The sequence below is a fragment of the Nocardia sp. 852002-20019_SCH5090214 genome (genome assembly GCF_001665865.1).
GTDB lineage: Bacteria > Actinomycetota > Actinomycetes > Mycobacteriales > Mycobacteriaceae > Nocardia > Nocardia nova.
In genome coordinates, this window is record NZ_LZMK01000393.1 from 230,687 (window position 1) to 288,357 (window position 57,671).

Annotated in this window: 49 protein-coding genes and 1 pseudogene (2 of these 50 running past the window's edge); 32 read left to right on the forward strand and 18 right to left on the reverse strand. The window is 68.7% G+C overall.

All coding sequences use genetic code 11. The annotated features are described in order from the left end of the window. A protein-coding gene (locus A5780_RS32805) for an NAD-dependent succinate-semialdehyde dehydrogenase (protein ID WP_064910992.1) crosses the window boundary here: on the forward strand, nucleotides 1-63 show its end. Its footprint begins 1,389 nt before the window's first position; 63 of the gene's 1,452 nt are visible here — the last part of the coding sequence; its start codon lies beyond the left edge, outside the window; its stop codon occupies nucleotides 61-63. 169 nt (nucleotides 64-232) lie between these two features. On the opposite strand, the gene A5780_RS32810 is transcribed toward A5780_RS32805, so the two are convergent. Further along, entirely contained in the window at nucleotides 233-541 is a 309-nt protein-coding gene (locus tag A5780_RS32810; RefSeq protein WP_036505489.1) for a chorismate mutase, read from the reverse strand. Between the two features lie 326 nt (nucleotides 542-867). Here A5780_RS32810 and pcrA point away from each other — a divergent pair, with 326 nt between their 5' ends. Further along, entirely contained in the window at nucleotides 868-3,417 is a 2,550-nt protein-coding gene (gene pcrA, locus A5780_RS32815; RefSeq protein WP_064910993.1) for a DNA helicase PcrA, read from the forward strand. Between the two features lie 24 nt (nucleotides 3,418-3,441). On the opposite strand, the gene A5780_RS32820 is transcribed toward pcrA, so the two are convergent. Together A5780_RS32820 and A5780_RS43300 are read right to left on the reverse strand one after the other, a co-directional pair. Continuing rightward, a complete protein-coding gene (locus tag A5780_RS32820) occupies nucleotides 3,442-3,969 on the reverse strand; it encodes a GNAT family N-acetyltransferase (protein WP_064901640.1) in 528 nt (175 codons plus the stop codon). Nucleotides 3,970-3,995: 26 nt separating this feature from the next. After that, nucleotides 3,996-5,288 carry a M23 family metallopeptidase gene (locus tag A5780_RS43300; RefSeq protein ID WP_063014243.1) on the reverse strand — a complete coding sequence of 431 codons (1,293 nt, stop codon included), beginning with the start codon at nucleotides 5,286-5,288 and terminating at the stop codon, nucleotides 3,996-3,998. Nucleotides 5,289-5,921: 633 nt separating this feature from the next. Here A5780_RS43300 and sucC point away from each other — a divergent pair. From sucC to purH, 6 genes are all read left to right on the forward strand, one after another. Beyond that, nucleotides 5,922-7,088, forward strand: a complete 1,167-nt coding sequence (sucC, locus tag A5780_RS32830) for an ADP-forming succinate--CoA ligase subunit beta (protein WP_063014245.1) — start codon at nucleotides 5,922-5,924, stop codon at nucleotides 7,086-7,088. A 14-nt stretch (nucleotides 7,089-7,102) separates the two neighbouring features. Further along, on the forward strand, nucleotides 7,103-8,017 hold the full coding sequence (sucD, locus tag A5780_RS32835; RefSeq protein ID WP_030515078.1) for a succinate--CoA ligase subunit alpha: 915 nt from the start codon (nucleotides 7,103-7,105) through the stop codon (nucleotides 8,015-8,017). A 346-nt stretch (nucleotides 8,018-8,363) separates the two neighbouring features. Beyond that, nucleotides 8,364-9,506 carry a DUF5336 domain-containing protein gene (locus tag A5780_RS42900; protein WP_304528428.1) on the forward strand — a complete coding sequence of 381 codons (1,143 nt, stop codon included), beginning with the start codon at nucleotides 8,364-8,366 and terminating at the stop codon, nucleotides 9,504-9,506. A 156-nt stretch (nucleotides 9,507-9,662) separates the two neighbouring features. Beyond that, the gene (locus A5780_RS32845) at nucleotides 9,663-11,426 is read left to right on the forward strand and encodes a DUF6350 family protein (RefSeq protein ID WP_064910995.1); all 1,764 of its coding nucleotides are present in this window, start codon (nucleotides 9,663-9,665) and stop codon (nucleotides 11,424-11,426) included. Between the two features lie 65 nt (nucleotides 11,427-11,491). Further along, a complete protein-coding gene (gene purN, locus A5780_RS32850; RefSeq protein WP_197521937.1) occupies nucleotides 11,492-12,136 on the forward strand; it encodes a phosphoribosylglycinamide formyltransferase in 645 nt (214 codons plus the stop codon). Next, nucleotides 12,129-13,718, forward strand: a complete 1,590-nt coding sequence (gene purH, locus A5780_RS32855; protein ID WP_064910997.1) for a bifunctional phosphoribosylaminoimidazolecarboxamide formyltransferase/IMP cyclohydrolase — start codon at nucleotides 12,129-12,131, stop codon at nucleotides 13,716-13,718. Before purN ends, purH begins: the two co-directional genes overlap by 8 nt. 85 nt (nucleotides 13,719-13,803) lie before the next feature. Here the strand turns inward: purH and A5780_RS32860 are convergent, their stop codons facing one another. After that, nucleotides 13,804-14,265, reverse strand: a complete 462-nt coding sequence (locus A5780_RS32860; protein ID WP_051755844.1) for a hypothetical protein — start codon at nucleotides 14,263-14,265, stop codon at nucleotides 13,804-13,806. Nucleotides 14,266-14,452: 187 nt separating this feature from the next. Between A5780_RS32860 and A5780_RS32865 the strand changes: the two genes are divergently transcribed. Then, the gene (locus A5780_RS32865; protein WP_063014260.1) at nucleotides 14,453-15,013 is read left to right on the forward strand and encodes a LysM peptidoglycan-binding domain-containing protein; all 561 of its coding nucleotides are present in this window, start codon (nucleotides 14,453-14,455) and stop codon (nucleotides 15,011-15,013) included. Between the two features lie 60 nt (nucleotides 15,014-15,073). On the opposite strand, the gene rpsR is transcribed toward A5780_RS32865, so the two are convergent. The 4 genes from rpsR to rpmB all read right to left on the reverse strand — a co-directional run bounded on the left by rpsR (nucleotide 15,074) and on the right by rpmB (nucleotide 16,134). Next, the gene (gene rpsR / locus A5780_RS32870; protein ID WP_040722001.1) at nucleotides 15,074-15,328 is read right to left on the reverse strand and encodes a 30S ribosomal protein S18; all 255 of its coding nucleotides are present in this window, start codon (nucleotides 15,326-15,328) and stop codon (nucleotides 15,074-15,076) included. A gap of 97 nt (nucleotides 15,329-15,425) precedes the next feature. Continuing rightward, a complete protein-coding gene (gene rpsN, locus A5780_RS32875) occupies nucleotides 15,426-15,731 on the reverse strand; it encodes a 30S ribosomal protein S14 (RefSeq protein WP_030515086.1) in 306 nt (101 codons plus the stop codon). After that, nucleotides 15,731-15,898 carry a 50S ribosomal protein L33 gene (gene rpmG / locus A5780_RS32880; protein ID WP_062964848.1) on the reverse strand — a complete coding sequence of 56 codons (168 nt, stop codon included), beginning with the start codon at nucleotides 15,896-15,898 and terminating at the stop codon, nucleotides 15,731-15,733. Before rpmG ends, rpsN begins: the two co-directional genes overlap by 1 nt. Further along, on the reverse strand, nucleotides 15,898-16,134 hold the full coding sequence (rpmB, locus tag A5780_RS32885; protein ID WP_063014262.1) for a 50S ribosomal protein L28: 237 nt from the start codon (nucleotides 16,132-16,134) through the stop codon (nucleotides 15,898-15,900). The genes rpmG and rpmB overlap by 1 nt, the downstream gene beginning before the upstream one ends. A gap of 166 nt (nucleotides 16,135-16,300) precedes the next feature. Between rpmB and mrf the strand changes: the two are divergent. From mrf to rpmF, 3 genes and pseudogenes are all read left to right on the forward strand, one after another. After that, nucleotides 16,301-17,534 (forward strand): annotated as a pseudogene (gene mrf / locus A5780_RS32890) (ribosome hibernation factor-recruiting GTPase MRF). A 4-nt stretch (nucleotides 17,535-17,538) separates the two neighbouring features. Then, the gene (locus A5780_RS32895; RefSeq protein ID WP_063014264.1) at nucleotides 17,539-17,817 is read left to right on the forward strand and encodes a type B 50S ribosomal protein L31; all 279 of its coding nucleotides are present in this window, start codon (nucleotides 17,539-17,541) and stop codon (nucleotides 17,815-17,817) included. A 1-nt stretch (nucleotide 17,818) separates the two neighbouring features. Next, the gene (gene rpmF / locus A5780_RS32900) at nucleotides 17,819-17,992 is read left to right on the forward strand and encodes a 50S ribosomal protein L32 (RefSeq protein ID WP_063014266.1); all 174 of its coding nucleotides are present in this window, start codon (nucleotides 17,819-17,821) and stop codon (nucleotides 17,990-17,992) included. Nucleotides 17,993-18,265: 273 nt separating this feature from the next. Here rpmF and A5780_RS32905 read toward each other — a convergent pair whose 3' ends face one another. After that, nucleotides 18,266-18,682, reverse strand: a complete 417-nt coding sequence (locus tag A5780_RS32905; protein WP_146098712.1) for a hypothetical protein — start codon at nucleotides 18,680-18,682, stop codon at nucleotides 18,266-18,268. Between the two features lie 390 nt (nucleotides 18,683-19,072). On the opposite strand from A5780_RS32905, the gene A5780_RS32910 reads away from it, so the two are divergent. After that, a complete protein-coding gene (locus A5780_RS32910) occupies nucleotides 19,073-19,723 on the forward strand; it encodes a hypothetical protein (protein WP_063014270.1) in 651 nt (216 codons plus the stop codon). A 99-nt stretch (nucleotides 19,724-19,822) separates the two neighbouring features. Here A5780_RS32910 and A5780_RS32915 read toward each other — a convergent pair whose 3' ends face one another. From A5780_RS32915 to A5780_RS32935, 5 genes are all read right to left on the reverse strand, one after another. Further along, a complete protein-coding gene (locus A5780_RS32915) occupies nucleotides 19,823-20,650 on the reverse strand; it encodes an MHYT domain-containing protein (protein WP_064905827.1) in 828 nt (275 codons plus the stop codon). 23 nt (nucleotides 20,651-20,673) lie between these two features. Continuing rightward, the gene (locus A5780_RS32920) at nucleotides 20,674-21,297 is read right to left on the reverse strand and encodes an ATP/GTP-binding protein (RefSeq protein WP_051755848.1); all 624 of its coding nucleotides are present in this window, start codon (nucleotides 21,295-21,297) and stop codon (nucleotides 20,674-20,676) included. A 151-nt stretch (nucleotides 21,298-21,448) separates the two neighbouring features. Next, nucleotides 21,449-21,823: a DUF742 domain-containing protein gene (locus A5780_RS32925; RefSeq protein ID WP_030515096.1), complete on the reverse strand. Its 375-nt coding sequence runs from the start codon at nucleotides 21,821-21,823 to the stop codon at nucleotides 21,449-21,451. An 8-nt stretch (nucleotides 21,824-21,831) separates the two neighbouring features. After that, a complete protein-coding gene (locus tag A5780_RS32930) occupies nucleotides 21,832-22,242 on the reverse strand; it encodes a roadblock/LC7 domain-containing protein (protein WP_174554973.1) in 411 nt (136 codons plus the stop codon). After that, entirely contained in the window at nucleotides 22,239-25,124 is a 2,886-nt protein-coding gene (locus A5780_RS32935; RefSeq protein ID WP_064910999.1) for a sensor histidine kinase, read from the reverse strand. Before A5780_RS32935 ends, A5780_RS32930 begins: the two co-directional genes overlap by 4 nt. A 368-nt stretch (nucleotides 25,125-25,492) precedes the next feature. Between A5780_RS32935 and A5780_RS32940 the strand changes: the two genes are divergently transcribed. The 6 genes from A5780_RS32940 (at nucleotide 25,493) to A5780_RS32965 (ending at nucleotide 31,021) form a co-directional block, all read left to right on the forward strand. Then, nucleotides 25,493-26,182 (forward strand): response regulator transcription factor, encoded by a 690-nt coding sequence (locus tag A5780_RS32940; RefSeq protein ID WP_030515099.1) that lies wholly within the window; start codon nucleotides 25,493-25,495, stop codon nucleotides 26,180-26,182. A gap of 89 nt (nucleotides 26,183-26,271) precedes the next feature. Further along, on the forward strand, nucleotides 26,272-27,669 hold the full coding sequence (locus A5780_RS32945) for a HAMP domain-containing sensor histidine kinase (protein ID WP_082857009.1): 1,398 nt from the start codon (nucleotides 26,272-26,274) through the stop codon (nucleotides 27,667-27,669). Between the two features lie 194 nt (nucleotides 27,670-27,863). Beyond that, on the forward strand, nucleotides 27,864-29,405 hold the full coding sequence (locus A5780_RS32950; protein WP_082955866.1) for a trypsin-like peptidase domain-containing protein: 1,542 nt from the start codon (nucleotides 27,864-27,866) through the stop codon (nucleotides 29,403-29,405). A gap of 98 nt (nucleotides 29,406-29,503) precedes the next feature. Then, nucleotides 29,504-29,998: a molybdenum cofactor biosynthesis protein B gene (locus tag A5780_RS32955; protein ID WP_081879443.1), complete on the forward strand. Its 495-nt coding sequence runs from the start codon at nucleotides 29,504-29,506 to the stop codon at nucleotides 29,996-29,998. Nucleotides 29,999-30,005: 7 nt separating this feature from the next. Further along, entirely contained in the window at nucleotides 30,006-30,227 is a 222-nt protein-coding gene (locus A5780_RS32960) for a hypothetical protein (RefSeq protein WP_030515103.1), read from the forward strand. 107 nt (nucleotides 30,228-30,334) lie between these two features. Next, a complete protein-coding gene (locus A5780_RS32965; protein ID WP_064911000.1) occupies nucleotides 30,335-31,021 on the forward strand; it encodes an MspA family porin in 687 nt (228 codons plus the stop codon). A 39-nt stretch (nucleotides 31,022-31,060) separates the two neighbouring features. Here A5780_RS32965 and mscL read toward each other — a convergent pair whose 3' ends face one another. The 4 genes from mscL to A5780_RS32980 form a co-directional block, all read right to left on the reverse strand. Continuing rightward, nucleotides 31,061-31,468 carry a large conductance mechanosensitive channel protein MscL gene (mscL, locus tag A5780_RS32970; RefSeq protein ID WP_063009130.1) on the reverse strand — a complete coding sequence of 136 codons (408 nt, stop codon included), beginning with the start codon at nucleotides 31,466-31,468 and terminating at the stop codon, nucleotides 31,061-31,063. 144 nt (nucleotides 31,469-31,612) lie between these two features. Then, nucleotides 31,613-32,347, reverse strand: a complete 735-nt coding sequence (cpaB, locus tag A5780_RS32975) for a Flp pilus assembly protein CpaB (protein WP_064911035.1) — start codon at nucleotides 32,345-32,347, stop codon at nucleotides 31,613-31,615. 159 nt (nucleotides 32,348-32,506) lie between these two features. Continuing rightward, on the reverse strand, nucleotides 32,507-32,827 hold the full coding sequence (locus tag A5780_RS39580) for an FmdB family zinc ribbon protein (RefSeq protein WP_082976855.1): 321 nt from the start codon (nucleotides 32,825-32,827) through the stop codon (nucleotides 32,507-32,509). A gap of 120 nt (nucleotides 32,828-32,947) precedes the next feature. Beyond that, on the reverse strand, nucleotides 32,948-33,643 hold the full coding sequence (locus A5780_RS32980) for a 5-formyltetrahydrofolate cyclo-ligase (RefSeq protein ID WP_064911001.1): 696 nt from the start codon (nucleotides 33,641-33,643) through the stop codon (nucleotides 32,948-32,950). Between the two features lie 292 nt (nucleotides 33,644-33,935). Here A5780_RS32980 and A5780_RS32985 point away from each other — a divergent pair, with 292 nt between their 5' ends. The 13 genes from A5780_RS32985 to A5780_RS33045 all read left to right on the forward strand — a co-directional run. Then, a complete protein-coding gene (locus tag A5780_RS32985) occupies nucleotides 33,936-34,889 on the forward strand; it encodes a UTP--glucose-1-phosphate uridylyltransferase (protein WP_030515108.1) in 954 nt (317 codons plus the stop codon). Between the two features lie 68 nt (nucleotides 34,890-34,957). Continuing rightward, nucleotides 34,958-36,211, forward strand: coding sequence for a gephyrin-like molybdotransferase Glp (gene glp / locus A5780_RS32990; RefSeq protein ID WP_030515109.1), 1,254 nt, complete (start codon nucleotides 34,958-34,960; stop codon nucleotides 36,209-36,211). A 9-nt stretch (nucleotides 36,212-36,220) separates the two neighbouring features. Then, entirely contained in the window at nucleotides 36,221-36,871 is a 651-nt protein-coding gene (locus A5780_RS32995) for a GNAT family N-acetyltransferase (RefSeq protein WP_030515110.1), read from the forward strand. Between the two features lie 230 nt (nucleotides 36,872-37,101). Then, nucleotides 37,102-38,304: a gephyrin-like molybdotransferase receptor GlpR gene (gene glpR, locus A5780_RS33000; protein ID WP_063009136.1), complete on the forward strand. Its 1,203-nt coding sequence runs from the start codon at nucleotides 37,102-37,104 to the stop codon at nucleotides 38,302-38,304. Nucleotides 38,305-38,803: 499 nt separating this feature from the next. After that, nucleotides 38,804-39,769 (forward strand): hypothetical protein, encoded by a 966-nt coding sequence (locus A5780_RS33005; RefSeq protein ID WP_064911002.1) that lies wholly within the window; start codon nucleotides 38,804-38,806, stop codon nucleotides 39,767-39,769. 24 nt (nucleotides 39,770-39,793) lie between these two features. Beyond that, complete coding sequence (locus A5780_RS33010; RefSeq protein WP_030515113.1) at nucleotides 39,794-40,051, forward strand: acyl carrier protein; 258 nt, start codon at nucleotides 39,794-39,796, stop codon at nucleotides 40,049-40,051. Then, the gene (locus A5780_RS33015; RefSeq protein ID WP_063009138.1) at nucleotides 40,048-41,679 is read left to right on the forward strand and encodes an AMP-binding protein; all 1,632 of its coding nucleotides are present in this window, start codon (nucleotides 40,048-40,050) and stop codon (nucleotides 41,677-41,679) included. The genes A5780_RS33010 and A5780_RS33015 overlap by 4 nt, the downstream gene beginning before the upstream one ends. 2 nt (nucleotides 41,680-41,681) lie before the next feature. Then, nucleotides 41,682-42,827, forward strand: a complete 1,146-nt coding sequence (locus tag A5780_RS33020; protein ID WP_063009140.1) for an acyltransferase — start codon at nucleotides 41,682-41,684, stop codon at nucleotides 42,825-42,827. A 15-nt stretch (nucleotides 42,828-42,842) separates the two neighbouring features. Next, nucleotides 42,843-43,667, forward strand: a complete 825-nt coding sequence (locus tag A5780_RS33025; RefSeq protein ID WP_082976856.1) for a class I SAM-dependent methyltransferase — start codon at nucleotides 42,843-42,845, stop codon at nucleotides 43,665-43,667. Between the two features lie 9 nt (nucleotides 43,668-43,676). Continuing rightward, complete coding sequence (locus tag A5780_RS33030) at nucleotides 43,677-45,473, forward strand: carbamoyltransferase C-terminal domain-containing protein (RefSeq protein ID WP_063009142.1); 1,797 nt, start codon at nucleotides 43,677-43,679, stop codon at nucleotides 45,471-45,473. A 16-nt stretch (nucleotides 45,474-45,489) separates the two neighbouring features. Further along, complete coding sequence (locus tag A5780_RS33035; protein WP_064911004.1) at nucleotides 45,490-53,166, forward strand: amino acid adenylation domain-containing protein; 7,677 nt, start codon at nucleotides 45,490-45,492, stop codon at nucleotides 53,164-53,166. 5 nt (nucleotides 53,167-53,171) lie between these two features. Continuing rightward, a complete protein-coding gene (locus A5780_RS33040) occupies nucleotides 53,172-56,555 on the forward strand; it encodes a type I polyketide synthase (protein WP_082976857.1) in 3,384 nt (1,127 codons plus the stop codon). Then, nucleotides 56,552-57,671, forward strand: the 5' end (the start) of a protein-coding gene (locus tag A5780_RS33045; protein ID WP_064911006.1) for a type I polyketide synthase. Its footprint extends 5,180 nt past the window's final position; only the first 1,120 of its 6,300 coding nucleotides appear in the window; its start codon is at nucleotides 56,552-56,554; the stop codon falls past the right edge of the window. The genes A5780_RS33040 and A5780_RS33045 overlap by 4 nt, the downstream gene beginning before the upstream one ends.

A 57,671-nucleotide genomic window follows, 5' to 3' on the forward strand; every position in this document is an offset into this window, starting at 1 on the left:
CGGGAGGGCGGCTTCGAGGGAATCGAGGAGTATCTGTCGACGAAGTACATCGCCCTGCCCTGATCCGGCGGTTCCCGGATACGAAACGGCCGCCCCGGGGGATCGGCACCCGGGGCGGCCTGGGGTCGCGGAGTTCGTCGAGACGATCGCCGCGTGGTCTCGAGGGCTGCCTGTTCGGCAGTCCGGTCAGTGGCCGAGGCGGCTGTAGATCAGTGGCCGAGGCGGCTGTAGATCAGTGGCCGAGGCGGCCGCGGCCCAAGCGGAGCAGCAGCATGGCCAGCGTGTGACCTTCCTGGCCCAGTTCGCTGAAGCGCTCCAGCACCTTCATCTCGCGAGAGTGCACCAGGCGCGGGCCACCGTTGGCCATACGGGTGCGGCCGATGATGCGCGAGACCTCGGTGCGCCGCTTGATGGCCGCGAGAATCTCGGCGTCGAGGCGATCGATCTCCTTGCGGAGCTTCTCGATCTCCGCCTCGCTACTCGGCAACGTCGCATCGGAACCGGTCGCGGGCTGATCAATCGGCTCAGTAGAGGTGCTCATACTTTCTTCTCCTCGTGTCAGAACTTCGATCGGCGTGCGGCCCTGCCCCGTTACCGATCTAGTTCCTCCACCGTGAAACAGACCTGTTCGGCCTTGAATTGTCCCCCGTCGAGTGTGCGCTCACGTGCGGAATCGGCGACCACGAATACCTTCGTACGCCTGAACAGCAGAGGTCGTGAGCGCGCTGGTCATGTGGCCAGTCTGCCACGTGGGGCAAGTGAGGCAAAGTTCTCGTCGTTGAGAATGCGTTGAGATCGCGGTCGAGAATGCGCTGAGATCGCGCCGGACTACAGCATGTCGGTGGCCGCCGGTAGCGTGGATGGACGATGGAGACGACGGTGGCGGGAACAGCGGCGGGGACGGCAACGGTGAGTACGGCGGCAACGCGAGGCGCGGTCGGGTCCGCGCAGGCCGAGGGGCAGGCGCAGCGCCTGCTCGAGGGCTTGAATCCGCAGCAGCGGGCGGCGGTCGTGCACGCGGGTTCGCCACTGCTGATCGTGGCCGGCGCCGGCTCCGGGAAGACCGCGGTCCTCACCCGGCGCATCGCCTATCTGCTGGCCGAACGCGGCGTCACGCCCGGGCAGATCCTCGCCATCACGTTCACCAACAAAGCCGCCGCGGAGATGCGCGAGCGAGTGACCGACCTGGTCGGTCCGCGTGCCGCGGCCATGTGGGTGTCCACCTTCCACTCCTCCTGCGTGCGCATCCTGCGCATGCAGGCGAACCTGCTGCCCGGCGCGTTGAACTCGAACTTCTCCATCTACGACGCCGACGACTCGCGCCGCCTGCTGGCGATGATCATTCGCGACCAGAATCTGGATCCGAAGAAGTATTCGCCGCGACTGCTCGCGACCGCGATCTCCAATCTCAAGAACGAGCTCATCGACCCCGAAACGGCCACGGCGGACGCGGAATCCGACGAGACCGAACTGCCCGGCATCGTCGCCCGCGTCTACACCGAATACCAGCGGCGGCTACGCGCGGCCAATGCCTTCGACTTCGACGATCTGATCGGCGAGACGGTCGCGCTTCTGCAGAGCCACCCGCAGGTCGCCGAGTACTACCGCCGTCGCTTCCGGCATGTGCTGGTCGACGAGTACCAGGACACCAACCACGCCCAGTACGTACTGGTGCGTGAGCTGGTCGGCCATCATGTGCGACCGCCGGCCGGCGAACTCGACGACGCCGACGCGGGTGCCGAGGCCGCAGATCCGGAATTCACACCGGCGCGCCGCGACGATGTGGTGCCGCCCAGCGAACTGTGCGTGGTCGGTGACGCCGACCAGTCCATCTACGCGTTCCGCGGGGCGACCATCCGCAATATCGAGGAATTCGAGCGCGATTTCCCGGACGCGGAAACGATTCTGCTGGAACAGAACTACCGGTCCACCCAGCACATTCTCTCGGCGGCCAATGCGCTCATCTCCCGCAACGAGAATCGGCGCGACAAGAAGTTGTGGACCGATTCCGGCGAGGGTGATCTGATCGTCGGCTACGTCGCCGACAACGAACACGACGAGGCGTCGTTCGTCGCGCGCGAGATCGACCGGCTGGTCGAACAGGGCGACTACAACTACGGCGATGTCGCGGTGTTCTATCGCACCAACAACAATTCGCGCGCGCTGGAAGAGATCTTCATCCGCATGGGCCTGCCCTACAAGGTGGTCGGCGGAGTCCGGTTCTACGAGCGCAAGGAGGTCCGCGATGTGGTCGCCTACCTGCGTGTGCTGGAGAACCCCGACGATGCGGTGAGCCTGCGTCGCATCCTCAACACGCCGCGCCGGGGGATCGGTGACCGCGCCGAGGCCTGCGTGGCGGTGCACGCCGAACAGCGCGATATCGGCTTCGCGGCCGCGCTGCGCGACGCCGCCGACGGCAAGGTGGCCCTGCTGAACACCCGCGCGCAGCGTGCGATCGCCGGCTTCCTCGATCTGCTCGACGAGATCCGCGCCGCGGGCGTTACCGGGGACACCGAATTCCCGGATGTGGGCAATGTCGTCGAGGCGGTGCTGGACAAGACCGGCTACCGCGCCGAACTGGAGGCCTCCGACGATCCGCAGGACGGCGCCCGGCTGGACAACCTGAACGAATTGGTCAGCGTGGCAAGGGAATTCAGTTCCGAGGCGCGCAACAATGTGGAGGCCGCCCGTGAGGAGGGCCTGCTGCCCGAGGCGGCCGACGGCGAGCCGGACCCCGGTTCTCTCGCGGCGTTCCTGGAACGGGTCTCGCTGGTGGCCGATACCGATCAGATCCCGGACGAGGGCTCCGGCGTGGTCACCCTGATGACCCTGCATACCGCGAAGGGACTGGAGTTCCCGGTGGTGTTCGTGACGGGCTGGGAGGACGGACAGTTCCCGCATATGCGCGCGCTGGGCGATCCGGCCGAACTGGCCGAGGAACGCCGCCTGGCCTACGTCGGCATCACCCGCGCCCGGAAACGGCTCTACCTGTCCCGTGCGGTGGTGCGGTCCGGGTGGGGACAGGCGGTGTCGAATCCGGAGTCCCGCTTCCTGCAGGAGATTCCGGGCCATCTGATGGATTGGCAGCGTCTGGAGCCGACTCCGCCTTCGGGCGGACGTGGCTTCCGCCGCCGCGGCGAGGACGACGGCCTGGAACGCGATTGGACCCGCGGCGACGGCTGGTCCCAGCAGCGCCCCGGCCTGCGCGACCGCAGTCCCGCCCGGCCCGCGGCCAAACACAACAACTCCGGCCTCGTCCTCGCGGTGGGTGACCGCGTCAGCGACGACAAGTACGGCCTCGGCCGAGTGGTCGCCGCCGAGGGCTTCGGCGCCCTCGCCACGGTCACCATCGACTTCGGCACCGCCGGCAAGATCCGCCTCATCCCGCAGTACAGCCGGACCCTGGTCAAGCTCTGAGCGGCGGTTCCGGCGGGCTCGCGCTCAGCGGCGCGCCGGGACCACGGCCTTGACCATGACGAGTTCCACGCGGTCGTCCGAGTCGAGATCGGTGCGCTGGAACCGTTCGGCGTCTTCGCCGGGCCCGGTCTCGAATTCGAATCCGTTACGGCGGTACAGCGCGATGGCGGGCTCGTTGTCGGCGAAGACACCGAGCCGGAGCGTGGTGTAGCCGCATTCGGCAGCCCAGCGCTCGACAGTCGTCAGCAGCAGATCGCCGACGCCCAAACCCCGCGCGGACGGGTCGACCCACATCGAAATCACCCTGGCCGCAGTATCTTCCGGCCCGGGCACCCCGCTGGTTATTCCCACCGGTTCGCCGTGGTGCAACGCCAGCAGATCGCGGGCTCCCGGGATATCCAACCGCGCGCGCCAGCGGTGCTCGCGATCGCCGTCGCCCTGCCATTCCGCCAGCCGGGTCCGGTACGCCCGCGGTGCCCCCGCCAGTGCTGCCAGCCGAACTCGGCGCCAGATGCGCCAGTCCTCAGCGCCGACCACCCTGATTTCGATCATGACGCCGGAGTGACCGCCGCCCGAACCTAGTCGCGTTCGGGGCCGAGGGAGATGCCGCGGGAGGCGAGCCAGGGGAGCGGGTCGATCTTGTCCTGGCCGTTGAGCCACACCTCGAAATGGCAGTGCGGGCCGGTGGAGAAGCCGCGGTTGCCGACGGTGGCGATCTGGTCGCCGGCCAGCACGTGTTGGCCCTCCGAGACGGTGGCGGTGTCGACGTGGCCGTAGACCGTGATGGTGCCGTCGGCGTGCCGCAGGCGGACCCACATGCCGAAACCGGAGGCCGGGCCGGCGCTGATCACCTCGCCGTCCTCGACCGCGTAGATCGGGGTACCGATCGGGGCGGCGATGTCGACACCCAGGTGCTGCACACCCCAGCGGCTACCGAAGCCGGAGGTGAAGGTGCCGTTGGCGAATTTGGAAAACAGGGGGCGCAGTTTCGCCGATTCCTGGGCCGCGAGTCCGGCGGCGAATTCCTGACCGTGCTGCAGGATGTCCTGGAACTGACTGAGATCCGCGACCGGCGCGACATTGAGAACCTGCGGCGATTGCGGATTACCCGCCTGGGTGCTGACCGCCTGGGCCGCGATCTCGTGAACCTGACCGGCGGCGTCGTAGTCGGCGGTCGCATTGTGGTGCTGGCTGCCGGACTCCATTCCGGCCTGTCCGGCGGCGACCACCGCGCCGGCGGCGACCGCCACCACGGCGGCACGGCCCTTGAGCGCGGCCGGTGGGGTCGGCACCCGGTGTGCGCCGCTGAACCGCTTCGGGCCCTCCGCGGTGGCGCCGGCCTCTTCGGCCTCGGCGCCGTCACGCTTCCAGGGGCTGCGCAGCCGGGCCAGGTTGAACGGTTCGTTGCCGGCGGGCTCGTCGTAGCCGTCGGCGGCCTCGTAGTCGGCCTCGTCCTCGGGGTAGTGCACGCCCCGGCTGTCGTCGTAACCGGGATCGGCGGCGGCCCATTCATCGGTCCGCGGCCACTGCGGATCGGCGGTCCAGTCACCGTCGGGCCGGGCCTGGGCGCCCCACGGCTGCCACTGCCCGGAATCGTCCGAACCGGTTGCGCCCCAGGTGTTCTCGGTCGAGTGTGCGGTGGTCGCGGTGAGACCGACGACGGCCGCGCCACCGGACGGCATCCAGCTGTCGGCACGCCCCGGCATACTGCGCACGGGCGCGGCCGCGGGCTCCTCGGAACGGGTACCGGTGTAACCGCCGAAGGATTGGTTACCACCGAAGTATGGATGCTGGTCGAGGGATTCACCGTCGGCGCGGTAACGGCGAGCGGACTGCGGCCGATGCCCGGGTTGTAGGCGACCGTGACTCATCGGCGGACTCCGAGACCGGATAACGCGGGGGAGCCGGATGACGCGGGACGCGCTGCGCCGGTACAACGGCTCGCTACCTGCGGAGCACTGTGCTGCAACAAGCCTGCCGTCCTCCTGATCGGTGCGGTGTACGCGGCCTCATCCGGGTGGGTTCGCCGATGTCTTGTACCAGGTGTTCTACCAGCTGGGTCTTCCGACCGAGTGACGAGTATTCCCGTCACGCCTGTGATCTGGCTGTGACATCGACCGCATCGACGGTAACGAAACGATTGCAGGTGGGCAAGCGCTCCGCTCGATAAGGGGGTACTTGTGAGATTGATCACGTCTGACTCTCGGAATATCTCACATCCCGCTGGGCACGCGAGTGAGAACAGGCAACTACACTATGTAGTAGCCAATGTGGCAATTCGGACCATCGTCCGCCCTACCTGGCGGCGTGTCAGCAAGCTACTCGCCAGTAGCCTTGGCCAGCGGTTTTGCCCGGGCGGATGCCCGCTCGTGACCTGCGCCACTTAGGCTGTATGCGGCTGATTTCGGCGACATCGAACTGATTAGAGTCCGACTCGACCCGCTTCCGACGACGGGCCGCCAACAAAGTCGTTGTCACAACAACGCAGACGAGACGGTGAGTACATGGATCTCTTCGAATATCAGGCGAAGGAACTCTTCGTGAAGCACGGAGTGCCTTCGTCGGAGGGCCGCGTCACGGACTCGGCCGAGGACGCCCGTGCCATCGCGACCGAAATCGGCAAGCCTGTGATGATCAAGTCGCAGGTCAAGGTCGGTGGCCGCGGTAAGGCCGGTGGTGTGAAGTACGCCGCCACCCCGGACGACGCCTTCACCCACGCCTCCAACATCCTGGGCCTGGACATCAAGGGCCACGTGACCAAGAAGATCCTGGTCGCCGAGGCCAAGGACATCGCGGAGGAGTACTACATCTCCTTCCTGCTCGATCGCGCCAACCGCACCTACCTGGCCATGTGCTCGGTCGAGGGCGGTATGGAGATCGAAGAGGTCGCCGCCACCAAGCCCGACCGCCTGGCCAAGGTGCCGGTCGACGCCGTCAAGGGTGTGGACCTGGCCTTCGCGCGCTCCATCGCCGAGCAGGGCCACCTGCCCGCCGACGTGCTGGACGCCGCCGCGGTGACCATTCAGAAGCTGTGGGAGGTCTTCGTCGCCGAAGACGCGACCCTGGTCGAGGTGAACCCGCTGGTCCGCACGCCGGAGAACGAGATCCTGGCGCTGGACGGCAAGGTCACCCTGGACGAGAACGCCGACTTCCGCCACCCCGACCACGCCGAGTTCGCCGATCGTGACGCCACCGATCCGCTGGAGCTCAAGGCCAAGGAGAACGACCTCAACTACGTCAAGCTCGACGGTGAGGTCGGCATCATCGGCAACGGTGCCGGCCTGGTCATGTCGACCCTGGACGTCGTCGCCTACGCCGGTGAGAAGCACGACGGCGTGAAGCCGGCCAACTTCCTCGACATCGGTGGTGGCGCCTCGGCCGAGGTGATGGCCAACGGTCTCGACGTGATCCTCAACGACGCGCAGGTCAAGAGCGTGTTCGTGAACGTGTTCGGCGGCATCACCGCGTGTGACGCGGTGGCCAACGGCATCGTCAAGGCCCTGGAGATCCTGGGGTCGGAGGCGAACAAGCCGCTGGTCGTCCGCCTCGACGGCAACAAGGTCGAGGAGGGTCGCAAGATCCTCGTCGATGCCAACCACCCGCTGGTCACCCTCGCCCAGACCATGGACGAAGGCGCCGACAAGGCCGCTGAACTGGCTGCGGCCAAGTAAAGGACGAACGAGAAATGTCTATCTTCCTGAACAAGGACTCCAAGGTCATCGTCCAGGGCATCACCGGCGGTGAGGGCACCAAGCACACCGCGCTGATGCTGAAGGCGGGCACCCAGGTCGTCGGTGGCGTCAACGCCCGTAAGGCCGGCACCACCGTCTCGCACACCGCCAAGGACGGCTCGGCCGTCGAGCTGCCGGTGTTCGGCACCGTCGCCGAGGCCATCAAGGAGACCGGCGCCGACGTGTCGATCGCCTTCGTGCCGCCGAAGTTCGCCAAGGACGCCATCATCGAGGCCATCGACGCGGAGATCCCGCTGCTGGTGGTCATCACCGAGGGCATCCCGGTGCAGGACACCGCCTACGCGTGGGCCTACAACGTGGAGAAGGGCAACAAGACCCGGATCATCGGCCCCAACTGCCCCGGCATCATCACCCCGGGCGAGTCGCTGGTGGGCATCACCCCGGCCAACATCACCGGTAAGGGTCCGATCGGCCTGGTGTCGAAGTCGGGCACCCTGACCTACCAGATGATGTACGAGCTGCGTGACTTCGGCTTCTCGACCTCCATCGGCATCGGTGGCGACCCGGTCATCGGCACCACCCACATCGACGCCATCGAGGCGTTCGAGAAGGACCCGGAGACCAAGCTCATCGTCATGATCGGCGAGATCGGCGGCGACGCCGAGGAGCGGGCCGCGGCCTACATCAAGGAGAACGTGACCAAGCCGGTCGTCGGCTACGTCGCGGGCTTCACCGCGCCGGAGGGCAAGACCATGGGCCACGCCGGCGCCATCGTGTCCGGTTCCTCGGGTACCGCGGCCGCGAAGAAGGAGGCCCTCGAGGCCGCGGGCGTGAAGGTCGGCAAGACCCCGTCCGAGACCGCCGCCCTGGCGCGCGAGATCCTGGAGAAGGCCTCGATCACCGCCTGATCGCAGGTACTGCGAAGGCCGCCTTGTTGCGACAAGGCGGCCTTCTTTCATCTCGGCAGGTGAACGACGTGCTGCCGGGCAGTGGGCAGGTCGGCAGCGGTTGTCGTGGGCAGGGAACAACCGTCGTTCAGGGTGCCGGGAGCAGGTGGCACAGGCCCAGCGTCCGCACCACCGTGCAGAACATTTCCGAAACGTCCATCCGATACCTCCGATCGTCTTCGGTGACAACACGATCGAGACGGGTATGCGGTTCATAGTGAATTCTCGAGCTTGCCGCCAGTGGCGTCGTGGCCGTGACCGGCGCGCTCGAGTGCAGTAGCGTCAAGGGCATTCAGCCTGAAAGCCGATGAAGGACTCGATAGGAGACGACCACATGTCCTACCCGACCGGGGGATCCGGGTACAACGCGCCCAATCAGACGCCCGGGCCCACACCCTCGTCCGCCCCGAGCCTCGGCCAGCAGCCGACAGGTAGTACCGGCGGCGGCTCGGGGCTTTCGGCGTTGAGCGGCAAGGGTCTGACGTTCTACCTGACCGTCGGAATCGCCGCGCTGGGCGTAATCAACTTCTTCCTGGGCTTCCTCGATTTCTCGACCTTCGACGAGGGCGCGATGAACAGCTCCAAGGAGCCCGACAAGGGCATGAGCCTGTTCCAGGAGGGCGGCACGGCCCCGCTGTTGCTGCTGCTGTTCGCGGGTCTCGTGGCCGGTATCGCCTTGCTGCCCAAGCAGGAAGCCAAGAACGGGGTGGTCGCGGCGGCTTCGGCGGCCGGCTTCCTCGGCGTCCTGTTCCAGGCGTTCGTGACGCCGACGCTGTACAAGACCGCGGGCACCGCCTGGGTCCTGGTCTTCCTGGCGCTCGTGCAGCTCGCCGCCGCCGTGGTCGCGCTGCTGTTCGAGACCGGTATCCTCTCCGCGCCCGAGGCCAAGCCAGCGGCCGCCGCTCCCGGCGCCGGCGGGTCGAGCGCCTACGGCCAGCAGTCCTCCTACGGCCAGAGCCAGCCGGCCCAGCAGCAGTCCTACGGTCAGGCCCAGGCCGGCCAGCAGGCCGCTTACGGCCAGTACGGCCAGCAGTACGGCCAGGCGCAGAGTCAGGCCCAGCAGCAGGCAGGTCAGCAGCAGGCCGGCTACGGGCAGTACGGCCAGCAGTACGCCCAGGGGCAGTACGGCCAGCAGCCCTCGCCGTACGGCCAGCCCGGACAGCAGCCCTACGGTCAGCCGGGCCAGCAGGGTTACGGCCAGCAGGGTGCCCAGTCGCCCTACGGTCAGCGCCCGCAGACCGGTGGTGACGAGGCCGCGACCCAGCACTTCGGCGCCGCGGGCCAGCAGCCCGGCCAGCAGTACGGTTCGCTGAACTTCGGTCAGCAGGGCCAGCAGGGCCAGGCGGGGCAGACCGGTCAGCCCGGCGCCCAGCCGTTCGGCGGCGAGCAGACCGGCAACCCGGCCGCCGACGCCACCAAGGCCTTCCGTCCCGAGGACGACCAGAAGTAGATCCGCTCCGACGCGACGATCGGCGAGTCAGGCGCTCTTCACGGCGCGCCTGACTCGCCGATCCGTTTCCAGCTGACACCCTGACATGTCGGTGGTGGTGTCGTGCTTCGGCGAGTCAACCCGGACGAGTCAACCAGGATCCCGCGAGGTAGTTCTATGAAGTCCGCACTGGTCCGATGGGCCGACCTTCGCGAACAGCGGGCCGGCGCGAGACCGGCGCAGGCTCACTCGCACGGCGATGCGCCGCAGCAGCGGAGCGGTCACGGCCCGGGCGCGGACGGACCCGAGGATCCGGTATTCCTCTCACTGAGTCCCGAGCGGGCCAAGGTGCTGCTCATCATCGCGGCCCGCGCGTCGAGTTTCACCGTGGTCGCCATCGTGGCGATCGTGCTGGTCACGCTGATGGCCGCGGGCAGCGGTATGACCGGCGCGTCCGGCGCGATCGCGGCCGGATGGCTGGCCGTGCATCAGGTCCCGGTCGTGGTCGGCAAGACCTCACTCGGCCTGCTGCCGCTGCTGCCGACCGCGGTGGTGTTGTGGCTGACCATGCGCGACTGCGCGCATGCCGTCTCGCCGCGCTCCTCGCGGGCCGATCTGGGCTGGATCGTCGGCGCCGCGCTCGCGGGCCCGCTGCTGGTCACCGCCGTCTGCCTGGCCGTGGCCGAGGACGCCGCGACGGCCGTGCCCCTGCAGTCGCCCGATACGCTCACCGCCTTCTGCTGTGTGGGGGGTTTACATCTGCTCGCGGCGGCCACCGGGATCGCGACCAGGCCCAATGCGCTACGCGACCGGATCGCCTCTTATCTGCCGGACTGGGTTTTCGCCGGGGCGCGGGCGGCGGCGCAGGCGCTGTGGCGGCTGCTGCTCGGCGGGGCGATCCTCACGCTGGTGTCGTTCGTGCTGCACTGGTCGGTGATCGGCGATACCTATGCTGCCGCAGGGAATTTCGCGGGTGTCGTCGGGTTGACCGTGCTGTCGCTGGCCTATCTGCCGAACGTCGTGATCGCGGCGACCAGCGTTCTGATCGGTGCGGACGTGCACATCGGCGCCGGGGCGCTGAGCGTCTTCTCGGTCGCCGGGGCGCCGGTGCCCGCGCTGCCGGTACTCGCGGCGGTGCCGAGCGGGCCCGCGGCCGCCTGGTGGCCCGTGTTGCTGCTGGTTCCGGCGGCGGTCGGCATACGCGGCGGGCTGGACTGCGCGCGCGACTCCGCCGACGAGGTGCGCAGTCCGTGGGCGACGGTGTTCTCGGCGGCGCTCGCGGCGCTCGCCATGGTGCTGCTGGGACTTCCGGCGGGCGGCGCGGTCGGGTCGTTCGGCGAGATCGGTCCCGGCGTGCTGGTCACCGCGGGATTGACCTTCGCCTGGCTGACCGTGGCCGGATATCTCGGATTGCTGTGTGGGAGAAGGATTCTCGGAATTCCGCCCGCTGTGGTCGAGCCGGGGTTCGGCGGGCGTTCCGGCCACCGCGGCCGGTACCTGCCCACCGACTACTCGCGAGACGAGTACGACATTGACGAGAACGACGGAGACGAGAACGACGGAGACGAGTACGACAGGGGCGGGTACGACCACGAGCACCGGGATCACGGCTACGACCCGGACTTCGACCGTGACGACGACTACGACGACCGCGCCGAGCCGGGCTACATCGACCAGCTGTACGACGACCCGCGCTATGTCGAATACGAATTCGAGGACGATGTCGACGGTATCGCCGTCGAGGACGACTATCCACGACCGGCTTACCGCCGCACCGGCTCCGTCGAGGTGGTGGAGGTCGACGGCGAACTGCTCGACGACGATCTCGCGCCCGCGCACGCCGATCCGGACGACGAATTCGACGCCGGGAACTCCGACATCGTCGACGCCGAAGTGGTAGAGGGTGACCTGCCGGAGAGTCCCGGCAGGGGCGGTCGTTAGGCTCTAACCCGGCGGACCTCGGGTTCGCCGCCCTCCGGCAGCCCCGACGCACAGGGAGTAGAGCGCTGACCACCCCGCCCGCCCAGCTGGTCCCTCCGACCGCGCCTGCGACCCTTGTCGTACTCGCCTCGGGCACGGGATCGCTGCTGCAATCGCTGATCACGGCCACCGAGCGCCCGGACTACCCGGCGCGCATCGCCGCCGTGGGCGTGGACCGGATCTGCGCGGCGACCGACCATGCGGTGCGGGCCGGCATTCCGGCTTTCCGTGTCGCCCCCGCCGACCATCCCGATCGGTCCGCCTGGGATATCGCGCTCACCGACGCGGTTGCTGCCTACGCCCCCGACCTGGTGGTGTCGGCGGGATTCATGCGCCTGTTCGGCCCGAAATTCCTGGAGCGATTCGAGGGCCGGATCATCAACAGCCATCCCGCGCTGCTGCCGGCCTTCCCGGGCGCGCACGGGGTGCGCGACGCGTTGGCATACGGAGTGCGGGTGACGGGTTCGACCGTGCATCTGGTCGACGCGGGCGTCGACACCGGACCGATCCTCGCTCAGGAGCCGGTCGCGGTGCTGCCCGGCGACGACGAGGCGAGTTTGCACGAGCGCATCAAAGTTGTGGAGCGTCGGCTGCTGGCGGAGACCGTCGCCGCCGTCGCCACGCGAGGCATTGTCTGCGACGGACGAAAGGCAGTAATTCCAGATGAGTGAGGCCCCGGTTAGTGCACGCAGGGCGATCCGCAGGGCGTTGGTGAGCGTCTATGACAAAACCGGGCTCATCGAGCTGGCCACCGGACTGAACGAGGCCGGTGTCGAGCTGGTGTCGACCGGTTCGACCGCCGCCCGCATCGCCGATGCCGGAATTCCGGTGACCAAGGTCGAAGACCTCACCGGTTTCCCCGAAACCCTCGACGGCCGGGTGAAGACGCTGCATCCCCGCGTGCACGCCGGCATCCTCGCCGACACCCGCAAGCAGGAACACCTCGATCAGCTGGTGGAGCTGGGCGTCGAGGCATTCCAGCTGGTGGTGGTGAACCTGTATCCGTTCACACAGACCGTCGCCAGTGGCGCCACACCCGACGAATGCGTCGAGCAGATCGATATCGGCGGTCCGTCGATGGTGCGAGCGGCCGCGAAGAACCACCCCTCGGTCGCGGTCGTGGTCGACACCGGTGACTACGACGACGTGCTGGCGGCGGTGCGCGGTGGCGGTTTCACCCTCGCCGAGCGAACCACGCTGGCGGCCAAGGCTTTCCAGCACACCGCGAGTTACGACGTCGCGGTCGCGAGCTGGATGACCAACGTGCTGACCGCCGACGATTCCGCGGACTCCGACGCGGACAGCCGGTTCCCGTCCTGGATGGGCGGTGTGTGGACCCGCGACGCGGTGCTGCGCTACGGCGAGAATCCGCATCAGGCGGCGGCGCTGTATCGCAACGACTCCGGCCCGGCCGGGCTGGCGCAGGCGAAGCAGGTGCACGGCAAGGAGATGTCGTACAACAACTACACCGATGCCGATGCCGCCTGGCGGGCCGCCTGGGACCACGCCGAACCCGCGGTGGCCATCGTGAAGCACGCCAATCCGTGCGGCATCGCGGTCGGTGCCGATATCGCCGAAGCGCACCGCAAGGCGCACGCCTGCGATCCGGTGAGTGCGTTCGGCGGCGTGATCGCGGCCAACCGCGAGGTCACCGTCGAGATGGCCGAACAGGTGGCCGAGATCTTCACCGAGGTCATCGTGGCTCCGGGCTACGCCGACGGCGCGGTGGAGGTGCTGCAACGCAAGAAGAACGTGCGCATCCTGATCGCCGACGAGCCCCGGCGCGGTGGCGTCGAACTGCGGCCGATCAGCGGCGGCGCGCTGCTGCAGCAGACCGATATCGTCGACGCGGACGGTGACGACCCCGCCAACTGGACGCTCGCCACCGGCGAGGCGGCCGATGCCGAAACTCTCGCCGACCTCGAATTCGCCTGGCGCGCATGCCGGGCCGTGAAATCGAATGCGATTCTGCTGGCCCACGACGGCGCCTCGGTCGGGGTCGGCATGGGGCAGGTCAACCGGGTCGACGCCGTCCATCTGGCGGTGCTGCGCGCCGGTGACCGCGCCAAGGGGTCGGTGGCGGCCTCCGACGCCTACTTCCCGTTCCCCGACGGTCCGCAGCAGCTGATCGCCGCGGGCGTGAAAGCCATTGTGCAGCCGGGTGGTTCGGTGCGCGATCAGCTGACCATCGATGCCTGCCGGGAGGCCGGAGTCACGATGTACCTCACCGGGGCGCGTCACTTCGCGCACTGATCGGTGAACACGAACGTCGCCGCCCGCCGGAGTCTCCGGCGGGCGGCGACGTCGTTCGACGGGGCCGTTCGCTGACCCGGGCGAATCAGTTCGCGCTCAACACTTTCCGGTCGCCCAGCGGCTTCTTCAGCGGAATCTCCAGGGTGCCGAAGACGGCGATCATGGTGCACATGCGCCCGGCCGCCTCGGGCAGGGTGCCGGCCTTCAGGGCGACGGTGACGGTGCTGTCGGTTTCGGTGGTGGTCGCGTCCACGCCGTAACACTCCGGTGAGCCGATCTGGAAATTCACCGCGATCCGGTCCGGAGCCACCCGGCTCCAACTGTCGAACGGCAGCGGGTGCGGATTGGTGATCGTCGAGTTGGCGGTGAACATCCGGCCGGGCTGCGGTGGATTCTGCTCGGTGGGAGTGCTCACCGCGGCTGTCGTCGTATTCGCTTGTGCCCCACCGTTGTCGGAGTTCCCGCAGGCGGTGACCAGGAGGGCCGGTAGTGCGAGGAGCGCGAGTGCCGCCGCTGCGATGCGGCGTCGTCCGGGGATGGAGTCCATGGAGTCACCCTATCGGCGGGGGCGAGGTGGCTGTGAGCCACGTCCCAGTGAACATTCTGCGAACGCCGGCGCGTAACTGCTGCGAAATCCGGGGCGCGCCAAGTAGTGTTCGCAAACGATGAGCGAATGCGGTTCTGCGCCATCGAATCACCGATCGACACGACCTCTTCTCGAAAGGATCCACCGCGTGGGCGACACGTTGCAGGTAGGCGAGGAACTCGGCCTGGGTCAGGCCCTTCAGGGCGGCGCGTACACGCTGACTCTCCAAAATGACGGCAACTTGGTGCTTTCCGAGCCCGACGGCACCGTCGTGTGGGCGACCATGACCCATGAGCGGGGCGTCGAGCGCGCCGTACTGCAGGAGGACGGCAACTTCGTGCTGTACTCCGGCAGCGGGCCCGTCTGGGCCACCGATACCAACGGGCAGGCCGCCGATCATCTGGTCCTGCAATCGGACCGCAACCTCGTCCTGTACGGCCGGGACGGCGCCTCGCTGTGGGCGTCGGGTACCAACACCGACAGCCCGATCGTGGTCGAGGAGCCGGTCGCCGCTCCGGCCGCCGAGCAGGTGCCTCCGCCGCCGGCGGCGCCGGAACCCCGCACCTACACCGTGGAGTCCGGTGACACGCTGTGGGCCATCGCGGAACGGTTCTACGGCGACGGCAACCGCTACCTGGAGATCGCCGGGGCGAGCGGCATCGAGAATCCGGATGTCATCAACGAGGGTCAGCTGCTGACCATTCCCTGACCGGGAAACGACCGAGCGCCCCGGATGCCGCGGCATCGGGGGCGCTCGTTTGTCCGTTCGCTACCTGCTGGTGAACGGCAGCAGCGCCATCTCGCGCGCGTTCTTCACCGCGACCGCCACCTGCCGCTGCTGCTGCGGGGTGAGTCCGGTGACGCGGCGGCTACGGATCTTGCCGCGGTCGGAGATGAACGTGCGCAGCAGGTTCACATCCTTGTAGTCGACGGTTTCGACGCCGGCCGCGATCAGCGGGTTCTTCTTGGGCCGCCGGGCCTGTTCGGCGCGGATCCGCTTCGACGGTGCTCGCTTGACTGCCATGTGGGCCATCCTTTCTCGGCGTGAGCTCTGGTCCTACGCTGTCGCGCGGGCGCCCCGACCGCTCCTGCCGGTTCCTTCCGACGAGATCTGCGATGGTCTACCAACTCGATTTGTGTACACCGGGCAGCTCCCCCCGGTGGGCCAGCTCGCGCACACGTACCCGGGATAGTCCGAACTTGCGGAGATGACCGCGGGGGCGGCCATCGGTGGCGTCCCGATTGCGCAATCGTACCGGACTGGCGTCGCGCGGCAGCCGCTGCAGCGCGAGCTGCGCTGCGGCCCGGCGATCGTCGTCGGTGGCCGGATCGCGGATCAGCTCCTTGAGCTCGGCGCGGCGTTCGGCGTAGCGGGCCACGATGTCGCGGCGTTGCTCGTTGCGCGCGATCTTGGATTTCTTCGCCATCACCGCTCCTCGCGGAATTCGACGTGCCGGCGCAGCAGCGGATCGTATTTGCGCAGCACCATGCGGTCGGGGTCGTTGCGGCGGTTCTTGCGGGTGACGTAGGTGTACCCGGTACCGGCCGTCGACCGCAGTTTCACGATGGGACGGATCTCGTTGCTGCGCGCCATCAGACCTTTTCCCCGCGACCCCGGATCCGGGCCACGACCGCTTCGATCCCGTCGCGGTCGATGGTCTTGATGCCCTTGGCCGAGACCCGCAACGTGATGCGGCGGCCCTCGCTGGGCAGGAAGTAGGTCTTGCGCTGGATGTTCGGATCCCAGCGCCGGTTGGTCCGAACGTGGGAGTGCGAGACGGACTTACCGAAGCCCGGCTTGCGGCCGGTGACCTGGCAGTGGGCCGACATGGGGCTCCTTTCTGAAAATGATTTTCGACAACGGTCGCCGCAGACTGTACCGTGAGGCTGTAGCAAATGAAAATCGTTATCGAAAGGGGTTCCGGTGCTGTCACATCCCGACCGCCGCACGCCCGTCGTGCTGCTGGCGGGCTTCCAGGGGCCGGTCGCGGACGGCATGGACCACATCGCACAACTGCTGGGCGCGGCGCCCGGCACGGTCGTCGTGCGACACGATCTGAGTTCGCTGCGGGAAGGCGTGGTGCGTCGCCGGGTGCGCCTCGACGGCCGGGAGACCGCGAGCGTGCACGAACTCGCGCACGGCTGCGTCTCCTGCACCCTGCGCGCCGATCTGCTGCCGCTGCTGTGCCGGTTGGCGGCCCGGGATTCGGTGCGCCGCATCGTGATCGCGCTCGACCCGGCCTTCGAGGCGGAAGCCGTATGCCACGCGATCGACACCGTACCCGTGGTCGGCCTGGTGGGCCGCGTGGACGGCCCTGCCGGTCGCGATGTGCGGATCGAGGCGGTGGTCACCGGCCTCGATGCGCGCAGCTGGCCGGCGGACGCGCTGAGTGACGAGACCGTCGACGAACGGGCGGGAGGGCCTGGGGACGACGATCGAACCGTGGCGCAGCTCGCCGTCGGACAGGTCGAATTCGCCGATGCGCTGGTGGTTTTCGCAGCCGATCAGGTGAGCGACGCGGAGCGCGACGTGGTGCGGGCGGTCGTGGATCGGCTGGTGCCCCCGGGCCCCGTCGATCTGGGCCGGTGACGGGCGCGACATCGCCGCGGCGCGCATCGAGATGCTACTCGACCGCATTCCCGCCGATTCCCGGCGCGGCCGCGTCTTCGACGCACATGCGCCGCTGTTGCGTGGCCGGCCGCCGCTGGTGGAGGAACACGGTGTGGCGTTGATCGAATTCGCCACCGCTCGCCCATTTCATCCGACCCGCCTGCACGAAGCGCTGGATGTGCTCTTCGAGGGTGTGATCACCGCGCGCGGGCGGATATGGCTGGCGACTCAGCCCGAGCGTGTGGTGTGGCTGGAATCCGCCGGTGGCGGATTGCGGGTCGGCGACGCGGGACGGTGGCTCGCGGCGATGAGTCCCGCGGAACTGGCGTGTGTCGACCCCGATCGGCGCGCGCTGGCGGCACTGCGCTGGGACGAGGATTTCGGGGACCGTGACATCTCGCTGGTGATCCTCACCTGCGGCGCCGATGCGGACGAGATCCGTACCGCGCTGCACTGGGCCTTGCTCGACGAGGGCGAGATGATCCTGCTGCGCAATGCGCCGGATCTGGTCGCGCACTGGGCCGATCCGTTCGGCGAATTCCACGAGGACCCTTGCGAGACAACACAATCCGACAACTCGAGCGGCCGCGGTGTCGATTCCCGGCCGAATGAAAGGTAGGGCGATGAAATCAGGGATTCACCCGGAGTACCACCCGGTGGTCTTCGAGGATGTGAGCACCGGCACACGCTTCCTCACTCGTTCGACGGCGACGAGCGTCCGCACCGTCGAATGGTCCGACGGCAACAGCTATCCGCTGATCACCGTCGATGTCACCGCGGATTCCCACCCGTTCTGGACCGGCGCGCACCGCGTCCTCGACACCCAGGGCCGGGTGGAGAAATTCGAACGCAAATACGGCAGGCGCACACCGCGTCCCGACTCGGTGCGCGGGGAGAACTGATATGGCGGTCCCGAAGCGACGCCTGTCGCGCGCCAATACCCACAGCCGGCGTTCGAATTGGAAGGCGACTGCTCCCGACCTGGTGCCGGTGAGTGTCGGGGGTGTCGTCCACAAGGTCCCGCGCCGGTTGGTCGCGGCCGTCCGGCGTGGGCTGGTCGACCCGAAGCGGCTGTAGGACACACGTTTCGATCAGTCGATGGTTTGTATCATTTGCCTGAATCGAGCGATCACTTGGTTATCGAACAAACCGGAGTCAGCTGGGATATCGTCGCCGCTGGGCTTGCGATGTGGTAGCTGGAACGTGAATCGGCAACTGCTGGTTGGTTTTTGGCGTCGGAAAAAGTCCGGTGGAAACGCTGCCTTCCGAGGCCGATGCCGGTACCCTCGTGGCTGAGGGCGGGTTCTCCTGGTGACAGGAGAACCCGCTCATCGCCACTTTCGGGGCCTTTCACCCCTGTCGTTCGGAAGAGGGCGGCGCTTCCAGGGCTCGTTGCCCGGGCTGTGGAGCCTCGTCCGGCCTCGGTCGCAGCGCGTCGAGCAGTGACTCCCAGCGCGCGATCTGCTCGCCGATTACCGCCGCCGGATTCTCCAGCAGGGCGGCCACCAGCGACAGCGGCCACGGCAATTCGGCCGGCGGCGGCGTCTGTCCGGTCAGTTCCAGCACAGTCGTCTCCAGGTCGGCGATCTCCGTGCGCAGCTCGCCGATCTGCCGTAGCGCGGCACCCAGCGCCTCGACGACCGTCCGCTCCGAAATGGCGCCGCCGTCCGTGCCATCGTCGTCGCCCAGCTGGGGCCAGCCCGCCAAACCGGGGCCACGCAGCTGAACCTGTACATCGCGCAACATCGCTTCCTGCTCCGGAGTCACATCCGGTACCTCTCTCATCGCTTCCGCGGCGGGCCGAATTGCCTGCTCCACACTGTAATTCGCGGAGCCCCTCCCGTGCATCGAGACCGGGGCGCCCATGCCGTGGGGCGACGGTTCCGGCGTGGCCGTGAGGGGTGCGGACGCCACCGCGATTCGGAAGTGGAAGAGGCCGGTTCGCGGGCGGCTGCACATTTGCCAACTGGTGCTCATCGGCCCGAAAATGTCCGAATTTTCAGCTTCTTAACATTCCTGGCATCTTCTTGGCGGCTTATTAACGGCCTTTGTTACGTGTTCGTAATGGGGTCACGACAGCCTGTCTAAGGGTTTCGATTTCGAGCTCAGGCGCCAGGGTATCGGCGCCGCAAACTGCTGAAGAAAGTGTATGAGGGAATGAAGCTCAGGAAGTTCGCCGCAACATCGGCTCTGGTCATCGCTGCTCTTGGGATCTCCACAGGCACCGCATTCGCAGCTCCCGCTCCGGCCGCCAACCCCGATATTCATTACACGGCAAACGTTGTCGACAAATCCGTCGTGGTGAAGACCGACGCCGGATCGCTGACGACCGAAGGCAACGAGTTCCAGGTTCGCGACAACCAGGGCAAGGTAGTAGCCGGATTTCCGCTGAGCTATCAGCACGACGGTCTGGAGTACCCGATCGCCGCGCAGATCGACGGCAATCAGGCCACGCTGGTCCCGAGCACCGACCGCGCTGCCGCCCACCCGGCGCAGATGCTGCACGACGTGGCCAGCCGTTCGGATCTCGACGCGGCCAACCAGAGCGCGATCAACGAGCTCGGTATCGCCACCAGCATCGGCACCCTCGTCGGCACCGCGATCGGCCTGGCCGGCGGCTGCGTGCTCGGCGCTGTCCTCGGCACCCCGTTCCTGGTCGTTCCGGGCTGGATCGGCGGCTGCCTGACCGGTGCCGCCCTGGGCGCCCCGCTGGGTGCCGCGGCCGGTCTGGTCGGCGTCGGCGGTATCTCCGGCGTGCTGGTCGCGATCGAGTACTTCAACCGGATCAACGCGCCCGCCGAATCGTAATCTCGGACAGCGCAACGCAATCGGGGCGGGCCGTAGGGCCCGCCCCGATTCTCGTCTGTGTGCGGCTCGGCCCCGTCCGGCCGGCCGGCGCGGAGGGGTTCAGCCCACCGGTTGCGGCGTCCGTCCCGCGGGCCGCGCCTTGGCGGCCGGCGACGCGGTCTGCCCGGCAGTGGAATTCGCCGCCTGAGCCAGTTGCCGCGAGCGGGTGGTACCGGTGCGGTCGGGTGCGACCAGGACCGCGGTGATCGGTACCGCGAGCGACAGCGTGCCCACCACGAAGACCGGGACGAAGAGGGTGAACAGATCGTCGCCGCCGGGCTGGCCGACCGCGGTGTCGAGATGGACGTGCACCCCGGCCTGACCGAGGTAGTGCACAGCGGTGACCGCCACCGCGTACAGCACGGCCGCACCGGCCAGGGGCAGCATCGCGGCGAAACGCGTGGTGGCCCAGAGCAAACCGATCGAGGCCACGATGGCCAGCGCTCCCGCCGCCAGCGACATCCAGATGTTCACATCGACCGATCCCTGCACTCGGATCGCGCCCATGGCGAGCAGATGCATGATCCCGATGCCGAGGCCCATCACCACGCCGCCGGTGATCACCCGCACGATCGTGCTCACCTTGCCCGTGATCACCAGTCCCGCCAGGACCCCCGCCACCGCGACGACCGTCGCTACGACCATCCGGGCGATGTCGTAACGGATCTCACCGGTCGACACCCCGATGCCGAGCATGGTGACGTAGACCGCCAGCCAGGTGCCGACGCCGCCGATGGACACTGCCGCCGCGGTGAGCCACACCATCCGGAACCGCGCGGTGACCGAGAGCGTCGACTGGCGAACACACGCCAGTCCTACGACCGCGCCGGCCGCGGAAACCCCGAGTGCCAGGCCCAGCACCCAGTACCCCATGGTGAAGTAGTTCATCGCTTCCCCTCCGCTCGCACCGCTCAGCTCTGTCCCACCGTCGCGTGGGTGGCGGTCAACCGCTGAATCGCGTATTCGGTGACCGCGGCGAGCGCCCGCCGCACCTCCCCGGCGTCACGGGCGTCGATGTCGACCACCGGCACACCCTCGCGGATCGACAGCGCCTCACGCAGTTCGGCGACCGGGAAACGCGGTGCGCTCGGAAATCTGTTGACGGCCACCAGGAACGGGAGCCCGCGCGCCTCGAAGAAGTCGACCGCGGCGAAGCTGTCCTCGATCCGGCGCGTGTCGACCAGCACGACGGCGCCGATCGCACCGCGGATCAGGTCGTCCCACATGAACCAGAATCGGCGCTGTCCGGGCGTGCCGAACAGGTACAGCGTCAGATTGCCGGGCAGGATGATGCGGCCGAAATCCATGGCCACCGTGGTGGTTTCCTTGCCCGGGGTGGCGGACAGGTCGTCGATACCGTCGGATACGCCGGTCACCATGGCCTCGGTGCGCAGCGGCACGATCTCCGAGACCGCACCGACGAAGGTGGTCTTCCCGGCGCCGAACCCGCCCGCGACCACGATCTTGGTCGAGGCGGTGCGGCTGTCGAGCTCCGGGTGGGGCGGCGTCGGAGCCGTCGAGTTCTGAAAGTGCATGGGGGGATTCTGGTATGGAAGCGGCGGTTGTGGGTGTGAGCCGGGGGAATTGGCTCCGGGCTGAGCGATCTGCGAAGAATTCGTCTGCGGTAGCGGCGGATAACGCTCGGCAGTCGAGGGCGCCGCGGCGTTCTGGGGCGGTGCCGTGGTGTCAAAGGGCACGGAGTCCACGCAGGGTCCTCTCCATCAGGGATCGCCGCTCGTCGAAACTGGCGTCCTCGCTGAGCGTGGTGTGCACCCGGAGGGTTCCGGCCACCACGAGGTCGCCGATCACCACCCGGATCATGCCCAGGGGACGTTGCAGATGGGCGGCGATTTCGGCGACCGAGAGCCGACCCGCGCCCAGACGCAGAATATCTGTTCGAATATCGCCTGCGGGCCAATCGAATTGATTGGCGTAGGGCAGTGTTTCCACGACGGCCTCGAGGGGCAGTTCGACCGCGGGCTCGGTGCGCCCAGCGGTCAGCGCATAAGGACGGACGCGTGTGGTTGGCCGGCCGGACCCGGCTCCGAACGAGCTGGACATCGCAATCGTCAGACCGCCGAACGGGCCGTGGCTTGCACGACCGATCCGACTCGATCGACGAGCAGGGCCATCTCGTAACCGATGCGGCCGATGTCGTGCTGCTTGTTGGCCAGCACCGCCAGGTGCGAGCCGTTGCCGACGCTCATCACCAGCAGGTAGCCGCGCTGCATGTCGACGATCGACTGCATCACCTTGCCGCCGTTGAACAATTGCGCCGCCCCCGCCGACAGACTCGCCAGACCGGCGGTCACCGCGGAGAGCTGTTCGGCGCGATCGGACGGGAGATGCGGGCTGGTCGCCTGGAGCAGGCCGTCGGCCGACACGAGCACCGCGTGCGAGACTCCAGGCACCTCTCTGGTGAAGCGGGTGACGAGCCAGTTCATATTCTCGTCTGTGGTGTTCTGCGCAGTGTCGGTCATGCAAAGCCTCCGTCGTTCTGCTGAGCGTTGTTCCGCCCGGCCGGGTCGTAGCCGGCCGTATCGGCCGGGTCGTACTGGGCCGTGTTGTCTCGGACGCTGACGCGGCCGCTGCGGACGCCGCTCAAATGCCTGGACAAGTTGTTGCGGATTTCCTCCGGATCCCGAGCCTCGACGACATCCTCCTGCGTCAGTCCGCCGGGCACCAGCTGCGCACCGGGCCGGCGGATGGGCAGGCCACCCGAGGTACGGGTGGTCGCGGTCGGGCTGCTGGCGTCCGCTGCCGCCGCCCAGCCCTCGTCGGCGGGAGACGACCAGGCGCCGGTCGGCGCGTTCGAGGACGGTTCGACCAGCCATTCCGACACCATGCGCTGATAGATCGGCGTGGGGGATTCCGGTTTGGCCGGCGCCTGAGCATCCTGCTGGTGGGCATCGTGCTGGTAGGCGTCGGGCCGGGGTGGCGCGAGGGTCGCGCCGTGGCGGGACAGCGGCGCCGGTTCGCGGTCCGGAGCGCGCTGCGCCGGGGCCATGATCGCCGTTTCGGCCCAGATATCGATGGGCTGCGGCTGCGGCTGGGGTTGCGGCCGCGGATCGGCCGGGGCGGGACGCCGGGGCGGCGCGATCTGTTCCAGGTCGCGGTCGGTCACCGGGTTCCACGGATCGGAGGCCGGAGCGAAACTTTCGCCGCGGCCCGCGGTTTCGGGCTCCTCGGCCTCGGCGCGCTCGTCGCGGGGAGGCTCCTCGGCGCGGTCGTCGTGGAAAACGTCCTCACGTCCGGTCTCGGCACCGCGCAGTACGCCGTCGTCGACGGGTTCCGCCGCTCGGTTGTCGGTCTCCGCGACATCGGGCAGCGGGGTGAGCCGGGTGACCGGGGCCGCGGTTTCGGAGTCCGACTGACCGGCCGGGCGTCGCTGCGGCAGTCCGGCGCTGGTGAATCGGGCCGGCTCCGAACTGTCCCCGAACCGCTCCGGCGGATTCGGCACCGCGGTGAGAGTGCGGCCCGGAGCGGGGAACTCGGTGACCGGGGAGGGGAAGTCCGCGATCGGCGTGGTGAAGGTCGAGATGGCCGGCGGGACCACGGCCTCCGCGGGCGAGACCAGCGCACCTGGTAGATGCACGCTGGCCGTGATGCCCGGCTGCTGTGCCATCGTGGAGGTGCGGCGCAGGCCGACCGTGATGGTGTGCCGTGCCGCCAGCCGTCCGACCACGAAAAGACCCATGCGGCGCGCGGTTTCGATGGTGACCTCACCACCGGAGGCCAGGCGCTCGTTGATCGCGCGCATATCCTCGGCGGACATGCCGAGGCCGCGGTCGGTGATCTCGATCAGATATCCGCCGTCCACCGCGCGCGACACCGAGACCGCCACCGGCGTGTTCGGCGGCGAGTAGCGCAGCGAGTTGTCGATCAGCTCGGCCAGCAGATGCTCGATGTCGACGGCGGGCTCACCGGCGACGATACCGTCGGGCACCGAACCGATTTCGACGCGCTGATAGTCCTCGACCTGGGAGACCGCACTCCACAGCATGTCCGACAGCGGTACCGGCGGCAGATGGCCGCGGCGCAACGCGGTACCGGCGAGCACCAGCAGGTTGTCGCCGTTTCGGCGCATGCGGGTGGCGAGGTGGTCGAGGCGGAACAGGCTCTGCAGCCGATCGGAGTCGTCCTCGTCGCGTTCCAGATCCTCGATCAGCGACAGCTGCTGTTCGACCAGCGATTGGCTACGCCGCGAGAGCGTTTCGAACATGTTGCTGATCTGCAGGCGCAGGCGGGCCTGTTCGGCGGCGAGGAACAGCGCCTGGCGGTGCATGTCGTCGACCGCTCGGGCCAGCTGACCGATCTCCTCGGTGGTCTGCACGTCGACCGGGACGATCTCCGGAGTCGCGCCGCCGCCGCGCACGACCGCGAGCTCGGCGGGCAGGTCGGTATGCGCGACCTGCAGCGAATCGCGGCGCAGGCGGCGAATCGGGACGACCAGCGAGCGGGCGACCGCCAGCGCCAGGGCCAGACCGGCCAGCAGGGTCACGACCACCAGCGCCACATCGCGCAGGACCGTGCCGCGCGCGTCGACCGAGCGGTCCGACAGTCCGGAGTCGATCAGGTCGACCAGATGGTTGGTGGCCTCGTTGTAGGTGTCGGTACTGGTCTGCATCGACTGCACGACACCGGGCACGTTGATCGGCTCGACCGCGTTCTGACTCATCGCCGCGATACGCGTCTGCAGCGCGCCCAGCAGCACATCCGGCTTCAGCGCCGATTCCGGCTGCACGACCGCGTACTGGTTGATCATGGTGAGTTCGGCGCCGGTGGCGGTCAGGACCTGGGCCAGCACGGCCGGGTTGTTGCCGATCTCACCGCTCTCGAGGGCCAGCTGCTGCTGCGTGAACATCTGGCGGGCGATGGCGATGACACCCATCTGCACGTAATAGCGCTCGAGGGTCGTCTCCTTCGGCGTCGCCAGGGACGAGACGGCGTTGCTGACGTGGCCGTTCACCTCGCTCGCCTGTTTGACGACCTCCTGCGGCGCGCCGCCGTGCAGGCTGTTGCGCAACGTGCGCCCGGCCGCCAGCGCCTCGGTGAGTTCGGTGGCGACCCGCTTGTCGGTCGCCGAATTCTGCAGCGCCGTCTGCAGATCCGCCGCGGCCTGGTCGAACCGGGCCGCGGCCTGGTCCAGCGCCGACTGCGGAACGTGTTCGCCGTTGCCGAGGGTCACGGCGAGATTGTTGGCCGCCGAACCGAAGTCGAGGGTCGGCCGAATGATCCGCGCCTGCTCACTGGCCGTGTTCAGCTGTGAGATGGTGCCGAGTTCGTCCTTGATTCGAAGAACGGCGAATGCCGATGCCAGCACGACCGGCAGCAGTAGCACGATGCCGACCTTGCTAGTCACGGACAGATTGGACAGACTCCTCTGCCATGGCCGCGGTGCAGTGCCCATCCCGCTTCCGTCGCCTCCGCTCGCGCACGTGCCCCGGGTTCCGGCCGCCGCCCGCGTCTGGCCGTTCGGGTCCAACGGGTTGAGAACCAACTAGAGGTTTACTTTTACCGCAGGCAACATACCGCGAGAACACGTTCGCGGCAATTTGGAGGGGTCCGGCGACAACGGTCTAAAACGGCTCGGCGCAACAACTTTCGTGTGCAACAGATACTTCTCGGAACTATTTTCGATGATTCCGCAGGTCACCTGTTGTGGATGCGCGGCGTGTCGAATGGTCGGTTCTCAGTCGGCTCTCAGTCGATCCGGTCAAACTGGAGGCCATGCGCATTCTGGTAGTCGACGATGATCGCGCGGTGCGCGAGTCGCTGCGCCGGTCGCTCACCTTCAATGGATATTCCGTCGAGCTGGCGGTCGACGGCGTCGACGCCTTGGAGAAGGTCAGCGCGTCCCGGCCCGATGCATTGGTGCTCGATGTGATGATGCCGCGGCTGGACGGCCTGGAGGTATGCCGCCGCCTGCGCAGCACCGGTGACGATCTGCCGATTCTCGTGCTGACCGCCCGGGATTCGGTATCGGAGCGAGTGGCCGGCCTCGACGCCGGCGCCGACGACTATCTGCCCAAACCGTTCGCGCTGGAGGAATTGCTGGCGCGTTTGCGCGCGCTGTTGCGCCGCACCGCCCCCGACGCGGCCACCGATTCCTCGGAGACGATGCGTTTCGCGGATCTGTCCCTGGACCCGGTGACGCGCGAGGTATCGCGCGGGGAGCGCGCCATCAGCCTGACCCGCACCGAATTCTCGCTGCTGGAAATGCTGATGGCGAATCCGCGCCGGGTGCTGACGCGCAGCCGCATTCTGGAAGAGGTCTGGGGCTACGACTTTCCGACCTCCGGTAATGCGCTCGAGGTCTATATCGGCTATCTGCGCCGCAAAACCGAGGCCGAGGGGGAGCCGCGATTGATCCACACCGTGCGCGGGGTGGGTTACGTGCTGCGCGAGACTCCTCCGTAGGCCGGGTCGTCGTGGCAAGAGCTCATCCTGGGCACGGCGGCCGCCCCGATCGTGTGGCTCGGCTGGGGCCGCGCCCCGATCCGCACGAGATGCGCCCGCCGATGCCGCTGACCCGCTCGGTGTCGCTGCGCTGGCGGGTGACCCTGCTGGCCGCCTCGGTGGTGGCGATCGCCGTCGCGGTGACCTCGATCGCCGCCTACGCACTGGTCGCCCGCGCCCTGTACGCCGATGTGGACAGTCAGTTGCGCAGCCGCTCGGAGGTGATGGTCAAGAACAACATCGACCTGCAGGGCTTCCAGGCGATCATCATGTTCAGCAGCCTGTACTCCAACGATATCGGCATCGCGCTGATCTATCCCGACGTCGATGTGCCCTATGCCCCGCCGCAACCGATGGATCCGCCGATCGGCCCGGCCGAGATGGCGGTGGCGCACGGAAAGGCCGATGTCTCGCTGCGGACCGCGAACAATCAGCGCGTACTCGCCCGGCGCACGAAATCCGGTGCGACACTGGTTATTTCGCGGTCGCTGGAACCCACCCGTGAAGTGCTCGACCGGCTCGCGTGGCTGCTGTTCACGATCGGAGGTTGCGGCGTGCTGGTCGCCGGGGCCGCCGGTGCGACGGTCGGGCGGACGGGGCTGCGGCCCATCGCGCGATTGACCGCGGCCACCGAACGCGTCGCGCGCACCGACGATCTGGCGCCGATTCCGGTCACCGGTGACGACGAACTGGCGCGGCTCACCGAGAGTTTCAATCTGATGTTGCGGGCGCTCGCCGAATCTCGCGACCGGCAACGGCGGCTGGTCGCCGACGCCGGACACGAATTGCGTACGCCGCTGACCTCGCTGCGCACCAATATGGAACTGCTCATCGCCTCCTCGCGCCCGGACGCACCGCCGATTCCCGAGGAGGATATGGCCGGGCTGCGCGCGGATGTGATCGCCCAGATCGAGGAGTTGTCCACGCTGGTCGGTGACCTGGTGGACCTGGCTCGCGAGGATGCGCCCGAAACCGTCTACGAGCGGGTCGATCTCGGCGAAGTCGCCGAGCGCGCGCTGGAACGGGTGCGGCGGCGGCGCGTGGACGTCGAATTCTCGGCGCAGCTGCGGCCGTGGTTCGTCTACGGCCACGACGCCGGACTCGAGCGGGCCATCCTCAACGTGCTCGACAACGCGGCGAAGTGGAGTCCGCCGGAGGCGCAGGTCGTCCTGACCATGCGCGAAACCGGGCCGGGGCTCATGGAAATCGCGATCGATGATGCCGGGCCGGGCATTCCGCCGGAGGAACGGGAATTGGTCTTCGAACGCTTCTACCGCACCACGGCGTCGCGATCGATGCCCGGATCCGGACTGGGGCTGGCCATCGTGAAGCAGGTGGTGTCCAAGCACGGCGGCACGATCACCGTGGACACCTCCGAACGCGGTGGCACGCTGGTGCGCATCGTCCTTCCCGGCGAACCGCCGACCGCCGCCGACCGCCGGGAGTGATCAGCGGCGATCCGGAATCGATGGGCGCGCGTGGGGCGGCCCCATAAACTGGCACGCATGCGTACCGTCCCGCGGAAACCCGGCTGCGGCGGCCGGATACGGCAGGGAGTCACGGAGAACTGAAAGCACGGTCTCAGTCCGCTCTCAGTCGCTGTCACCAGGCTGGGCGACAGACTCGAGGAGAAACGAGAAATATGACCGAGGATTCGAGGGACAGGCGCGACGAGCCGACCGGTTCGACTCCCCAGTCGGGAGGGCCCGAGCCGACGTCGCCGTCGAGTGGGGCGCAGCCCGCTTCGCCGGAGGGCGATGCCGGAAACGCGTCGCGCGGGTGGGGACAACCGTCGCAATGGGCAGGGCCGTCGTCGCAGGCCGGTGGTGCCGAAGCCGGTGCGCAGTCGCCGGGACCGGCGGGTCCGAGTGGGGGACCGCAGGAACAGCCCGCGCACACCGCGCCGATGCCGCCGTACAACCCGTACGCCGCGCCGGGCCACGCCTCGGGTCAGGGCTATCAGCAGCCCGGCTCGTACCCCTCCGGTACGCCCTACGCCGCCACCGGCGAACATCGCGCGGGCGAACCGTATCCACCCGGCGTCGATCCCAGCGGTGTCCACGCCGGGACACCTCGCCGCCGCGGCCGGGCGGGGCTGCTCGCCGGCGCCGTCGTGCTGGCGCTCGTCGCGGGTGGTATCGGCGGTGCGGTCGGCAGCCTCGCCACGCGTTCTGACAACAACGCGCCGGTCAACAATGCCCTGAACGCGCCCGCTCCGGTCGATCCGGCCTCGGCGAGCGCGCCGCCCGGATCCGTCCCCGCGGTCGCGCAGAAGGTCCTCCCCAGCGTGGTGATGATCCGCGTCGCGGGCGCCCGCGCGGAGGGCGAGGGCTCGGGTGTGGTGCTGTCCTCGGACGGGCTGATCCTCACCAACAACCATGTCGCCAGCGGTGCCGGTCCCAACGCGAAGATGGAGGTCGCCTTCCAGGACGGCAGTACCGCCAATGCTTCGGTCGTCGGTGTCGACCCGGTGTCGGATCTGGCCGTCATCAAGGCGGCAGGTAAGACCAACCTGACGCCGATCGAACTGGGCACCTCGCGCAACCTCATGGTCGGCCAGCCCGTGGTGGCGGTCGGCTCGCCGCTGGGCCTGGCCGGAACCGTCACCACCGGGATCGTGTCGGCGCTCAGCCGCCCGGTGTCGACCAGTGGTGAGGCCGGCTCACAGGGCACGGTCATCTCCGCGATCCAGACCGACGCCGCGATCAACCCCGGCAATTCCGGTGGCGCGCTGGTCGATACGAACGGCAAGCTGATCGGCATCAACACCGCGATCGCCACGCTCGGCGCCTCCGAGATGCCCGGTTCGCAGAGCGGATCGATCGGCCTGGGCTTCGCGATTCCGGTCGATCAGGCCCGTCGCGTGGCCGACGAACTGACCAAGTCCGGTCACGCCACCTATGCTCAAATCGGGATCTCGGTGCGCGCGCAGGACGACGTCAACGGCGCCCGGGTCTTGGACGTGACACCCGACGGTCCGGCCGCCAAGGCGGGCATCCCGTCGGGCGCGATCGTCACCCGCGTCGACGATCAGGTCATCGACTCGGGCAATTCGCTGATCGCCGCCGTGCGGTCGCACCAACCAGGTGACAAGGTAAAGGTCACCTACACCGATCCACAGGGACAGAATCCGAAAACCGTCGAGGTGACCCTCGGCGCCGCACCGGCGGAGGGTGGCCGATGATCCGTGAACCGCGTCCTTTGACAGTGCTCCCGACACCCGACGCCGACGAGCCCGGGGGACCGGAGTGGTTGTCGCCCACGGACGCTACGGTGAGCAATATGGAAATCGATGCTCCCGTGGCGGGCCGGGCACTTGTTGTGGTCGTCGACGATCGAACCGCGCACGGCGGGGTGGACTCGCTGGGCCCGCTGGTGACCGAATTGCTCACCGAATTCGGCTTCCTCGTGGATGCCACGGTGTCGGTGGCCGGTGACGAGATCGAGATTCGCAATGCCCTCAACACCGCCGTCATCGGCGGGGTCGACCTGGTGATCTCCGTGGGCGGCACCGGTATGTCGCCGCGGGATGTCACCCCGGAGGCGACCCTGGAGGTGCTCGATCGCGAACTGCCCGGAATCAGCGAGGCCCTGCGCGCCTCCGGACTCGCGGCCGGTTCGCTCGACGCCGGTCTGTCCCGTGGTCTGGCCGGCGTCTCGGGCAGCACCCTGGTCGTCAACCTGCCCGGCACGCGCGACGCCGTTCGCGACGGCATGGCCACGCTCGGTCCGCTCGTGAGCCGGGTCGTCGACGAACTGTCCGGATTGGCGGAATAATCGCGGTATGACCGACCGGCCGGCGGGGGCGCAGCGCCCGGACGATTCGCAATCGGCGGAACGCCCGGCGAAGGGGCGCACCCGTTCGGCCGCCGAGTCCGCGCGCCTGGCGCGGATCTTCGGCGAGGCGCTGCCGCGCACCAGCAGCGACGAGCGCGCCCCCGACGGTGAGTTGCCCCGCTCCGGGGACGACTGGCTGCGCGCGCAGGTCCCGCCACATCACGGATAATCGGACTTTGCGGTGCCTCGGATGCCGAGGCATGTCACCGTCCCCTGTCGGCAGCTGTGAATCTCGACGTTCATCGCGGCCGACCGCAAGAAGCTGATGAGAGAAATATGAATACGAACGGTCGGGTCTGGGGTGCGCGCATCGCCGGCATCGGTGCCGTGGCGACCGCCGCGCTCGGCCTGTTCTCCACCGGCGCCGCCAACGCCGGCACCTTCGTCACGCTGCCCGGCGGCGACCTGTCCAAGACGCTGTCCGACGGCACCGTGGTGCATGTCCGGCTGGACGGCGAATCCGCGACCATCGATCCGGCGATCGTTGTCCCGGCGGTGCACCGCACTGCCCGGGTCTCGGGTAACGCCCATGTCGAACTGTCCGGCGACACGACCGTCGTGGGCGCCAGCATCTACCCCGGGTACACCGTGGGCTGCCAGGTCGACATCTCCGGTGTCGGCGTCGACGGCGGTCCCGGCGCGAGCATGGATTGGAGCGACGGCGAGAACGCCAAGCCGGATGCCGGCGGAAATGTCGGCGGCAATCTGATTCTCGCGCCGGGCCAGGCGAAGTCGTTCTATGTCCTCGACATCGAGGAGAAGGACGACGTCGGCCAGGATGTGCACAAGCCCCGCAACAAGTTCCGGGGTGACAGCGGTTCGGTGGCCTGGTCCGACGAAACCATCGGCCTGACCGGATGTGGCGGTGACGCGCAGGCGCGCGCATTCGTCAGCGTCGAGGTCGAGACCGACAACGTCATCTCATGGGTGACGCTGTGGGGCGAGCCGTTCAGCCTGGGCTGAGCCCGAGCCGGATACCCCTGGCGGCCTGCGGATTCGATCTCAGAACTCGTGCCGGCCGCCGGCGCTCTTGCTGCTCTCCGAGAGCAGATCGCGGATCTCGGCGAGCAGTGCGACCTCGGTCATCACCGCTTCCTTCTCGGTGCCGAATCGCTTCATCAGGCGGCCCGCCGGCAGGATCAGGATGAAGTACAAGATCGCCGCGATCAGAATGAAGTTGACTACGGCGGTGACGATCGGGCCGAGTGCGATGAACGTGGACGGCTTACTGGAATCCAGATAGAAGCCCCAGCCGTGTTCGTTCGCGCCGCCGAACAAATCCAAGAGGGGATTGACGATTCCGTTCACGATGGCGGTGACGACCGCGGTGAACGCGGTACCGATGACCACCGCAACCGCCAGATCGATCACGTTCCCACGGAGCAGGAAATCCCTGAAACCCTTCAGCATTGCGGCTCCTGTCTCATCCGGCGTGCCCCCGCCTCGCCGTTCGGTCTGGTCGTGGCATCCGATGCGATCGCTTTCCGCTATCGAATGAGGTACTCGGGATGCTAACGGACAGTTACGGCAAATGCTTGGCGAACACAGCGAACATCAGTGAAACACCACGGTCAGCGCCGTCTGCAACGAGGCGGCCGCGACGGTGGTCGCATGGCCCGGATCGAGTGCCAGCAGCACGATTCGTTCGGGGGCGGCTCGGGTCCGGGAGCCTGCGTCGGCGGCGCCGGAGATCAAGACCACCGCGGCATCGGAGGCGAGGGTGTGCGCGGACGGTGAACGCCCCCGTGGCGCAACCGTATCCGGATCGCCGTGGCCGCCGGTCTCTTCCGCGGCGACCACGTCCACCCGGTCGCCGGGCCGAAGAATATCGGCAATGGCGTTGTCCGCCAATCGCATCGGCACGATCCGGGCATTCGGCACACCGGTCGCCGCGGGTGCCCGCCGCGGGCCGACGATCCGGAGATCGGTCAGTATTTCCCCGGCGTGCACGGCGCCCGTGGAGGTCGCGCCGAGCAGTTTCGCGGGATCGGTGACGGCGCCGTCCGGTATCGCGTCGGGTGGCAGGTTCGCGCCCCGCAGATCCGCGGGGGACAGCACCTGTCCGGGTGCCACATCCCGCGCCGCGACGACGACCGGCGTGCGATGCCCGGCGGGGTCGCCGCGTAGGGCGACGACGGCCGCGGCGGCGGCCAGTCCGACGGCCGACAGGCGCCGTATCAGCGTCACGTCGAGCCAGGGTGGCCGTATCCGGGACAGGAATTCGGTGCCGCGAGCACGGCCGAGATCGGCGTCGAGGGGGCGTAGACGATCGAATCGCAAGGTCCGCATACCGGCCACCGTAGGGGCCGCAGCAGCTCGGTCATCCCGGAAAAGAGCAGGTCAGAACTTCTCTGTGGATAACGAAGAGGCTGTGGACAACCGGAGACCGGCGCGGACAGAAGACAGTGGCCGACCGGGCGGTCCGTGGCCGCCCGATTGCGGGCCGGGTCAGGCGACGGCGGTGCTCGTCGGCGAGGAGCTCGACGACGAACCCGAGCTGCTCGACGAGCCGGCCGAGCTGCTCGAGGCGGACGAATCGCTCGACTTGGATTCGCTCGACTTCGCGGCGGGCTCGCTGGCCGACGAGGAGCCGTTGCGGCTGTCGGTGCGGTAGAAGCCGCTGCCCTTGAAGACGATGCCGACCGAGTTGAACAGCTTGCGCAGCTTGCCGTTGCACTTCTCGCAGGTGGTCAGGGCGTCATCGGAGAACGACTGCACGATGTCGAACTTGTCGCCACACTGCGTGCACTGATACGAGTAAGTAGGCACCTGCGAACCTCCACGGTTTTCGTCTTTTAGCACTCTACAGCCGACAGTGCCAACAGTGCCAATCCGGTATTGATTCCCATGGTGCCGGTGCGGTCGGGCGCCGGTGCGGTGGTCTCGCTCTCACCGTGGCACCGGGCGGACGTCGATCCGGCGATCGTCCGCGTCGAGCGTGCACAGCCCGGCCTCCGGCAGCAGAGCCCAGCCCATGCGCCGATCGTGGGGTTCCTCCGGCAACACATCCAGCAGTTCCGAGTCCCGGACGACGGCCACCAGGCGTGCGTCCGGTCGTGCCGCGGGCAGTGTCCGGTCGTAGTAGCCGGCGCCTCGTCCCAGCCGCACGCCGCGCCGATCGACGGCGAGCGCGGGTATCACGATCACCTCCGGCCACTCGATCGCCGCCACGCCCAGCGGCGGTCCCTCGGGCTCGAGCAGGCCGTAGCGGGCGCGCCGCAGCCCTTCGATTCCGGTGTACTCCGCCCAGTCCAGTGGTCCGGGCGGTCCGGTCACGGGGACCATCACCCGAGCCCCCGCGGCCCGCAGCGCGTCGAGCATCGCCACCGAACCGGGTTCACCCGCGACCGGGAGATACCCGGCCACCCACGCCGAGCCCGGAGCACCAGAGCCGGATCCGCCCGCCGGGCGGTGCCGCTCGCCACCGGACCCATCGATACGCGACCGGTCGATGTCAAGTACCCGCGTCACGGAACGGGCCAGGGCGTCGGCCTCCGCGGCCCTGACCTCCGGCGGCACCGCCGCCCGGGCGGCCAGCAATTCCGCTCGCCACCGCCCCTTGTCCCGCTGACCGGCGATCTCCACAGGCTCACCCTAGGTGGGCGAACGGTGAGTTTGCCCGCTCCCGTGTTTCCAGGTGCCCTCGGCGGGGAATCGCTGACCCGACGCGGTATCGCGAACACGCTGGTAACGCAGTGAAACCATGGTTGCGGCCGGTTCCCCGACGGGTAGTCGCGGGGGTCGGCGGCGGACCTCGGCAGGGTTGCTGCCGCACCGTTTCGGTGCGACGGCGCCGCCGCGGCCGCCTAGGCTTCCCAGATGCCGGGCCGGTGTTGAGCCGGTCCGACGACAAGAGCGATGGATAGGGTGTGCACTTATGACAGCTGACGCCGGATCGGACGCGACGCAGGCCGTGAGTTCCTGCTTCCGTACCGCGGTGGTCCCCGCGGCCGGACTCGGGACACGGTTCCTGCCCGCGACCAAGACCGTGCCGAAAGAGCTGCTGCCGGTGGTGGACACGCCCGGTATCGAATTGGTGGCCGCCGAGGCCGCCGGATCGGGCGCCGAGCGGCTGGTCATCGTGACCTCGCCCGGTAAGGACGGGGTCGTCGCCCACTTCGTCGAGGACCTGGTGCTGGAGAGCACGCTCGCCGAACGCGGGAAGTTCCAGCTGCTGGAGAAGGTGCGCAAGGCTCCGGGCCTGCTCGATGTGACCTCGGTGGTGCAGGACGAGCCCCTCGGGCTGGGCCATGCCGTCGCCCAGGCCGAGCAGGCGCTCGACCCCGACGAGGACGCCATCGCGGTGCTGCTGCCCGACGATCTGGTGCTGCCCTGCGGCGTCCTCGACGTGATGAGCCGTGTCCGCCGCAAACGCGGCGGCACGGTGCTGTGCGCGATCGACGTCCCGAAGCAGGAGGTCAGCGCCTACGGCGTCTTCGACGTGGAGCCGGTGACCGACAGTACGAACCCCGACGTGCTGCGTGTGGTCGGCATGGTGGAGAAGCCGGCGCTCGAGGAGGCGCCGTCGACCTTCACCGCCGCGGGCCGGTATCTGCTCGATCGTGCGATCTTCGACGCATTGCGCCGCATCGAGCCGGGTGCGGGCGGTGAGCTGCAGCTCACCGACGCCGTATCGCTGCTGATCGCGGAGGGACATCCGGTACATGTCGTTGTCCACCGTGGGTCGCGCCACGACCTCGGCAACCCTGGCGGTTATCTTCGTGCTGCGGTCGATTTCGCTTTGGAGCGAGACGAATACGGCCCCGCCTTGCGCGAGTGGTTGCAGCGTCGGCTTGCTCCGGATTGGAACCCGCAGCTGATCTCGTCGTGACGACGGGGTCGGCCGGGTCCCGTCACCGCGGGACCGGGTGATCAGTCGGAGTAAAGGGGAAGGGCGGCATGCGCTCGGTTGAGGACCAGCAGATCAAGGTGACCGCGGCGGCCGTGGCCCCGCGGCCGGTCCGGGTCGCGATCTCCGAGGCTCAGGGTCTGCTGTGTGCCGAGGACGTGGTCACCGAGCGTCCGCTGCCCGGATTCGATCAGGCCGCCATCGACGGTTATGCCGTGCGCAGCGTGGACGTGCAGGGCGCCGGCGCCGACATCCGCACCGAGGACGGCGATCCCATCGAGCTGACGCTGCCGGTGGTCGGCGAGGTCGCGGCCGGTTCGCGCCAGCCGATCCGACTGCAGCCGCGGCAATCGGTGCGCATCGATACCGGCGCGCCGCTGCCGACCCTCGCCGACGCCGTGCTGCCGCTGGATTTCACCGACGGTGGCCGGGCCCGGATCAAGATCTACGAGCCGGTTCGCTCCGGTGATTACGTGCGGCGCATCGGTGACGACGTGCAACCCGGCGATATCGCGGTCCGGGCGGGCACCATCATCGGTGCGGCGCAGGTCGGCCTGCTGGCGGCGGTCGGCCGGGACAAGGTGCTGGTGCATCCCCGGCCGCGGCTGTCGGTGATCTCGATCGGTGGTGAGCTGGTCGACATCGATCGCACGCCCGGCCCGGGACAGGTCTACGACGTGAACTCCTACGCGCTCGCCGCCGCCGCCCGCGACGCCGGCGCCGACGTGAATCGGGTCGGCATCGTCAGCGCCGATCCCAAGCGCCTGCGCGATGTGGTCGAGGGACAGCTCGTGCGTTCGGAGGTCGTCGTGATCGCGGGTGCGGTCGGCGGCTGGGCCTCCGAGCAGATCCGCGAGGCCCTGGAGGGGCTGGGTGAGCTGACGATCGACCGGGTGGCCATGCATCCGGGCTCGGTACAGGGCTTCGGCCGGCTCGGCCGCGACGAGGTGCCGACCTTCCTCCTCCCGTCGAATCCCGTTGGCGCCCTAGTCGTTTTCGAGATCATGGTGCGGCCGCTGATCCGGATCGCGCTGGGCCGCCGGCATCCGATGCGCCGCGTGGTGCGGGCCCGCACGATCATGCCGATCACCTCGATGGAGGGCCGTCGCGGTTACCTGCGCGCCCAACTGATGCGCGACGAGCAGACCGGTGAATACCTGGTGCAGCCGCTGGGGGTGAACGGCTCGTCGCATCTGCTCTCGACCCTGGCCGAGGCCAACAGCCTGATCGTCATCGACCCGGAGGTCACCGATATTCGCACCGGTGACGAGGTCCAGGTCGCATTTCTCGCACAGCGCGGGTGATCTGTGGACATGAACGTATTCCGGGCCGCCCAGCATCCGGGCTGGCCCGCACATCTCGGTCCGGTTCGAGTCGCGGGTGGGCGAGTGACCCTGCGCCCGATCCGGCTGCGGGACGCGGCGGCCTGGTCGCGAATCCGCCTGCGCGACCGCGAACATCTGGAGCCGTGGGAGCCGACCGGCCGGGGTAGCTGGGAGGCGCGCAATCACGCCTCCAACTGGCCGTCGCTGTGGTCGAGCCTGAAGGCCGAGGCGCGCCGGGGGGCGATGGTGCCGTTGGTGATCGAGGTGGACGGATCCTTCGGCGGCCAGCTGACCATCGGCAACATCGTGCGGGGTGCGTTGCGTTCGGCCTGGATCGGCTACTGGGTCGCCAAGGACGTCGGCGGCCAGGGTGTCGCCACCGCCGCGCTGGCGATGGGACTGGACCACTGCTTCGGGCCCGTGGGCCTGCACCGGGTGGAGGCGACGGTGCGGCCGGAGAATCTGGCCAGCCAGGCGGTACTGCGCAATGTGGGCTTCCGCGAGGAGGGCACGTTGCGGCGCTATCTGGACGTCGACGGCGCGTGGCGCGACCATCTGCTGGTCGCGATGACCGTCGAGGAGGTGTCCGGCACGGTCGTCGATCGCCTCATCCGCTCGGGTCGTGCCACGCCGCCGTGAGCGGCCCGGTCGCGCGGCGTTTTTCGGCGGTGACGCGCCCGGGCCTGGTGATGACCGCCTTGTGACGGGTGGGGCAGGTGTGGGCGGCGCGCCTGCGGGATATTCCTGTGACGCCGCATTAACCTACGGACGTCGGTGGTGCGTCCGGTGCCAGGACGAAACAGGTGGCGAGAACCTGCCCAGCGGTCGAGAAGGGACAGTGGTCAGGCGGGGACGGAGGTGGGAGCGCGATGCCGAATTCGATCTTGTGGATCGCGCTCGTCGTGCTCTGGGTCTTCGTGCTGTTCCCGATGCTGGCCGATCGGCATCCGCGGATCCGCCGCACCACGGACGTGGCCCTGGCAACCCGGGTGCTGCATCGAGGTGGTACCAGACGACGTGCGAAGAAAGGGCCGGCCACCGGGCATGAGACCGATCCGGACTGGGTGCCGACCCCTCGGCAGAAAAGGCTTTCCCACGGCGATGATGCGGAGGACCGGATGACGACATCGGCCGATGAGCCCGTCATCGAGGACGACCGGAACGCACCCGAGCGCGCCGAATCGGAGGTGACGCGGGCACACCGGAGCGCCGGTGATCCGCCCGGTCGCGCCGACGGGGGCGAGGAGCACGCCCGTGAAACCCCCGGCGACGCCGTCGATGCCGAGCCGGGCGACGAGCACGACGACTTCGGCGAAGTCGATCGCGACGGCGATCTCGCCGGAGACGCCCGCGCCGACGATCCGGACGATGCCGAGGAAGGTGAAGAGGCCGACGACGTCCCGGCCGCCGCCGAGACCGAGGATCGCCCGCAGGCGAGCATGGCCCGCATCCCACCCGCACCGAACGCGGCTGTTCCGGCCCGGCGCGGCGATGTGGATCCGGACGACGAGCTCGATGATCTCGACGACGGCGCCGACGGCGAACCCGGATCGGCCGCACGCGATTTCGTCCCCTCCCGGCGTGGCCGTGGCGGGTTCGATCCGGAGGCCGACGCCATCGCGCGCGCGGCCCGGTATCGCTTCCGGCAGCGCACCGCACTCGGATTGATCCTGAGCACACTGCTTTTCGGCGCCTTCGCGATCGCCGTGAGCGCGACCCTGTGGTGGGGGTGTGCGCTTTCGGTGGTGGCCTTCGGGGGCTATCTGGCCTACCTGCGGCGGCAGGTGCGCTTCGAGGAGGACATCCGCCGCCGCCGCGCGGCACGGCTGTCCGGAGCGCGGCAGCGCCCCGCCGAGAACGCCGAAGCCGTTGCGCAGGAAAGGGTCCGGGCCGAGCGTCGTCCGGGGATGGATCGCGATGCCGCCCGCGCGCTGCGCCGGCGCGCGGTGGTGCTCGACGTCGACGACGAGGACCCGCTGTTCGACCATCTGGAACATTTCGACGCCGCCGCTGCCCGGGCCACCCGGAACCGGGCCGCGGGTGGTGAAATCCGCCGCGCCGCAGGCGAATAGGAGCCGGGGAGCCGGTTGCCGACGGCCGCCGCATCGTAGCCAGGAGCTGCGAGCGGCGGCCGTTTCGGTGTGCCCTGGCGTTTTTTCGCGGCTGTGGCCGGACGAATCGGCGCTCGTGGCTAACTCTCCGCATCTCATAGGGGAGGTGGTGTGTGGTGGGCTGTCAGCCGGAATGTGAAACGTCCGTGTCCACTCACCGGGAGTGCCGAGAAGGCGGCAAATTCATAGGTAACCTTTTGTCGCTGTGATCTCCCCGTTACGAGTGGCTCGCGAGCTATTTCCGGAGTAAGCTCGGGCACCGTGCAGAATCGCTGTCCACAAGATCGAAGGATTTAATCCTTCCGGTACGGATGCGTGGTCACGGGTATTGACACGCCGCAGCAGGTGAGGACGCTGCGCGTGGGGTAGCTGGGCGGTTGGAAGGGTTGATCGACGTGTATGAAAGCACTCTGCTATCGATTTTCACCGGCCTGCTCGCGTAACAGATCGAGAAATCGCGATGAACAATTCAACGGTCATCGACGAGATCGAGATCGATCTTGCCGAACGGGTAACCGCGCTCGATCTCTATCGCCGCTGGGAAATGCAGCAATGGCAGGCGCAGAGCCTCGAATACGAGCGTGATGCGGAGGGCTGGACCCGGCTGCCGGCCTTCGCGCGGTTGCCGCTGCTGGCCACCCTGGCCCGCTTCCTGGTCGGCGAGACGACCGTGACCGAGACCTTGGCGCCGCTGGCCTACGCCGCGCCCGAGGTCGACTACAAGATGTATCTGGCCACCCAACTGGCCGACGAGGCGCGCCACACCGTCTTCTTCCGGCGCTACCTCGCCTTTCTCTCCGAGACCCTCGGCAACGAGGAGTTATCGCAGGTCAGTGGCGTCGATCGGGTGGGTGACCTGTTCGAGAAGGCGCTCGTGGACGCGGTCGAGCGGGTGCGGGCGGACCCGGGCGACATCGCCGCCTGGTACGAGGGCGTGGTGGTCTACCACCTGCTGGTCGAGGGTGCGGTGGCGATGACCGGTCTGCACACCGTGCTGGGAACCGTGCGGGCGCTGCCACGCTTCGACATTCTGCGGACCGGTATCACGAATGTCGCCCGCGACGAATCGCGGCATATTTCCTTCGGTGTGCTGGCATTGCGCAACGGAGTGCGCGGCGGACAGCGCGACCATATTGTCGCGATGATTCGCAAACATATTCCGGCGGCCGCCCGGACATTGGTCGATCCGGAAACGCGTGATCCATTTCCGCGATTGGTGCCGGTGTTGCGGAAACGCGCCGAAATACTTCAGGAGCAATGGGAATTCGCGGAGAGTTCTCTCGGCCGGAGAATGACGTCGATCGGAATTCCTTCGGACACCATTTCGGAACTCACGAAGAATTGGCGGGAATCCTGTGCGGCAGCCGCGGGAGAATATGCCGATCTGCACGGTGAATCACATCCCATCACGTACCTCGTTCGATGAACAAAAACAACTCGGGAGCATTTCGTGGACGAAAATGAAGTGCGCGACCAGGTACGGGAACTGGTCCGTCGGCACGCCCCCCAGCCTTCGGCGGAATTGGCCTCCGATGATGTGCTGGCCGAACAGCTGGGCTACGACTCGCTGGCCCTGATCGAACTCGCGCTCGGCCTGCAGGTGCGTTTCGGCATCGACGCCGGCGGCGATTCCGGTGCGACGAATGTGGTGACCGTCGGCGATATCGAGCAGATGGTGTGTGACGCGCTGCGGGCGAAACAGCCATGACCGGATTGCTCGACTGGCTGGCCTACGACGGCGAGGAACGAGGCTGGACCATCGCCGACAACGGCGACTGGCGCCGCATCGCCTATCCCCGGTTGAGTGAACAGGTGCGACGGGTGGCCGCGGCCTGTATCGAGGCCGGGGTACGTCCGGGTGCGGTGGTTTCCATCGTGGAATCGGCCCCGGAACGATTCATGACGAATTTCTTCGGCGTGCTGGCCGCGGGAGCCACTCCCAATCCGCTGGCGCCGCCACTACCACTGCAGAACGAGTCGGCGTATCGGCAGCAACTGTCCGCATTGCTGGCCGCGGCCGCTCCCTCGGCGATCATCGTGGCGGAGGAACTCGCCGGAGTGGTTCATCCGGTGCTCGAATCCGTGGGCGGGGTCACGATTGTCGGCACGTCGAATGCGACTCCCGCCGTGACCGAACTGCCGGGGTGTGCGCCGGACCGCATCGGTTTGCTCCAATTCACCTCCGGCAGTAGTGGTTCGCCCAAAGCGGTCCGGGTATCGGTGGCGAATCTGGAGGCCAATTGCGCCGCGATCGACCGGTGGCTGGAGTTTCGCCCGACTGACCGGATCGCCACCTGGCTGCCGCCGTATCACGATATGGGCCTGATCGGCTGCATCATCACGCCGACCATTCTGAATCTGGACATTCAGGCCATGACGCCGATCGATTTCATTCGGGATCCGTTGTCGTGGCTGTCCTGTTTCGGCCGCGACGGCGCGACGATCACCGCGACGCCGAACTTCGCGCTGGCGTATCTGCTGCGAAAGATGACCGACGAGGCCTTGGCCGGAATGGATTTCGATCCCTGGCGAGTGATGATCGTGGGCGCCGAACGGATCGATCCGGCGATTCTGCGCGGATTCGCCGAGCGATTGGCGCCCTACGGATTCGATTCGCGCACACCGTGTCCCGCCTACGGGCTGGCCGAGGGCACGCTCGCGGTCTCCGGCCTACGGCCGTCGGAGCCGGTGCAGGCCGCCGCGGTGACACCCGAAACCGGCGCCGTGGACGGTCCGTTCGAGCTGATGTCGGCGCCGCTCGAGGACGGCCGGCGGTGGCTGGTCGGGTGTGGCGCACCGCTGGACGGAGTGACGGTGCGGACCGCGGCGACCGACGAATATGCCGGAGCGCCGGGCGAATTGATCGTCGGTGGCCCGAGCGTCGCCCGGGAATACCAGACGGCGGAGGGCACCCGCGATCTGTCGCGTGCCGAGGACGGTGCTCTGGCGACCGGTGATGCGGGGCTGCTGGTGGGTGGGCAGCTGTATCCGATCGGCCGGGTCGGCGACGCGGTGAAGGTGCGGGGCCGCACGATCTACGCCGAGGACATCGAGGCGGCCGTGGTGGAGGCCTTCGGCGTGCCCGCCAACCGAGTGGTCGCGCTGGCCGGCAACGCCTTCGGCGCCGCACGCGTCGCCGTGCTGGTCGAGGACAAGCCGGTCGAGGCCGTGCGGCTGCGGCAGGTCCTGGCCGGGCAGCTGGGAACGGATACGTCGCTGCGGTTGTTCATCGGCGACCGGGGACTCATCGCGCGCACCACCAGCGGCAAGCCGCGGCGGCGGGTGATGTGGAACCAGTTGCTGCAGGGCGAATTCGACGCCCTGGAGAGGAGTTGACGATGGCGCCGGTACCGCTGTCGACCGTCGACCACATGTGGACGGCGAATATGGCCGGTCCGCTGCAGTTCGTGGTAGAGTTCGGCGAGGTGCTCGACGCCGATCGGATCGTCGAGGCCTATATCGAGACGGCCCGCGAATTCGTCGGCGCCGACGCGGCGCTGGTGCAACTCGACGAGCGCACCTTGGCGATGGATGTCGACGACCCGCGCCCCGCGATCCGGGCCACGGTCGCCGAATCCACCGTGCCGCTGAGCGAATGCCTCGATCCGGTCGAGATCGGAGTGGGGCATGTGCTCGCCCGCGGGCGGGTGGTGACCCGCGGCGACCGCACGGCCGTCGGGCTGTCGATGTCGCACGGCCTGGCCGACGGCTACGGCATGTTCTTCTTCCTGGCGGCCTGGGCGGCCCGGGCCCGCGGCGCTCGCTTCCTGTCGCCGCGCTGCGACCGCGAGGTGCTCACCCGCCCGCAGGCACGCGACCGCGACAGCGTCGATCCGGACGCGTTGCGCCGGGCGGGATTCGTGACGGTCGAGCCGGATCTGGAACTGCCCGAGCTCGACGTCCACACCGGTCGGCTGGATCTCGCCGAATGCGAGGCGCAAGCCGAGGTTTCGGGGTTGTCGACCGCGGATCTGGTGGCAGCGGGCCTGTTTCGCGACTACGCCGCGACCAAGGACACCGACCTGGTGACCCTGGCCTGCCCGGTCGACATCCGCCGCTTCGTCCGCGAACTCGGCCCGACCTATTTCGGCAACGCCTTCGTGCAGGTGCTGATCGATGTCGAGACCGAGCGCGTCCGCAACGCCTCGGTGCCGGAGATCGCCGGCTGGGTGCGTGACGCGATCGCCACCGCGCCCGGACGCATCGACGACGCGATCGCCGAACTCGAGGCGTTCCTGCAGGTGCACGGCATCGCGGGACTCGACCGGGTCTGGGGATATCCGCCGCAGTCGGGCTTTTTGGTCAGCAATCTGTCCCGGATCCCCGCCTCCTGGCTGGATTTCGGCGCCGGGCCGCCGGTCGGTCTGGTGACGCCGGGCCGCCGGCCGCGCCAGGACGGGTGCTATCTGCTGCCCGACCCCGAGCGGGCGCACAGCCTGCAGTGGGCCTCCACACTCGAGCACGAACCGGCCGCGCGTTCGTAGAGAGACGAATCCGATATGGCTGCAGCGATGACCTACAGCATGGCCGTCGGCGATCGCGACGCGGCGCGCCTGGCCCTGCTCGATCAGCATTACAACCCGAGTTCGCGTGCCTTCCTCGAATCGGTCGGGCTCTGTGCCGGCGCGACGGTGGCCGATATCGGCTGCGGGCACGGCGCGATGACGGCCTGGCTCGCCGAGCGGGTCGGACCCGACGGCGTCGTCTACGCCGTCGACGCCTCCGCCGAACAGCTCGAGATCGCGCGCCGCCTGGTGGGCGATCTGCCGCAGGTGCGCTACGTGCACGCGCGCATCGAAGACGCACCGCTCGAACCCGGTTCGGTCGATTGGGTGTACAGCCGCTTTCTGCTGATGCACGTGGCCGACGCCGCCGCCGCGCTCACCGCGATGGAGCGCATGCTCGCCGACGACGGCGCGCTGCTGCTGGAGATGTCCGATGTCGGGGCGCTGCGATTCGTGCCCGCCGACGATCCCGCCGCGGATCTGTGGCGGGAGTGGTGGTTCGCCCTCGGCCGGGCGCGCGGCGCCGCCCACGACATCTACGAGCGCACCCTACAGCTGCTCACCGAGGCCGGCTTCATCATCGCGCGTCGCGACCGCTTCCAGCCGGTCTCGGCGATGCCCGAGGCGAAGATGTTGCACGCCTTGGGATTCGAACAGTGCGTGCCGGCCTACCTCGAACACGCCGGCGCCGATCCGGCGGCCATCGATGCCCATCGCGCCTTCCTGCAGCGCGTCGTCCCGGATACCGACATCGCCGTCGAACTGTATGCGACCAGCCAGTATTTCGCCCGCAAACGTCCGCGGGCACGAAGATTGTGAGCCTCCGCCATGGTGAGAACACCAGCCGCGCAACCGAAGTCGATCATGGGGATCAGCGGTCTGCACAACAGTGTGCCGTTCAAGCAGGCCCGCTTCCCGGGGCTGGAGTGGCGCGACTACCGCATCACCCAGGGCTTCGATTCCGCGGCGGCACTGCTGCACGACGGCGAGCTGGTCAGCGCGGTGGCCGAGGAGCGGTTCACCGGGGAGAAGGCGACCGGCGCCTTTCCCGAACACGCCATCCGATTCGGCTGTGAACGAGCCGGAATCTCGGTCGATTCGCTCGACGTGCTCGCCCACGGTTTCTCCTACGAGCCGCTGCGAGCCGAATTCGAACACAGCGAACTCGGACGCGCGCGGTTCCGCGAGGTCTTCGCCCGGCAGGTGCTGCTGGACAAACTCACCGAGACCTTCGGCGGCGACTGGGACGACCGGCTGGTGCAGGTACCGCATCACCTTGCCCACGCGGCCAGCACGTTCTATCCCAGCGGATTCGATTCGGCGCTGGTCCTCGTCGCCGACGGCATGGGGGAGCAGCACAGCGCGACCGTCGCGCTCGGAACGGATGCGGGCATCGAACCGATCGCGACGGTCTCGGAACTGAATTCCCTCGGAATTCTCTACGGCGTCTTCACCTACTATCTGGGCTTCGCGTTCGGCCTCGACGAGTACAAGATCATGGGGCTGGCGCCCTACGGTGACCACCGCAAACACTTCGCGGCGATGATGGATCTCATTCATCTGCGGCCCGACGGTACTTTCACGATTCCCATCCTGTACCGCAACGAAACCGATCTGGACCGGGAAACCTACCGCGGCACACTGAAAGCGATCGAGGAGATCTTCGGCCCGGCCCGCGGCCCCGACGACGAGTTGACCGACCACCACCGCGATATCGCCGCCGCCCTGCAGGCGGCGCTCGAGGCGACCCTGCTGCACACGCTGCGGTACTTCCGCAAACAGACCGGTGCGAAGAATCTGTGCATGGCCGGCGGGGTCGCGCTCAACTGCACGGCCAACGGCGTGATTCTGCGCAGCCGCCAGTTCAAGCGCATGTTCATCCAATCCGCCGCCGGTGACGACGGCACCGCGCTGGGTGCGGCGCTGTATGTGCACCACCAGCGCGAGGGGGCCGCCCCGATCGCGGGTATCGCGACACCGCTGAACGGCCCGGAATACTCCGACGAGCAGATCGCGGCGGCACTCGCGGGCCGGACCGATTGCACCGCAACCCGATTCGACGATTTCGCGGCGCTCGCCGCCGAATTGGGCCGCCGGTTGGCCGCCGGGCAGATCGGGGCGCTGTTTCAGGGACGTCTGGAATACGGTCCGCGCGCCCTGGGCAATCGCAGCATTCTCGGCGACCCGCGCCATCCGCGCATGCGCGACATCATCAACGCGAAGGTGAAGAAGCGGGAGGGCTTCCGCCCCTTCGCTCCCGCCGTCCTCGACGAGTACGCGACCACGTATTTCGACATCAAGGACGCCGAGGTCGACACCTATGCCTGGATGCTGTTCATCACCTCGGTGCGGCCGGAATTCCGCGAGGGGCTGCCGGCGGTCACCCATGTCGACGGATCGGCTCGGGTGCAGACGGTGTCGCGCGAGCGCAACGAGCGGTTCTGGACGGTGATCGACGCCTTCCGGCAGGAGACCGGCACACCGATCCTGCTGAACACCTCGTTCAACGTGAAGGGCCAGCCGATCGTGTGCACGCCGGCCGAGGGCCTGGACACCTTCGTCACCGCCGGACTGGACGTGCTGGCCATCGGCAATTACCTGGTAGAGCCGGTTCGCGCCGGATAAGTGGGATCGAGTTACTGTGCAAGCCGACTTTCTTCCCGGCGTCATCGCCATCGCCACCGATTTCCGCCGCGCACCGGTGCAGCGATACCTGCGTGCCCGGGAAGAGCATCGTCCCCGCTCGTCGGGTCCAGCAGTGGCGGCATTGATCGCCCTGATCCACCGGTATTCCGAACACGCCGAGGTCACACTCGGAGTGATTGCGCCGGAGGATGATTCACCGAGTCCGTTGCGGGTGGCCGTCGAGCCGGATCGCACGGCGCAGGCGCTGGCCGCAGAGGTCGATGCGGCCCGCTCGCGAGCGGCGGCCGCACGCGCCGGCTTCGACATCGACGAATTGATCGCGACGCTCTGTCCCACACCGGTATTCGATCGCCATCCGCTGTTCCAGATCGCCTACTGCGAAATCACCGGCGAGCACGACCCGGACGCGGCGGAGGACGCGCTCGAGGCCGTCGTCGGCTGCGATCTGGTCTTCGTCGAGGATCGCGGCGCGGGTGAACTGCGCTGCGAATACGATGCGGAGCTGTTCGAACCGCAGACGGTGCGGCGGCTGCTGGCGCAGTGGGCGATGCTGATCGACGCGTTCATCGCGCAGCCGGATACCGCGCTCGCGGCCTTGCCGATGCTGCCGGAGGAGGACCGGGCGGCCCTCGACGAGTGGTCGACCGGGCCGCAGCCGGCCCGTCCCGCGACGACGCTGCACGCACTGATCGCCGAACGAGCGGCGAGCCGGCCCGGCAGTCCCGCCGTGGTGTCCGAGGCGGGCACGCTGAGTTACGGCGAACTCGACGACCGCGCCGCGCGGGTCGCCGGATATCTGAGCGCCGCGGGGGTGCGGCCCCGGCAGATCGTCGCGCTGTGCCTGCGGCGTTCGCCGCGGGTGCCGGTGCTGGCGCTCGGTGTCATGAAGGCCGGTGCGGCCTATCTGCCGCTGGATCCCGCGGATCCGGATGCGCGGCTGGCGACGATCCTGGCGGATTCCGGGGCGTCGGTGGTGCTGTGTGACGACGCCGAGATCGCCGAGCGCTTATCCGCCGAGGGCGTCACGGCGATCGATCTGGACGCCGTAGGGGACGAACTGGACCGGACCGAGCCCGCACCCGCCCGCGTCGGCGCGCCGACGGATCTCGCCTACGTCATCTACACCTCCGGTTCGACCGGCCGGCCCAAGGGTGTGCTGATCGAACATGCGGCGATCTGTAATCGCCTGCTGCACGACGCGATTCGCATCGACGAGTCCGACCGGGTGCTACAGAAGACGCCGCTGACGTTCGACGTGTCGGTGTGGGATCTGTTCTACCCGCTGGTGCACGGCGCGCAGTCGGTCCTGTGTGATGCCGAGGGGCATCGGGATTCGCGCTATCTCCTGGATGTCATTCGCGCGCGGGAGATCACCGTCGCGCACTTCGTGCCCTCGATGCTGCGCACGTGGCTGGCCGAGCCCGGCGCCGAGGCGTGCACCTCGCTGCGGTACGTGACCACCAGCGGTGAGGCGCTACCCGCCGACGTGGCCGCCGAATTCCACCGGCTGCTGCCGGATACCGCGCTCTACAACTACTACGGACCGACCGAAGCGGCCGTCGACGTCACCTGCGAACAGGTGCTTCCGGGGGCGGCGGTCACCCTCGGCCGGCCGATCGAGAATGTGCGCGCCGTCGTCCTGGACGCCGCGGGACAGCTCGTGCCGGTGGGTGTTCCGGGGCAGCTGCATCTGGCCGGGGTCTGCCTGGCGCGTGGCTATGTCGACCCCGCCGACGAGATCGGCCGCTTCGTGGCCGACCGGCGGACCGGAGAACGGCTGTACGCCACCGGTGATCGTGTGCGGCGGCTGCCCGACGGACGCCTGGAGTATCTCGGCCGGGCCGACCATCAGCTCAAATTGCGTGGTCTGCGGATCGAAGCCGGTGAGGTCGAGGCCGCGTTACGCTCCGCCGAGGGAGTGCGCGAGGCCGTGGTCACGGTCTTCGGCGATGATCCGCAGCGGAGCGAACTGGTCGGCTACGTGAGCGCCGCCGCCGCGGGTGTCGACACCGACGCGGTGCGCGCACATGCCCGTACTCTGCTGCCGGCGTATATGGTGCCCGCGAAAATCGTTGTGCTCGAGGAGTTTCCCCGCAACTCGGCCGGGAAGATCGATCGCAGGAGTTTGCCCGCGCCCGTCGTCGCGGTGCCCGGCTCGACCGCCGCCTCACCGAGCGATCTCTCCGACGCGATAGCGGCGGTCTGGGCGCAAGTGCTCGAGTGCGATTCGGTGCCCGCCACCGCGAATTTCTTCGATCTGGGCGGCAATTCACTGCTCGTCGCCCGGGTGCACCTGGCACTGGAAGAGGCGCTCGGGATCTCGATCGCGCGCACGGACCTGTTCCGCTATCCGACCGTGGCCGCACTGGCCGCGGCCCTCGCCGGTTCGGTCGCTGCCCGGGAGTCGGTCGACGATGCCGGCGACCACAGCGGTCCGTTCGCGGTGATCGGCATGGCCGTGCGGGTGCCGGGCGCTGCCGATCTCGACGAATTCTGGGATGTCATCGCGGATGCGCGCACGACGATGACCGAACTCGACGACGAGCAGTTGCGGGCCGCGGGCGAATCGGAGGAGCGCATCGCCGCGCCGAATTACGTGCGCACCGCGGCCGTCCTGGACGATATCGCCGGATTCGACGCCGAGTACTTCGGTTTCACCGCCCGCGAGGCCCAGGTCACCGATCCGCAGCATCGGCTGCTGCTGGAATGCGCGGTCGAGGCGCTCGAACACGCGGGCTACGGTGGTGCGCCGCAGCGTCCGCGCACCGGGGTGTTCGTGGGCGGGCTGCCCAGCAGCTACTTCCACCGCTATTTCGCCGACGACTTCACGCAGCTGCCCTCCACCCAGCACTATCAGATCAAGGTCGGCAACGAACCCGACTTCCTGCCCACCTCGATCGCCTACCGCCTCGACCTGCACGGACCGGCCGTCACCGTGCAGAGCGCCTGTTCGACCTCGCTGGTCGCGGTCCATCTGGCCTGCCAATCCATCGGCCGCGGCGAATGCGAGATCGCCCTGGCCGGCGGGGTCGCGGTGCGCGTGCCGGATCGGGTCGGCTACCTGCATCAGGAGGGGATGGTCGCCTCGCCGGACGGGCACTGTCGCGCCTTCGACGAGCAGGCCGGCGGCACCGTCTTCGGCAACGGGGCGGGCGTGGTCGTGCTCAAACGGCTCGACGCAGCGGTGCGCGACGGTGACCGGATCTTCGCCGTGGTGCGCGGCACCGCGATCAACAACGACGGGTCCGCGAAGGTCGGGTTCACCGCGCCGAGTGTCGACGGCCAGGTCGAGGTCATCCGCCGGGCGCATCGCGTGGCCGGGGTGGCGCCGGCGGAGATCGGATACGTCGAGGCGCACGGTACCGCCACGCCGATGGGGGATCCGATGGAGATCGCCGCCCTCACCGAGGCATTCGGCGGTCCGCGCGCGGACCGGTGCGAGGTCGGATCGGTGAAGGCGAATATCGGCCACCTCGATACCGCCGCCGGTGTGGCGGGATTCGTCAAAGCCGTTCTGGCGTTGGACCACGCGGTCCTGCCGGGACTCGCGGATCTGCACCAGCCCAGCAGCCGGATTCCTTGGTCCGAGACGCCTTTCCGGGTGTCGCCGCGCTCGCGCGCATGGCCGTCGGATCGGCCGCGGATCGCCACGGTGTCGGCCTTCGGCATCGGCGGCACCAACGCGCATGCGGTGCTGGAGGCCGCGCCGCCGCGCATCGCGAGCGCCGCACCCGCGGACTGGACCGGACTGTTCCGGTTGTCGGCGCGTTCCGAGGCGGCATTGCGTGACCTCGCGCAGCGCTACCTCGATCGGCTCGATGCCGATGCCGATGCCGATGTCGCCGTCGAAGACGTCTGCTACACGACAGGTTTCGGCCGGGAGCATCATGGGCGGCGGCTTGCCGCGGTGATCTCCACGCTGCCGGAGTTGCGGGCGGCGCTGGCGGCGTACCTGCGCGGTGAACCCGCGGCGGCATTGTTCACCGAGGCGGAGCAGCATGCGGACCACCGCCTGTGCCTGGTCCTGGGCGACGCTCCCGAAGCCGGTGTCGACGAATTCCTCGACCGGTACGCCGACGATGCGGTGGTGCGGAAGGCGCGCGCGGAGGTGTCGGCGGCACTCGGCGGCGCCGAACCCACCGGAGTGCAGGCGGAGCTGGCCCGTCAGTACGTCCTGGTGCAGATGTGGCGGGCGTGCGGCCTGCACTGGGATGCGGTGATCGGTTACGGCGCGGGCGAATACGTGGCCGCGACGATCTCCGGCGTCCTCGACCTGGCGACCGCCATGCGGGCCGCCGCGGCTGGGACACCGGCGTGGGCGGGTGAACGCCGGGACCTGCGGTTGGCATCGCACGCACCGAATGCCGACGCACCGCTCGATTCGTGCGTGGCGGCCGTGGGCTGTGATCGGATGCTGGTGCTGGGCCGTCGCAGCGACGAACGAGCCCGGCTGCGGCTGGCCGCCGATCGGTACGGCGTCCACACGGTACCGGCGGCCGACGGGCCGCACGATTTCTCGCGCGGCCTGCTGGTCGCGGCGGCGAAACTCTATGCGAGCGGTGTGGACATCTGTCCCACGCCGTGGGGCCCGTTCGCCCAGGGGTGTCGAATCCCGCTGCCCACCTACGCATTCCAGCGCAGCACCTTCTGGGTCGAACCGAAACGGGCGAGCCGCCGTGCCGAGAGCGCCGCCGAGGAGACCGGGCTGCCCGGCCGTCCGGTGGATCTGCCGCTGTCGGAGGAGATTCGCTACGAACGCGGTTTCGCCTGTGACTCACCGTCGTATGTGACCGATCACCGGTTGTTCGGTACCGCGGTGGTGCCCGGCGCCTCGCATATCGCCATGGTGCTGGCCGCGGCCGCGCACCACATCGACGGGCCCTACGTGCTGCGGGACACGTTGTTCCTGCATCCGTTCGCCGTGTCGGACGGCGGCAGCCGCCGCGCACAACTGGTGCTGCGGCCGAGCGGTCCGGGCTGGGACGTGACCCTCGTCGCCGAGGAGGAATCCGGTGCGGGCGCGGCCTGGCCGGCGCTGTTCCGCACCGCGCTGGAAAGCGCTCCCGCCGAATCGGATTCGACATTCGGCGAGACCGAGCGCGGAGATATTCTCGCCCGCTGTCCGCAGGAGCTGTCCGGACTCGAGTTCTATCGTGATGTGTGGGTGCCGGGGCTCGACACCGGAAACTCCTTCCACTGGATCGAGAGCATCCGGCGCGGCGACAACGAGGCACTGTGCCTGACCACCCGTCCCGAGGGTGTGGAGATCGGGCCGGAACCGCTGCACGCGGGGTTGGTCGAGGCCGCGTTCCAGGTGCTCAACAGCTGCTGGAAATACGACAACGATCTGCTGCGGGCGCAGGAGAACATCTACGTTCCGTTCAGTATCGACCGCTACTACTTCTCCGGTCGCCGCACCGAGGGCCCGCTGTGGATCCATGCCCGATTGGCGGGCGGGCACGGCGCGGGTGACGAGGCGTTCACCGCGCATATCCGGATGTACAGCGCCACCGGCGAATTGGTGGTCGCCGTGGACGGATTCGAATCGCGGCGCATCAGCCGGGCACAGGTGGAGCGGGCGCTCGCGCACAAGACGGCCGATATCACCCACGAGCAACACTGGCAGCGCACCGAGCCGGCCGACACGGGCACCGAGCCGGCCTCGCTGCTGGTGGTCGACGATGAACCCGACCGGTTGAGCCGTTTCGCGCGGGTGCTGCGCGCGCGGGCGATTCCGGCCGAGACGGTACTGATCGGTGCGGATGCCCCGCCGGGATCGGGCATCACGCGCAGCGCGGCCGCCGACGCCGAAATACGCGCGTGGCCGGTCGAATTCGCCGCGGCGGACCGTCGCGGCTACGTCGACCTGCGCGGCCTGACGAGAGCCGACGGCGAGAGCGCGCGGTTCGTCGGCGAGGCCGCGCGGCGGTGTGCCGCGGCGGTGCGACCACTACCGGCGCTGGCATCCGAACGCGTCCGCGTGTGGTGGCCCACCCGCGGCGCCCAACCGGTGACCGGCGACGCCGACGTCACCGATCCGGCGGCGACCATGCTGTGGGGTATCGCCACGGTCGTCCGTCGCGAGTATCCGGAACTGCGGTGCAGCACAGTCGATCTGGATGGCGACGACGATTCGTCGCTGATCCGGCTGGCGGTCGAGATCCACCGCTGGTCGCCGGAGACGCGGATCGCGCATCGCGGCGGGAATCGCTACGTCGCACGGCTCCGCCGGGCGCAGCCGGGGACGGATGTGCGGATACGGCGCGATCGCAGCTATCTCGTCACGGGCGGGCTGCGGGGGATCGGCCCCCGCGTGGCGCACATGCTCGCCGAGCAGGGCGCGGGACACCTCGTGCTCGTCGGCCGCACCGCACCCGATCCGGAGACCGCGCGGTTGCTGGACGAGATCCGCGACGGCGGCTGCTCGGTCACCGTGCACACCGCCGACATCGGCGCCGAGTCGCTCGCCGGCGTGGTGGCGGCAGCGCCGCATCCGCTCGGCGGCATCGTGCATGCGGCCGGTGTGCTCGACGATGCGACGATCGCCGGGCTGGACGCCGGCCGATTCGAGAAGGTCCTGGCGCCCAAGGTCGGCGGTATCCACCGGCTGCGCGAAATAATCGGTGCGGATACGGAATTCGTGGTGTGCTTCTCGTCGCTGACCGCAACCGTCGGGGCGGGCGGACAGGCCAATTACGCGGCGGCCAATGCGTATCTGGACGGGTACGCGTCGCTGTTGCGGGCCCAGGGGATCCGCGCGACCAGCATCGCGTGGGGTCCGTGGGGCGACATCGGGATGGCGGCCCGGCTCGACGCCGAAGAGCGCGAGCGGGCCCGGCTGCGCGGCTACCGCCCGCTCTCGCCGGAGCAGGGGCTGCGTCTGCTGGCCGGCAATCTGGTCGCTGCCGGTCCGACCGTCGTCGCCGCGGATCTGGACTGGCCGAAGCTGGCCGCGGCCGCGGGTGGTGACCCGTGGTACGGAAGTATCGCCACCACCCCCGCCGCTGCCGGACCGGCCGCCTCGCTGCGTGAACGGGTACTGGCGGCTGCCCGGAGCGACCGGGCGGGCCTCGTGCGCGAGCTCACGGCCACCGAGGTGAAGGCGGTGCTGGGCCTCGACGCCGGACATCTGATCGACCCGGAGGAGGGATTCACCCAGCTCGGGATGGACTCCCTCGCGGTCGTCGAACTGCGCTCACGCCTGCAGGACGGTTTCGGACTCGCGCTGCCCGCGACCTTCGGATTCGACCATCCGACCGTCGAGAAGGCGGCCGAATATCTCATGGCCGCAATCGGTTCCGGGGAGCCCGACGCGCCCGACCCGGCCACTGCCGCCGTTCATGCTCGGCCCCACCACGCGACGACACAGGACGGAGCGCCGCACCTCACCGACGTACCGCCCGAGGGTTCGGCTCCGGCCGGGCCGTCTTCGGACACCTCGGCCCCGGCCGTGCCGGTTTCGCCGGATGCGCTTCCGGCTGCGGATTCGCCCGCGCCGACCCCCGCTGTTGCGAGTCCGGCCGGTCCGCCTCCGGCCGAATCGCAACCGGCGGCTTCGGAATCGGCCCCGTCGGCCCCGTCGGCCCCGCCGGCGCCGCCCCAGTCGGAGGATCCGATCGCCGCCGAGCTGGCTCTGCTGGAGGCGGCATTACACAGCGACGCACAGTGGTGAGGGATATGTCCGCAGCAAGTTCCGAATCCGTCTCCACCACCGGTGTGACACCCGACCGCGAGCAGCGCATCGCCGCGGCCCTGCGCGCGGCGCGGGAGCGGCTGGCCGAACCTCGTCCGGCGGAACCGATCGCGATCGTCGGCATCGGCTGCCGGTTCCCCGGCGGCATCACCGGGCCGGACACCCTGTGGGACGTCGTGGCCGGGGGTGTCGACGCCACCGGCGAACAGCCCGGCGATCGGTGGGATGTGCAGCGGTTCTACGATCCGGACCCGGACAAGCCCGGCACCATCTACACCACCCGCGGCGGATTTCTCGACGCGGTGGACATGTTCGACGCCGACTTCTTCGGCATCTCACCGCGCGAAGCGCACGCGATGGACCCGCAGCAACGGCTCCTGCTGGAGATCGCTTGGGAGGCGGTGGAGAACGCGGGTATCGCGCCCCAGCGGTTGCGCGGATCCGATACCGGCCTGTTCGTCGGATTCAGCTGGCGCGACTACGACCGCATCGCCGTCGCGAATATCCCCGAAGCCATGAACGCCTATGCGGGACTGGGGAATACACCGAGTATCGCGGTGGGCCGGGTGGCGTACACGCTGGATCTGCACGGACCGGTGTCACTGGTGGATACCGCGTGCTCGTCGTCGCTGGTGGCGGTCCATCAGGCGGTGCAGAGTCTGCGCAACGGCGACTGCTCGACGGCGCTGGCCGGTGGTGTGAACCTGATCCTCTCGCCGTTCTCGACGATGTTCTGCTGCCGCATCCGGGCGTTGTCGCCGGACGGCCGCTGCAAGACCTTCGATGCCTCCGCCGACGGATACGGTCGCGCCGAGGGCGCCGGTCTGGTGGTGCTCAAGCGGCTCTCGCAGGCACAGCGCGACGGCGACCGGATCTACGCGGTGATCCGCGGCTCCGCGGTCAACCACGACGGCCGGACCGGCGGACTCACCGTGCCGAGCGCCCGCGCCCAGGAGGCAGTGGTGCGGGCAGCGCTGCGGGCGGCGAATCTCGAACCGGCGCAAGTGAACTACATCGAGGCACACGGCACGGGCACCGCGCTGGGCGACCCGATCGAAATCGGTGCGCTGAACTCCGTCTTCGGCGGCGCGCGTGCGCCGCTGTGGGTCGGGTCGATCAAATCGAATTTCGGGCACGCCGAGACGGCGGCGGGGATCGCCGGTCTGATCAAGGCGGCCCTGACCGTCGAGCGCGGTGTGCTGCCGCCGACGCTGCATGTGCGGGAACCGAATCCACGCATCGATTGGGCGTCCGGTTCGGCACGGGTGGTCACCGAGACCACACCGTGGCCCGCCGGATCGCGGATCGCGGGTGTCAGTTCGTTCGGTTTCAGCGGGACCAACGCGCACGTGCTGGTCGAACAACCGCCGGCGGCAGCCGAATCCGGCAGCGTCGTACCCTCGGGCCTGCTGACGCTGTCCGCTCGCGGCGACGAGGCGTTGCGGGCGCAGGCGCGGCGATTCGCGCTCGCGCTGCGCACCGTGGAACCGTCGAGACTCGAATCGGTGTGCGCGACAGCAAATCTCGGACGGAGCGCGTTCGAACATCGACTCGCCGTGGTGGCCGGGAGTACGACCGCGATGGCGGCCGCCCTGGACGCACATACCGCCGGGCAGCGGCAGCCGACGATCGTGACCGGCCACGTGCCGCGTGGTCGTGCCGTGCGTACCGCACTGTTGATCGGGCACCGCGGACCCGGTGTGGAACCGCTCGATCGCGAAAGCTACACCGGCTCCGACGTCTTTCGCGCCGCCGTCGACGAATGCCTGGAGGCAACCGCCTCGCGGGAGAGTTTCCGGACCGCTCTGTTCGCCGGGCTGGCACCGCATCAGGCGCAGCGCGTCCCCGGCCTGGCGGATGCGCTTGCCTTCGTGCACCGGTACGCCACCACTCGCCAGTTGCTGGCATTCGGTCTGCGCCCGGCTGCCGTGCTGGGCGTCGGCGTGGGCGAGTACGTGACCGCCGCGATCGCCGGAATTCTGGAACCGGCTGTGGCACTGCGTGCTTCGGTCTCGACCGCGGCGCTGCTCGGCGAACGCGTGGTGGCACGCACCGACGACCGTGCGCTGCTCGACGCGGTACTGCGCGAAACCGGTGCGCGCCTGTGCGGTCACGCCGGCGACCGCTATCTGCTGGAGGCGGGCCCCGGCGGTCGCGAGCCGCTCCTGCACCGCCTGCGCGCCGCCGGTGTCGCCGCGACGACGCACGCCGAACTGCGCGACCACCTGGGAACGGCCGTCCCTGATCCGGGACAGCCGGGCGAGCCCGAACTCACCGTCGTCTCCGCGCACACCGGGATGCGCCTCGGCCACGAAGCGGCCGATCCCGCCTACTGGTCGAGCCGCCCGCTGTGGCCCGCGCACCTGGACCGGGCCTTCGCCACGCTGGGAGAACTCGACTGCACGGTATTCGCCGAGGTCGCGGGGGCGACGCTGACCGAACTGGGAAGCCGGCGCACCGCCCCGGAGAGCCGCTGGTTCACCACCGGAACCACTCGCGGCGAAGTGATCCGGTGCACGGCCGGGCTGTTCGTGGCCGGCGCCGTCGACGATCTGCGCGACCTGCACGGCACCCACTATCCCCGGATCACCCTCCCCACCTATCCCTTTCAGCGCCGCCGCTACTGGGTGGAAGCGTCCGGCGCCACGCATGCGACCGACGAGCCGAGCGCACCCGCTGCGGCGGCTCGGCTTCCGCAGGTCGAAGCCCTCGATGTGGACAGCCTCGATGCCGCTCGATCGGCCACGACAGCTTCGGGCGATGGTCCGGGAACTGTCCAGGGGTCCGCAGTTCCCGGACCGCCTGTGCGCACCGATGCGACCGGGTCGGACGTGCCCGCGAGAGCCGTCGCATCGGCGCGGCCCGCGCCGTCCGAGGCGGAGCTGTACCTGCTGCGCCGACGCGTGAGCGCGGTGGTGGTCGCGAGTATCCGGCAGGTCTTCCAGTTGCCGGATTCCGATCCCGTCGATCTGCAGACACCGCTGCAGGAACTCGGCTTCGACTCGCTCATGGCGATCGAATTGCGAACCGTATTGGGCCGTGCGCTCGCGCTGCCGATCGAAGCGGCATTCGCCTTCGAATTCCCGACGGCCACAGTGCAGATCGCCGAGCTCACCGCGCGGTTGGCCGCCGCACCGACGATTCCGTCCGAGCCGGCCGCCGAACCGGCGATGTCGGCACCGGCGACTGCGGCGGAACCGACCACGATCGAGCCGCAGCCGAAGTACCACGACCCGGCCGACCCGCACCCCGTGTCGTTCGACATCCCCGTCAGCACGACCCGCATCCCGCTCGACGGCTTGAGCGAATCCGATCTCATCGCGCTGGCTCGCGCGGAAGTGGCTGCCCTGGAAGAGGTGCTGCGTTGACCCCGACCGCGACGAATCCGAGTGCGCTGCCCGAGGGCGGCGACAGCAGTGAGGCCTTACGCGGCGCCATCGCCGCCCTGCGCACGGCCCGCGGGGCCTTGGCACAGCGCAGTGAGCCGGTCGCCGTGATCGGTGCGGGCTGTCGCCTGCCCGGCGGCGTGGGTTCGCTGGAGGAATTCTCAGAATTCCTGCGCGCGGGCGGCGACGGCGTGGTCGATATTCCACCGGACCGCTGGGATGTCGAGCACTACTACGATCCCGACGCCGACGTACCCGGCAGATCTTTCATCGCGAAGATGGGCGCCCTCACCGATATCGGCGATTTCGATGCCGCCTTCTTCGGCATCTCGCCGCGCGAGGCCGAGGCCATGGACCCGCAGCAGCGGCTGCTGCTCGAGGTCGCGTGGGAGGCGCTCGAGCATGCCGCGATTCCACCGGAGTCCCTGCGCGAGAGCCGGACCGGCGTCTTCGTCGGCATGTGCCCCAACGATTACGGCGCCGCGGCGACGGATCCGGCGGCGATCGACATCTATTCCGCCACCGGTCTGGCGCCGTCGGTGGCGGCCGGGCGGATCGCCTATCACCTCGGACTGCAGGGGCCCGCCCTGGTCGTCGACACCGCATGCTCGTCCGCACTGGTCGCGCTGCATCTGGCGGTGCAGAGCCTGCGATCGGGGGAGTGCGAGCTGGCATTGGTGGCCGGGGTCAATCTGATCGTGTCCCCGCAGTCGATGATCTCGATGTCGAAACTCCGCGCGCCCTCGCCGAGCAATCGCTGCGCGCCCTTCTCCGCCGCCGCCGACGGACTGGTGCGCGGCGAGGGGTGCGGCGTCGTCGTGCTGAAGCGCGAGTCCGCCGCCCACGCCGCCGGTGATCGAGTGCTGGCCTCGATCGTGGCCACGGCCGTCGATCAGGACGGCCGCAGCAACGGCCTCACCGCGCCCAACGGCCGCGCCCAGGAACAGGTGCTGCGGGATGCGCTGCGCGAGGCCAAGCTGGAGGCCGGCCGCATCGACTACATCGAGGCGCACGGCACCGGCACACCGCTGGGCGACCCCATCGAATTGCGTGCGCTGTCCGCGGTTTTCGGCGCCGATCGAGACCGTCCACTGCTCG

Bases quoted from the DNA above. Each gene is read 5' to 3' on its own strand.
- A5780_RS32810 (WP_036505489.1), bottom strand. From the start codon at position 541: ATGAGCACCTCTACTGAGCCGATTGATCAGCCCGCGACCGGTTCCGAT.
- pcrA (WP_064910993.1), top strand. From the start codon at position 868: ATGGAGACGACGGTGGCGGGAACAGCGGCGGGGACGGCAACGGTGAGT.
- A5780_RS32820 (WP_064901640.1), bottom strand. From the start codon at position 3,969: ATGATCGAAATCAGGGTGGTCGGCGCTGAGGACTGGCGCATCTGGCGC.
- A5780_RS43300 (WP_063014243.1), bottom strand. From the start codon at position 5,288: ATGAGTCACGGTCGCCTACAACCCGGGCATCGGCCGCAGTCCGCTCGC.
- sucC (WP_063014245.1), top strand. From the start codon at position 5,922: ATGGATCTCTTCGAATATCAGGCGAAGGAACTCTTCGTGAAGCACGGA.
- sucD (WP_030515078.1), top strand. From the start codon at position 7,103: ATGTCTATCTTCCTGAACAAGGACTCCAAGGTCATCGTCCAGGGCATC.
- A5780_RS42900 (WP_304528428.1), top strand. From the start codon at position 8,364: ATGAAGGACTCGATAGGAGACGACCACATGTCCTACCCGACCGGGGGA.
- A5780_RS32845 (WP_064910995.1), top strand. From the start codon at position 9,663: ATGAAGTCCGCACTGGTCCGATGGGCCGACCTTCGCGAACAGCGGGCC.
- purH (WP_064910997.1), top strand. From the start codon at position 12,129: ATGAGTGAGGCCCCGGTTAGTGCACGCAGGGCGATCCGCAGGGCGTTG.
- A5780_RS32860 (WP_051755844.1), bottom strand. From the start codon at position 14,265: ATGGACTCCATCCCCGGACGACGCCGCATCGCAGCGGCGGCACTCGCG.
- rpsR (WP_040722001.1), bottom strand. From the start codon at position 15,328: ATGGCAGTCAAGCGAGCACCGTCGAAGCGGATCCGCGCCGAACAGGCC.
- rpsN (WP_030515086.1), bottom strand. From the start codon at position 15,731: ATGGCGAAGAAATCCAAGATCGCGCGCAACGAGCAACGCCGCGACATC.
- rpmG (WP_062964848.1), bottom strand. From the start codon at position 15,898: ATGGCGCGCAGCAACGAGATCCGTCCCATCGTGAAACTGCGGTCGACG.
- rpmB (WP_063014262.1), bottom strand. From the start codon at position 16,134: ATGTCGGCCCACTGCCAGGTCACCGGCCGCAAGCCGGGCTTCGGTAAG.
- A5780_RS32895 (WP_063014264.1), top strand. From the start codon at position 17,539: ATGAAATCAGGGATTCACCCGGAGTACCACCCGGTGGTCTTCGAGGAT.
- rpmF (WP_063014266.1), top strand. From the start codon at position 17,819: ATGGCGGTCCCGAAGCGACGCCTGTCGCGCGCCAATACCCACAGCCGG.
- A5780_RS32910 (WP_063014270.1), top strand. From the start codon at position 19,073: ATGAAGCTCAGGAAGTTCGCCGCAACATCGGCTCTGGTCATCGCTGCT.
- A5780_RS32915 (WP_064905827.1), bottom strand. From the start codon at position 20,650: ATGAACTACTTCACCATGGGGTACTGGGTGCTGGGCCTGGCACTCGGG.
- A5780_RS32920 (WP_051755848.1), bottom strand. From the start codon at position 21,297: ATGCACTTTCAGAACTCGACGGCTCCGACGCCGCCCCACCCGGAGCTC.
- A5780_RS32925 (WP_030515096.1), bottom strand. From the start codon at position 21,823: ATGTCCAGCTCGTTCGGAGCCGGGTCCGGCCGGCCAACCACACGCGTC.
- A5780_RS32930 (WP_174554973.1), bottom strand. From the start codon at position 22,242: ATGACCGACACTGCGCAGAACACCACAGACGAGAATATGAACTGGCTC.
- A5780_RS32940 (WP_030515099.1), top strand. From the start codon at position 25,493: ATGCGCATTCTGGTAGTCGACGATGATCGCGCGGTGCGCGAGTCGCTG.
- A5780_RS32945 (WP_082857009.1), top strand. From the start codon at position 26,272: ATGCGCCCGCCGATGCCGCTGACCCGCTCGGTGTCGCTGCGCTGGCGG.
- A5780_RS32950 (WP_082955866.1), top strand. From the start codon at position 27,864: ATGACCGAGGATTCGAGGGACAGGCGCGACGAGCCGACCGGTTCGACT.
- A5780_RS32955 (WP_081879443.1), top strand. From the start codon at position 29,504: ATGGAAATCGATGCTCCCGTGGCGGGCCGGGCACTTGTTGTGGTCGTC.
- A5780_RS32960 (WP_030515103.1), top strand. From the start codon at position 30,006: ATGACCGACCGGCCGGCGGGGGCGCAGCGCCCGGACGATTCGCAATCG.
- A5780_RS32965 (WP_064911000.1), top strand. From the start codon at position 30,335: ATGAATACGAACGGTCGGGTCTGGGGTGCGCGCATCGCCGGCATCGGT.
- mscL (WP_063009130.1), bottom strand. From the start codon at position 31,468: ATGCTGAAGGGTTTCAGGGATTTCCTGCTCCGTGGGAACGTGATCGAT.
- cpaB (WP_064911035.1), bottom strand. From the start codon at position 32,347: ATGCGGACCTTGCGATTCGATCGTCTACGCCCCCTCGACGCCGATCTC.
- A5780_RS32985 (WP_030515108.1), top strand. From the start codon at position 33,936: ATGACAGCTGACGCCGGATCGGACGCGACGCAGGCCGTGAGTTCCTGC.
- glp (WP_030515109.1), top strand. From the start codon at position 34,958: ATGCGCTCGGTTGAGGACCAGCAGATCAAGGTGACCGCGGCGGCCGTG.
- A5780_RS32995 (WP_030515110.1), top strand. From the start codon at position 36,221: ATGAACGTATTCCGGGCCGCCCAGCATCCGGGCTGGCCCGCACATCTC.
- glpR (WP_063009136.1), top strand. From the start codon at position 37,102: ATGCCGAATTCGATCTTGTGGATCGCGCTCGTCGTGCTCTGGGTCTTC.
- A5780_RS33005 (WP_064911002.1), top strand. From the start codon at position 38,804: ATGAACAATTCAACGGTCATCGACGAGATCGAGATCGATCTTGCCGAA.
- A5780_RS33015 (WP_063009138.1), top strand. From the start codon at position 40,048: ATGACCGGATTGCTCGACTGGCTGGCCTACGACGGCGAGGAACGAGGC.
- A5780_RS33020 (WP_063009140.1), top strand. From the start codon at position 41,682: ATGGCGCCGGTACCGCTGTCGACCGTCGACCACATGTGGACGGCGAAT.
- A5780_RS33025 (WP_082976856.1), top strand. From the start codon at position 42,843: ATGGCTGCAGCGATGACCTACAGCATGGCCGTCGGCGATCGCGACGCG.
- A5780_RS33030 (WP_063009142.1), top strand. From the start codon at position 43,677: ATGGTGAGAACACCAGCCGCGCAACCGAAGTCGATCATGGGGATCAGC.
- A5780_RS33040 (WP_082976857.1), top strand. From the start codon at position 53,172: ATGTCCGCAGCAAGTTCCGAATCCGTCTCCACCACCGGTGTGACACCC.